The following is a 57,671-nucleotide window of genomic DNA, read 5'->3' as shown; positions in this document are numbered from 1 at the left end:
AATAAAATAGGTTTATTGTATGAAAAGGATAATTATAAAGAAATAGTATTTACCGCAGTAACCTGGAAGTGATGTAAACAATTTAATTATTTAACAGTGACCTATTCAAAGCAAGATTTACTTGGGTTAAAAGATTTTTATAATAATCAGTTATTAAGCGATACCATTCCATTTTGGTTTCCACGCTCATATGATAAAGAATATAGCGGTTTCCTGTTGATGCGGGATAGAGATGGAAGTTTGCTTGATGATGATAAAGCAGTCTGGATACAAGGGAGAGCGACATGGCTTTTAGCAACTTTGTACAATACAGTTGAAAAAAAACCGGAATGGTTGGAAGGCGCTAAACTGGGTTATGAATTTTTAAATAAATATTGCTTTGATACAGATGGGCAAATGTTTTTTCATGTAACACGTGATGGAAAGCCAATTCGTAAAAGAAGATATTTTTTCTCTGAAACATTTTATGTAATTGCTGCTGCAGCTTATGCAAAAGCAAGCAGTGATGAAGAAGCTGCCATAAATGCAAGGAAAATATTTGGTGATTGTATTGCCTATTCAAGAGGCGAAAAAAAACTGAATCCTAAATTTTTCAATACAAGGCCATCGAAAGGAATTGGTGTGCCGATGATTATGATAAACACTGCGCAGCAATTACGGGAAACTATTGGTGATGGCAGATGCGATGAATTGATAATGACATGGATAAACGAAATAGAAAATTATTTTGTAAAAGATGATATTAAATGCGTGATGGAAGAGGTAGTGCCTGATGGGAGTATCATAGATCACATTGATGGGAGGACGCTCACGCCCGGCCATGCCATTGAAGGCGCCTGGTTTATTTTACATGAAGCAAAGTGTCGCAACAATGATAAACACCTGATTGATTTGGGATGCCGCATGCTTGATTACATGTGGGAACGCGGATGGGATAAAGAATATGGTGGCATGCTGTATTTCCGTGATGTTTATAACAAACCTGTGCAGGAATACTGGCAGGATATGAAATTCTGGTGGCCGCAAAACGAAACGATTATTGCCACATTATTAGCGTATACACTAACAGGTAACGAAAAGTATGCTCAATGGCACAAGCTCGTTCATGATTATTCCTATAAACATTTTCATGATAAAATTAATGGCGAGTGGTTTGGTTACCTCCATCGTGATGGAAGTATTGCGCAAGCGGCAAAAGGAAATTTATTCAAAGGCCCATTTCATTTGCCTAGACAGGAATGGTACTGCATGCAATTATTGTATGATTTTCTCAAATAGCATAGGAATGAAAAAATTTTTTTTCTTAATATTTCTTTTGCCTTATGCAACATTTGCCCAGGTGCGGGTAGCAAAAATATTCTCCGATAATATGATATTGCAACGGGAGCAACCTGTGCATATCTGGGGAAACGGAATTCCTGGTAAAGTGGTAAATGTATCTTTTTCAAAAGAAAACAAAACGACAATTGTTCAACCTGATTCTTCATGGAATATTTTTTTCGGCAGGCGCAAAGCAACTCTTCACCCAGAATCATTAATCATCAGCAGCGGCAATGAAAGGATAGCGTTCAAAAATATATTGATAGGCGATATCTGGCTGTGCATTGGCCAGTCAAACATGGAATTTTCGATGAAAAATGAAATGCACTTTGCCGATGAAATTAAACGAAGCAATCAACCACTGATTCGTTTATATAATCCTTCATTCATTGGTAAAAATATTTTTGGAACTGCATTTACTGATTCAATGAATACTCGATTGGCCGCCGGCAATTTTTATAGCGACACAAACTGGCAGCTCTGCGATAGCAATTCAATAAAAGAAATGTCTGCAGTAGGTTATTATTTCGGAATGGAAATTTTGCAACATGAACATATCCCAATTGGTTTAATTCATTTGGCCATAGGCGGCTGTCCCATTGAAACATTTATCAGCAAAGATGTTTTAAAACGTAGCAAACAATTTGCTGCTAAAGTAAATGGCAACTGGTTAACAAATGATGCTTTACCTGTTTGGATAAGGGAAAGGGGAAAGCAAAATGCCGGCGATATTAAATATGCGGATACATCTGGTCCCAACCATGGGTACAAACCGGGTTTTGCTTTTAAAACCGGGATAAAGCCAATAATCGATTTACCGATAAAAGGTGTTATCTGGTACCATGGAGAAAGCAATGCTCAGGAAATTGAAAGAGTAAATGAATATGCTGAATTACAAAAATTAATGATAGAAGATTATCGTGCTGAATGGCATCAACCGCAATTACCTTTTTACTGGGTACAGCTATCATCAATAGGTACAGCACAATATAAGTCGCAGCTCTGGCCACAGTTTAGAGATGAACAAAGGAAGCTTTTAACTATGGTGAAATATGGGGGTATGGCTGTTTGCAGTGATATAGGTTTTAAAAACAGTGTGCATCCTACGAACAAGAAAACTGTTGGCGATAGACTGGCAAGATGGGCTTTAAATAAAACCTATGGTGAAAACATTATTCCATCGGGGCCACTACCGGTCGATGCGAAATATAAAAATGGAAAAGCGATTATCTCGTTTCAATATGCAGGCGATGGCTTAAGAATATCAGGCGGAAAAACATTGAGAGGATTTTCTATTGATAGAGAAACCGATGCGAACGCCATCATTAAAGAAAATGAAGTTTACATCATGTCAAAACAAAAGCCGCGTTACGTTTATTATGCATGGAAGCCATTTACTGACGCAAATCTTGTAAACAGTGAAAACTTACCGGCATCTACATTTAAAATAAAAGTTGACTAAAAGACTTTTGAAAAAATGAAAAAAGCTTTACTCACTATAATTTGTTTTTTATTACAACATTCGATCTTTTCACAGGTTGTTCTGCCTTCTTATCCTGATTCTATATTTTCAACTTACTATCAGCAGCGGGATTCACATTTTCAAACATTACCTCAAACGACCGGTGATATAATATTTCTGGGCAACAGCATTACTGATGGTGCAGAATGGACTGAATTATTCAATGATATTCATGTTAAAAATCGTGGCATCAGCGGAGATATAACTGCCGGAGTAATGCATAGGCTGGATGAAATAACCAACAGGAAACCGGTTAAGGTTTTTTTATTAATAGGTGTAAATGACGTTGCAAGAAATATTCCTTCCGACAGCATTGTAAAAAATATTTTGATAATAGCAGATTATGTTCGCCAGCAATCGCCATCAACAAAATTATACGTACAAAGTATATTGCCCGTAAATAATGTGTATGGCAAATTCAATACACACACCGATAAAGGGGAACAAATAAAAATTATAAATGCGAAATTAAAAGCTAGTACTAACAGCCACGCTTATACGTATATTGATTTATATTCTTCATTTGCTGATGAAAATGGAAAGCTAAAGGCTAACCTTACCAATGACGGTTTGCATTTAAAGGGCAAAGCTTACCTTATCTGGAAGCACATTTTATATCCTTATATATATGACCTGGAAAGAAATCCTTCCCTTATTCCATTACCGCAGCAAGTAAGTTTTACAACTAATTACTTCCCCCTTTTTGACTGTAAAAAAATTGTTACTGAAAATTCCGTGTTATTAAATGAAGCCGAAAATTTGAAACAACAGCTTTGGGAAAAAGGTATAATAATGGATGTAAATAAACCATCTGGTACAGATGAACCTGTTATCGAATTAGAAATTGGTAAAGTGGAAACCCCGATGTTGGAAGAAGAAGCTTATCGTTTAAGTGTTACACAAAATAGAATTCTCATTAGGGCCAATACTGCACATGGAATTTTTAATGGTATACAAACATTGTTGCAATTAACGCGTGATGGATCGCTGGTTACTACCTGCGAAATAACTGACTGGCCGGCATTTTCATGGCGTGGCTATATGGTGGATGTTGGCAGAAATTTTCAATCAATGCAATTGTTGAAACAACAGATTGCTGTAATGAGTAAATACAAGCTCAATATTTTTCATTTTCATTTTACAGAAGATATCGCCTGGCGTTTGCAAAGTAAAATGTATCCACAACTTACAGCCCCGGAAAATATGCTTCGAAACAAAGGCATGTATTATACCGTAGACGAACTAAAGGAATTGATTGCTTATTGCAAGGAGAGATACATTACTCTTGTTTCTGAGATTGATATGCCTGGCCACAGCGCAGCGTTTAAGCGGGCGATGGGTGTTGATATGCAATCAGACTCAGGCATAGTAATTCTGAAAAATATTTTAAAAGAGTTTTTTACCACGTTTAAAGACCTTCCTTATTTTCATGTTGGAGGCGATGAGGTGCATATTTCCAATAAAAATTTTATGCCTGAAATATTGAGATACGTGGAAAGCTTTGGAAAGAAAACTGTTGCCTGGAGCCCCGGTGCTTCGCTTGATAATAAAACTATCCGCCAGCTTTGGATGAGTGATAATGGGAAAAGAAATATTTCAACATTGAAATTTATTGATTCAAGACATTTATACATTAACCACATGGATCCTTTGGAAGCGGTAGTTACTATTTTTAACCGGCAAATAGGCGATACCACACGCGAAGATGATAATATAAATGGTGGTACGCTTTGCTTATGGCCCGACAGGAAAGTAGAAAATGAAACTGATATCTTAAAAATGAATCCTGTTTATCCCGGTATCCTGGCCTTTGCAGAAAGATGCTGGCGCGGCGGAGGATGCAAAGGATGGACGGCAACTATTGGCACCCCGGGCTCCCCCGAGGCCAATGAATTTACTGAATTTGAAAACCGTTTGTTAGATCACAAAAAATTATATTTTACAGAGCTTCCATTTCCTTATGTAAAGCAAAGTCAGATGGTTTGGAGACTTTATGGCCCTTATGAAAATAACGGTGAGCTTTCAAGACAATTTGAACCGGAAATAGAAAAATTAAATGAATCACAATTGGTTTCTTCACAAATTGTTACTGGCGGAACTATAATATTAAGACATTGGTGGGCGCCGCTTATTAAAGGCGTTCTAAATCATCCGAAAGAGAATACTACCTGGTATGCATACACGAAAATATGGAGTGATGAAGAAAGGTTACGGGAGTTCTGGATCGGCTTTAATAATTTATCCCGTTCGCCGGCAACAGATTCACCGGACTCAGGAACCTGGAATAATTTACAAAGCGAAATATGGGTGAATGGGAATGAAATACCTGCGCCTGATTGGAAGCGTCCAGGCCAAAAAGGAAACTCAGAAATACCTTTAGTTGATGAAGGTTACGAATACAGGGAACCAACCAAAATATTACTTCATAAAGGATGGAATATAGTTTTAATAAAATCGCCAATTGTAAGTTTTAAAGGCAAGGACTGGCAAAACCCGGTAAAATGGGAGTTTACTTTTGTGCCGGTTTGCAGTTATTAAAATGGCAATATGTTATTCCTGATACCTAGCAGGTAATTATTAATTCAGGTTATTATTTCTTAAATGATCAAAGGTAATCTATAAATGAGTTTGGATATATCCAATATGCATCGTTTAATCCGACTATTGCAGCAGTGCTATTTTCAAAGTGTTGCTGTCAAAAGAAAATAAATCCGGCTTTTCATTTACGCTTATTGTGAGAGTTTTTATCTCTATTATTGAGAAACGTTTGACTAATCTTTAAGTAAAAGCAAACAGAAATGCAGTAAGTCCTAAATATCCTGACGGAAAAAGGCGATCGGATAAGAAATAAAATAACAGCATAATTAACCCCAAAAATGTTTAAAAATTGTTCAATGATAAATTTTACATACACCAACTTCTAAATACTTCGATCAATTATTAAAATAAAACTTGCGTCGCAAACCTTTCATATCGTCACTAATCTTTCTATCTAATATCTTGGCAAAACGTTGCTTGGTTTTAATATTTCTACAACCGAGCATTTTAGAAACAGTTTCGATAGGAACGCCATCGCTCTACTAACTTTAGATTTTTGAGATAAAATAATAATCCAAAACTCTTTTCATAATTAATCATTTTTAGGGTTATGAAATTACAGTTAAATCATAATGAAATATATACAGGCGTTTTATAAAATATTAATAATGAAATACTTGTGTGAAATTGAGTGATCTTTTTAAAGTGAAATAAGACTCCACGAATCACTCACTGGAAAAAGCAATAAAATGGAGTAAATACCGGTAAGCCAGAAAATAAAAAATCCTGTAAAAGCTAGATTCTACAGGCGTTCTTTACTTATAGTTATTTTAAATAACTGATTTCAGCGGAGGGAGAGGGATTCGAACCCCCGGACCTGTAACAGTCAACGGTTTTCAAGACCGCCTCGTTAAACCGCTCTGACATCCCTCCGGCGCAAAAATAAGGTTGCGAAACAGTTCTTCCAAAATTTGTTTAAAATTGTTTTTATCATCGGGGATTTTATCGCGGAATTTATAGTACGATTGTTGTAAGATTTTGTTTTGTGTTATTGAACATAAATTTGAATAGTAGTTTCAACTTATAAATAAATCTGGCAAGAATAGATGGAAAAAATTTCTGAACCCAAATTAGATCGAATTCCTAAAGCGAGGAAAGTATCCTGGATAACCTTAAGGTTCATTATTGCACTTGTTTTATTCCTCGCAACTTTATTTGTTTTTGTGTCCATCACCGATGAAATTGTTTTGGAAAAGGAGGGGGGATTTGACCAGGCTATTTCAGGAGCTATCGCCACATTAGTATCGCCCGTTACAACCTCTTTAATGAAATCCTTTACGTACTTTGGCTCAGAAATGTTTTTATTCCCGGCTTATGTGGTGTTGATTATATATTATATTATTAGAAAAAAAGGCAGGCTGGCACTCGATATCACTATGATAGGACTAAGCAGCACAGGTATTCTTTTTTTATTTAAGGATATCTTTAGGCGACATCGTCCACTTGATCCGCTTATTAATAACGTTACGGGATTTAGTTATCCAAGCGGACATTCATTTTCGTCTTTTACTTTTTTCGGTATTCTTATTTATATCATTTGGCATGCAAATATTCGAAAGCGCTGGAAAATGCTTATTGCATTTTTCCTGATTTTTTTTGCAGCAACTATTGCCTTCAGCAGAGTTTATCTTCGGGTACACTATCCCAGCGATGTACTGGCAGGCTTTTGCCTGAGCGTCGTTTGGCTGATGATTTCAATATGGATTTTGCATAAGACAGACAGGGGAATGGTTGGTGAAAAAAAAAGAAACAGTAAGGTTCCTGCTTAAATCCTGTGATGATCTGGTTTCCAGTTTACAATTGCTTTTTTAATATCATCGGCTTTCATGTTTTCGGTCGCAGCTTTTTCTGCAAGAATAACAAATTCCGTATCATCTGCAAACCGCAATGCAATTATCTGTGATTTGCGTAAACGCTTATCTAATAATTTACCCGTCAAGGCAAAATGGCGAAGATTTTCTTCTGCACGAATCGCCCTGTCCTGCGCCAGAAGTGCAAAGCTGCGTGCATACCATAACGTTATAATGCTGGAATAACTTAACCCGAATATGATGGCTGCAACTAATCTACCAGAATGATGTTGATAGGCTTTGACTAAGTTCCAGGCAGAACCGGCCAGGCATAAAATCAATATAGTTGAAACAATAAAATGATACAAGGGGACGTAGCGTGAATGATGTTTGTAACTTTGAGCTTTCATATTATTTATTTAAGGTTATAGAAATTGAATTAATTATTTTAACAGGTCAAGCAAAGCCCACATTTTTTTTCTCACATCATTAGCATTGCCATCGTAGTTATTTATGATAAAAGAAAAAGTATAGTCGATATTTTTTTTGCTTTTGATAAAACCGGTGTAAGATAACACATCGCTGATTGACCCGCTTTTCATTTTAATACCATTAATGTCAGGCAATGCATTATAAAAAGATGGAAACCAATCCCGCTTTCTCGCATACTGCATAACACTTACCAGAGTTTTTGTGGTAACACGGTTGGCCGGCGAAAGGCCGCTTCCGTCGATGATATTTATTGCGGAAGGCTCAATGCCTTTTTTGCTCCAGAAATTCTTTATAATATTTACGCCGCTATCGGTAGCTCCAACATTCGTAAAGTGGTAGGCAAGTGTTTTTATTAATGATTCTCCGTAAAGGTTAATACTCCGCTGTAAAAACCAATATATTATACTATCCAGGTTAGGAGATTGGTGCGAATAGAAATTGTTTAAACCATTGGTATTGTGTTGAAATGCGGGATGATTCATTGCAATACTTTCAACAGGCATTTTCTTTAAAGCGGCTTCCAGTGTTATCGCCAGTTGCGTCTGAGGATGTGGCATAGAGCCCGAAATACTAAAATGGTTTTCATCAATGGGAATAGTACCTCTTACATAAGTCTCCTTATTATTTTCCGGAATATAGATGTAGGAATTATCGCCGCTTCCTTTTGCTGCAGATGTCGCCATTATTTTGAAGTTGAGTCCATCAATAAATGGGGGCGTATTATTAACATATTGTAACGTATCGCCAATTTTGTTACCTGATTTTAAAAAAAGATCGTATTGATTTTCCCGCCAGTTTAATGCCCTTGCACCGGCTCCATAATAGTTCCCGATATCTTCCCATATCCAGCCATCCGGTATCACTTCGCCTTTCCACGCGCTTTCATCCGCATATACGTGTCCTGTGATTTCGGTTATTCCTTCCCGTGATATCGCTTGTTTAAATTCTGATATAATACTTTCTTCGGCAGTTTCAGGATACCTCCAACTGCCTAACGTGGGGTCCCCGCTTCCTTTGATGATGATATCGCCATCTAATACACCATTCACAATTTTACCAGTATAACCCAAAATGGTTTTATAGATAAAGTTATGTCCAAGCAGTTCAAACGAGGTGCAGGCAGTTATCACTTTCTGGCAACTTGCAGGTGCAAGGCCTGTTTCAGTATTTACGCTTGTAACTGTTTTGCCGGTTGTATTATTAATTACCAATAAACTTATTGTCGCATGTTTAAAAGCTTTGTCTGCCGCGAACTTCTTGTATGCATTGTTGAAAGTATTGGTTACATCCTGTGCAAACAACTGTGTTGAATAAAATGAGATGAATAAAAGAAATAAATTTTTCAAACTATAAATATTTTTATTCAAAACTAAGGCAAAATGGTAATCTTAATTTGGTGGCTTAATTTTGCCTCATGAAAAATGTGAATGCAAGTATTATAACGATTGGTGACGAACTACTGATAGGCCAGGTAATTGATACTAATAGCGCATGGATTGCCCAACAACTTAATAAAATAGGAGTGGCTGTAAAACGGCGTATAGCCGTTGGGGATAGTGCTGTTGACATTGTAGATATATTGGATGAAGAGAGCAAATATTCCGATATAATTTTAATGACAGGCGGCCTTGGACCTACTTCCGATGATATTACCAAGAACGTGCTTTGTAATTATTTTGGAGGGAAAATGGTGGTAAATGAAGGTGCTCTTAAAAATGTAAAATATTTATTCGAGCAGGTTTTTAAAAGACCAATTTCAGAGGTAAACCTAAGGCAGGCTGAAGTTCCGGATGTATGCGAAGTAATTCAGAATAAACGAGGTTCCGCGCCAGGAATGATATTTAATAAAGGAAGAGTTATTTATATAAGCATGCCAGGCGTTCCCTATGAAATGAAAGGTATTATGGAAGAGGCGGTAATTCCATTGTTAAAAGAAAAATTTAAATTACCAGTTATAGTCCATCGTACAATGCTTACTGCAGGCATTGGAGAATCTGCACTTGCAGAAATTATTAAAGATTTTGAAGATGAATTACCTGCTGAAATAAAACTGGCTTATCTGCCAACTTATGGCATGGTGAGATTGCGTTTATCAACAAGCGGCTTTGATAAAAATGCTGTTGAAGAAAATATTGATAAATATTTTAATGATTTAAAACTATTGGCAAAAGATTATTTGGTTACAGATTTGGATGAGCCGATGCAAGTGGTCGTGGGTAAATTATTGAAAGAAAAAAATAAAACCGTTTCTACGGCGGAAAGCTGTACAGGAGGATATGTGGCCCATCTTATCACATCTGTTGCAGGTTCGTCTAAATATTACGAAGGCAGCATCGTTAGTTATTCTTATAATGTAAAAGAATCTGTGTTAGGCGTACACGGAGATACTTTAAATACATTGGGTGCTGTAAGTGAACAAACAGTTGTTGAAATGTTGAAAGGCCTGCTCGGAAAATTAAATACAGATTATGGCGTTGCTATTTCAGGAATCATGGGACCGGACGGAGGAACCGAAGATAAGCCGGTGGGAACTGTATGGATGGCTGTGGGTAATAAAGAAGATTATCAAACACAAAAAATAAATCTGCGTTTTAGCCGGGAAAGAAATATAGAAGTTACAGGGATGATGGCATTGAATTTTTTAAGAAAATTTATTTTGGCTAATTAAATAATTTCAACAGTTGAAAATTTTTATTGGACCATTATTTACGAAAAAATAACGATAAGCCACTTTCGTTTTAAACTTATCCTTTTTACTTAATTTTGACAGTCAACAATTGATCATTTAAAAAACTTATATGAGCCTGGTAGATTTAGTAATGCCCAAGTTAGGAGAAAGCATCATGGAAGCGACCATTTTGAAATGGCTCAAACAGCCGGGAGACAAAGTGGAGCAGGATGAAACAATTCTTGAAATTGCTACCGATAAAGTTGATAGTGAAGTGCCTTCTACAACGGATGGAGTTATTGCCGAATTGCTTTATAACGAAAATGATGTGGTGCCTATCGGGACCGTTATTGCCAAGATAAATACAGATGGGGACGCAGTTAATAATTTTTCTTCAGCGCATGAAGAGCCGGCCAAAAAGATAAGGGAAGACTATGAAGAGGCAAGCATTGTAGAGCATATTCCTTACCAGCCTACAGAAAATGCAGCGCCGGCTAATACAAATTCGTCTATCCGTTTTTACTCACCGTTAGTATTAAACATTGCTGCCGGCGAAGGTATTTCTATGAGTGAGCTGGAGCATATTGAAGGAACCGGGCAGGATGGTAGAGTGAGTAAAAAAGATATTATGACTTATCTGGAGAACCGAAAATCCCAACCTCAACAAAAGCAAACTGAAAGGCCTGTGGCTGCTGTTCACGAGATTCCGGCCACTTCCGCAAAACAGGAATATGCAACGCCCGTTACATTTACGGGCAATGTGGAAATTATTGAAATGGACCGCATGCGTAAGATGATTGCAAAGCATATGGTGGATAGCAAACATACAAGCGCTCATGTTACCAGCTTTGCGGAATGCGATGTTACTAATCTTGTTTTATGGCGCGAAAAAGTGAAGAAAGAATTTGAAAAAAGAGAAGGTGAAAAAATAACCTTCACGCCGTTATTTATCGAAGCTCTGATTAAGTGTATTAAAAGGTATCCGTTGCTTAATAGCAGTGTCGATGTAGATAGAATCATTGTAAAAAAAGATATTAATATTGGGATGGCAACAGCAATGCCTAATGGAAACTTGATTGTACCTGTAATAAAAAATGCTGATCAATTAAATTTAACCGGCCTTACCAAACAGGTTAATGGGCTTGCCAATGCTGCACGTACCGGTAAATTAAAACCAGATGATACTGCCGGAGGAACATTCACGCTTACTAACGTGGGAACCTTTGGGAGTATAATGGGTACACCAATTATTAATCAGCCCCAGGTAGCTATTATGGCTGTAGGAGCTATTAAAAAGCGTCCTGTTGTAATTGAAACCGAGCAAGGTGATAGCATTGCCATCCGCCACATGATGTATATTTCTTTAAGCTACGATCACCGCATTATTGATGGATCGTTAGGCTCTACTTTCTTGAACGCGGTTGCGAAGGAATTTGAAAATTTTGATTCAAAAAGAAGCATTTAAAATTGATAAGCATAAGATTTATTCAACGCTTCCCAATCCAAAAATGAAAAAAGTTGAATTAAGTTATCATCATTTTTTGAATCTAGTTTATGCGTAGAGCCGTAAGACTTAATCTGATCAGAAAACTTCGGAAGTTTTTTCCTTAAGTTTTTTACAGTAGGATTTATCCCAAGATCGATCATTATATTTTTGTTGGGTAAAAAAATGAAGTACTGCTGATAAAGGTAATATACGCGTCGGGTGGCAACACCGTAGTCATACGTCTCATGAACTTTTTTATTTAATAATTTTAATAATTTGAAGGATGTTCCTCCAAACAATATTTCGTAGAATGTGAGACTGTCGTTTTCGTTTATAATTGGAAAACCGTTTTGAAACCTAAAGATTTTCTCTTTATCTGAATCTTCTGCGAATTCAAATAAAAAGGCTTTAACCGGATAATCAACGGAGTAAATTTTATCTTCTTTTTTAAAAAATAACCTGCCGTTATATAATGAAAAACCCACAGTAGAGTCAGAAAAGGTTAGGCCGTTTTTTAAATGTAGTATTGCAAATCCCCATTGATCTTTAAATAGTGGGGAACCACCAATATCGCCCCGATCTCCTATAGGTATTGACGTTCCACTTGCATCATGAAATTCAAGATTATGAGGAATACCGTCATCTCCCATTAATTTTAAGCTCAGTTGTGCACTACCTGTTTCTGAAAATAAAATACATATTGCAACAAAAACTGCATTAAAATATTGTTTAAAAAATTTATTATTCATGAGGAAGTTTTTAGGCTAAACATTTCTTGGCCGAAAGTTTAGAACACTTAGCTTTGACTCACGTGATTAACACTTACTAAATTTACAAATTCCGGAAATAAGAAGAGATTAAATATTTACAACTCACTTGTCCACTTATCTCTTTCATCCGGGCTGAATTTCCAGGGAGCAAAATTATTTTCAATGTTGCTGAACATGGTATTCCATTCCGCCGGAGCGTTGCTTTCTTCCATTACTAATGAACGGCGCAATTCAAAAATAATATCGAGTGGACTGATACTAACGGGACATTCTTCCACACAGGCATTACAAGAAGTGCAGGCTCGTAGTTCTTCGGTGGTAATGTAATTATGTAGAAGGGTTTTGCTATCATCTTTAAAAGATCCATTGATTTTAATATTCTTTCTCACTTCTTCCATTCTATCTCTGGTATCCATCATAATTTTTCTTGGATTCAATAATTTACCGGTGATGTTGGCCGGACAGGCGGCCGTGCATCTTCCACATTCAGTACAGGTATAGGCATCCAATAAATTTTTCCAGCTTAAATCGAAAATATCTTTAGCGCCGAACTTTGGCGTTTGCGCCTCTCCGTTAGCAGGCGCCAGTTCGGGTTTAAACATATATTGAACTTCCTTCTCCACGCTTTCCATATTTTCCATTTTACCTTTTGGCTCCAATGATTTATAATAGGCATTTGGGAAGGCAAGTAAAATGTGAAAATGTTTGCTGTAAGGCAAATAATTCAGAAACGCAAAGATGCCTGTAATATGCAGCCACCAGCAAGTACGCTCAATTCCAGTTAATGATAAAGAAGAAAGATTTTGCAGAGAAGGCGCAAGCAAACCGGATAAAATAAAATTGCCGTGATCAAGATAATGGGGATTTCCCTGTAACTGTAAAGCCCTGTCTGCTGAGTTCATGGTTAAGAATAAACTCATTAGAATGATCTCAGTAATTAAAATTAAATTAGCATCTGTTCGTGGCCATCCATCCAATTCATGCTTCATGAAACGTTTTAATTTCAAAACATTTCTCCTTATTAAAAAAACAACACAGGCTAATAAAACACCTATTGCAAGTATTTCAAAAAAATCAATAACAAAAGTGTAAAAGCCGCCCAACGGATTTGCAAACATCCGATGTGTTCCAAAAACGCCATCGAGTACAATTTCCAATACTTCAATATTAATAATGATAAATCCGGCGTAGATTACAAAATGCATCATGCCAACAAGAGGATAGCGAAACATTTTTTTTTGCCCTAAAGCCAACAGCAATACATTTCTCCATTGTTTGCCGGAATCACCTGATAAATCTTCATCATGCCCTAAATTAATATTGCTGTATATTTCCTTAGCCTTTTTAGCAAACAATACAATAGCGACAGCCGTTAACAGTATAAAAAGAATTTGCTGTATCATTTCCATAAATAAGATATGATGCTAAGTTAACGGTTTGAATTGTTTTATTGTTCAAATGCTGCGGAGTATTTATTTTCATAAAAAATATTGATTATGGCTTCTGATAATTTGATTTTAACGGCAGAAATTGCCCGGAAAAAATTGCAACGAATGGCATTTGAAATCATTGAAAACAATATAGGGGAAAACGAAATAATTCTTGCTGGTATAAAAGACAGCGGTCTTATTATCGCAAATATTATCAAAGCATTTTTGCAGGACGTTTTCAAGGGAAAAATTTCAGTCATCGAAATTGATATTGATAAAAAAGATCCAAAAAAAATATCACTTTCGGGCTCAAAAAACTTTGATGACGTAGTTGTTATCGTTACCGATGATGTTGCCAACTCCGGCAGGACTTTGCTATATGCACTGAAACCGTTTATGGAGTTTTATCCCAAAAAAATACAGGTATTGGTATTAGTTGAAAGGAGCCATAAGGAGTTTCCTGTGGCGCCCGATTATGTTGGTATGTCGGTTGCCACTGCAACTGATGAAAAAATTATTGTCGAAACAAACGGTACTGAAATATTAGGAGCAAAATTGGTATAGAACAATTTTAAAACTGATTTAATATGTGAAAATTCAGGTAATCGCTGGCTAAAACTAGTTTTTAAAATACAATCCAATGTCCTTTAAAACTTCCATTAGAATATTCTAACGTTGGCGCCGGAAACTTAAAAGCATCCAGTACAGCAAACAAAATCTTAAGTCCTTTTTTATTAGTCCTGATTTTTGAAAAATCAACATCAGGTGATAGATACCACTGCCTGTAACGTTTAATATCACTGCGGTCAAAAGTTATATTTCCATTTGCATCGTGAGCTATATTACTTCTTGCTCCAAACATTCCTTCAGCCCCATATCCAATTGAAAAGGATAACCATCGTGGAAGTTTTGTATCCGGAAAAAATGATTTAATATTTGCACTTAGCCAGTAGCTCTGCCCATTGTAATCTTTTATAAATCTTTCAATTTCTGTTTTGCCATAAATAGCATCGGCTCTTTTGTCAAGGTCAGCTTCGCCATAATTTTTCCTGTGAAAGGAAAATTTGAGTTTTATTCTTTGATCATCCCATGCAAATTCCTGGGCTATAAACATTCCTGAACCAACAATGTTTGCAGTAAAATCACCAGGGCTAAATCCGTATTGGGAAGAAAAGCCATCAAGAACTTCAATAATAGATTGATAGGCCACGCCGCTTAATCCTCCCAACCATATTCTTTCTTTTCTTGGTAAACCTGCCCATCGCCATGCTTCCATGCTTGCACGGCTTTCAGTATATGCGCTATATACATGGCCTACTTTATCAATTTGGAGCCATTCTGCATCATCATTAAAAAAATGAAATCCTGATCTTGGATATTTCGCATACCATTCTGCGTTAAGCGCTATGAGCAATGCGCCATAACCAATAATATTTGCAGCTGTAACAAAGCGTATTCTTTTTTTGTTATACGGATAATTCGTATGTTCCTGAAAACTATCATTAAAAGTCTGCAGCTTATCTAAACTAATATCAGGCTTAAAGTTATACTGCGAATAAACAGAATTGAACGGGGCAAAGGAGGCAATAAACAAGCATAAAAAAAGCCAGTGTTTCCTGTAGTTTTGCAAAATATACATCATACAAAAATACGTTTATTGCATATTGATGGTTTCAAATAATCAAAAATGAATATCTTCAAATTGTAAAAAAAAAGAAATGGAAGCAAAAACAGAAAATAAAATTAAAGAGTGGTTAACCGGGGACTATGATGAAGCCACAAAAAATGAAATTATTCATTTACAAAAAGAGGATCCATCACAACTTGAAGATGCTTTTTATAAAGATCTTGAATTTGGCACGGGTGGACTGAGAGGTATTATGGGTGTTGGCACCAACAGGATGAATACTTATACAGTTGGAATGGCAACACAAGGATATGCGAATTATTTGAGGCAATGTTTCGATGACGTAAAAGTTGCTATTGCGCATGATAGCAGGAATAACAGCCGCAAGTTTGCAGAAATTACTGCTAATATATTTGCAGCAAACGGCATAAAAGTATTTTTATTTGAATCGCTGCGACCCACGCCGGAGTTGAGTTTTGCGATACGCACGTTAGGCTGTCAAGGCGGTGTTGTTTGTACTGCATCGCACAACCCAAAAGAATATAACGGTTACAAAGCTTATTGGGATGATGGCGCTCAAATGGTTTCTCCTCATGACGAAAATGTAATTACTGAAGTTGAAAAAATTAAAAGCCTTGGCGATGTAAAATGGAAAGGCAATGAAGAAAACATTACCATTATAGGAAAAGATATGGATGATAAATACATTGAAATGGTGAAGAGCCTCAGTGTAAATCCGGCAGCGTGTAAAGCGCAGCATGATCTTAAAATTGTTTACACTCCCATTCATGGTTCTGGTATTATGTTGGTACCACAAGCATTAAAAGCATTCGGGTTTGATAACGTTCACATTGTTGAAGAGCAGGAAAAGCCAGACGGAAATTTTCCAACAGTTGGATATCCGAATCCTGAAGAAAAAGCAACGATGAGTATCGGGTTGAACAAAGCAAAAGAACTCGATGCGGATATTTTGTTAGGCACCGATCCTGATGCAGATCGTGTAGGCGCCGGCGTTAAAAATGAAAATGGCGAATGGGTTTTATTAAACGGGAACCAAACCGCTTTGCTCGTTTTTAATTATATAATTGAAGCGAGAAAAAATAAAGGAGTTGCGAAGCCAAATGATATGGTGATAAAAACAATAGTTACCACCGATATGATTGATGAGATAGCAAAACAAAATAACATTACCTGCTATAATGTACTAACGGGCTTTAAATGGATTGCCGCAATGATTAAAGAAAAAGAAGGCAAAGAAAATTATGTTGTTGGAGGTGAAGAAAGTTTTGGATTAATGATAGGCGACCAGGTGCGTGATAAAGATGCCGTAAGCGCAGTTGCAATGATAAGTGAGATAGCTGCAGTTGAAAAAAGTAAAGGGCAAACCTTGTACAATAAATTAGTTGACCTCTATGTGAAGTATGGATTTTACAAAGAAGCCCTTATCTCTATTACAAAAAAAGGAATGAATGGCTCTAAGGAAATTGCTGAGATGATGGAGGGCTATCGTAACAATCCTCCCTCAGAAATTGCAGGAAGTCCTGTTATGGAATTGTATGATTATGATCAACAGTTAATGAAAAATTTAAAAACAGGGGAAACTAAAAAAATTGAACTTCCAAAAAGTAATGTATTGCAATTCATAACCGAAGATGGAAGTAAAATTTCTGCAAGGCCCAGTGGAACGGAGCCTAAAATAAAATTCTATTTCAGTGTAAATATGCCTTTAAAAAATAAGGAACAGTTTGAGGAAGCTAATCAAAAACTGGAAGCAAAAATCAAGCAAATCATTGCTTCCATGCAACTCAATTAATGCATCTGATGAAGATTTCAGGAGGTTTTTGTTGATAAATAGTCTAACGAGGCACATTCCATAAGGCTTATCCAAGTCTGTTTCTCTTGAGCCATTTACTAAATTAAGGATGCCTTTTAATAAATTTTTTATTAAATGATAAAAAATGAATTTTTATAAGGTATTATAAATAAGCGTTTTATGCCGTTTTAAGTTTCTGGCAATATTTTTGCATTATGTAGCCCAATATTCCTTGAAAAGTTATAAAATCCTAATAACCTGTTAAGACTCCCACTTTATTTTACACTATTGTTTTGAAAAACCTGATTTAATGAGGGCAGCTTATTTTTTAATATGCTGCCCTTATTCTTTTATGGGAGATGTAAAATTTAAAATTGGAAATGTAAGCCGTAATTTTTTGCTGTAAATGGAAACGTCCATCACTCGCTTGAAAAGTTTCTAATTTCCTGTTTGGCCATCTCTCACTCTTACTTTCTTTTTGCCACTATTCTTTTTTTCATATTCGAGCACTTCGGCAGGTTTCGCTACTTTTTTTGGTTCTTCAGTAACTAATTCTGTTTTGGGTTGTTGGAGCAAATGTCCGCGATCGTATTTTTCTACTTTTATAATTCTCCCGGTAGATGGATCGTAATAAGACCAGTCTCCATTTTTAACACTATACTGCTCGGCCCTGACGATTTTATAGCTAATAATTTCGTTGCTGCCTGTTCCATACACGGGTATTGTATCATAAGGTTGATCGGGATTATAAGCTCTCCAGTTTTCTTCTCTTATTAACTCGCCTAACGGTGTATAATACTGGCAGAGCCCATCTTTTCCGCCGTACTTATAATTCTCAACTGCTATCAGATCGCTTTGTAAAGTGTACTTTCTCCACACACCTTCTTTTTTGCCATTTACAAAAATTCCTTCTTCTTCATAGCCGGGTTCTCCGCGTAAAGCATCTACATGTACTACCCATTTGCCTTGTTTTAATCCATTATTATCTATCGCATTTAATGTGTCTCCATGTACAGATATTTTATAAGTTTTATATTGCGCCCCGGCCGTATAGCAAAACAGTACGCCAATAAATAACAATATAAATTTATGAGCTTTTAAAATCATACTATTCAATAATTTAAATGATGTTTTTCAATTTCAAAATTACCAAATTAAGATGTGCTTATAAGTATGCAGGCTTTTTGTTTGTCTCAATTTTAACCTTTTTAAATACTTATTCACAGGTTGAGCCAACAAAGGCTATGGATAGATTGAACGGTTTATCTCAAAGAAAATTATTGCGAAGCCAATCTTTATTGAAGAATATAAAGTTTAGAAATATTGGCCCGTCGGTAATGAGTGGGCGGGTTGTAGATGTAGACGTGAACCCAAATGATCCAACAGAATTTTACGTGGCTTATGCAACTGGTGGCTTATGGCATACAACAAATAACGGCCAAAGCTTCGTGCCGGTTTTTGATCATGAAGCTGTTATTGGCATTGGCGATATTGCTGTTAACTGGCACGATGGTGAAATTTGGGTGGGAACAGGCGAAGCCAACAGCAGCAGGTCCTCCTATTCGGGAATAGGAGTTTATAAAAGTATTGATACCGGAAGAACATGGCAATACCTTGGCTTACCTGAAAGCCAGCATATTGGAAAAATAATTTTAGATCCTCTGGATAAAAATATTGCATGGGTTGCAGTTATTGGACATTTGTATTCCGCCAATAAAGAAAGAGGTGTTTATAAAACAACGGATGGAGGCAGAACCTGGAAACAAACTCTATATGTAGACGACAATACGGGGGCAATTGATATGGATATCAATCCAAAAAATCCGGATGAATTATTTGCGTGTATGTGGTACCGTGAGAGACGGGCCTGGAATTTTGTAGAGAGTGGAAACACGTCTGCTATCTATAAAAGCGTTGATGGGGGAGATACCTGGAAAAAAATTACGGGAAACAATACCGGCTTTCCGCAAGATGATGGAACGGGCCGGATAGGAATTGCTATGTATGCAGCTAACCCGCAAATAATTTATGCTACCCTTGACAACCAAAATCACAGGCCAGATACAGCAACAAAAAAAAGAGATACCTCGAAATACGTGCTCAGTGATTTCAAAAATATCACTAAAGAAAAATTTTTATCGCTCAATGATAAAAAACTGGACACCTTTTTTATTGAAAATGATTTTGATAAAAAATATAATGATTCAACTGTAAAAGAAATGGTTCGCACCGGTAAAATAAAACCTACAACCATATACGATTATTTAAATGATGCAAACACTGAAATGTTTAACACGCCTGTAATAGGATGCGAAGTTTACAGGAGTGATGACAGCGGGCTTAGCTGGAAAAAAGTAAACGCAAATGGGCTCGACTTGTACAACACATATGGATATTATTTCGGTAAAATCTCGGTTTCGCCTGTTAATGAAAATAAAATAATTATTAATGGATTCAATTTAATGGAAAGTAATGATGGAGGCAGATCGTTTACGGCCGTAGATAAATTTAACACACATCCTGATTGGCACGGAACCTGGATAAACCCCCTGCGGGATAGCAACTGGGTTGCGGGTAATGATGGCGGCTGTAATATTACCTATGATAACGGGAAACATTGGTTTAAAGCTAATACGCCTTCTGTGGCACAATTTTATGCAATTGCGGTTGATAATGCCAAACCATATAATGTGTATGGCGGCATACAGGACAATGGCGTATGGTATGGTTCGTCAAAATTGAATGATAAAGAAGTGCGAGAGGATGATGAAGAATCTGAACCTGATAATGAATGGAAAAACCTGGGTGGTGGAGATGGCATGCAGGTGCAGGTTGATACGAGAGATAATAAAACTGTTTATTTTGGTTCTCAATTTGGAGAATACGAACGGAAAGCAATTGGCGGCCATATTAGCAAACGCATTCATCCGCTACCAGATATTGAGGCTGAAAAACTTCGTTATAACTGGCAAACTCCTATTTTATTGAGCAGCTTTAACCAGGACATTTTATACATGGGTTCTGATATTTTTTACCGGAGCATGAATAAAGGAGATAAAATAGCTCCTTTAAGTAAAGACCTTTCGAAAGGAACAAAAACTGGCGACGTGCCCTACGGGACGATTGTCACCATTAACGAATCTCCATTAAAGTTTGGGCTTATTTATATTGGAACAGATGATGGAAACATCCAGGTTACTAAAGATGGCGGCTATACCTGGACGTTAGTAAGCAGTAAATTGCCCAAGAACTTATATGTAAGTCGTGTTGTCGCATCAGCATTTAAAGAGGGAAGAGTATATGCAACCCTTAATGGCTATAGGGATGATAATTTTACACCCTGGTTGTATGTAAGTGAAGATTATGGGCAAACATGGAGTCGATTGGGAAACAACCTTCCTTCAGGGCCATTGAATGTTATAAGAGAGGATCCAAAATTTGAAAATATCTTATACGTTGGCAGCGACAATGGATTATATGCATCGTTCGATAAAGGAAAAACTTTTATGGCCTTTGGAAATGATCTTCCTCCAGTTCCGGTACACGATATTGCGGTACAAAAAGCTGCTAATGATATTGTGATTGGTACGCATGGAAGAAGCATTTATATCGCATCGCTGAATGAAGTGCAAAAAATCTATAAAGATGCTGTAAAATAGAAAATGATTTACTGACTTTATAAATTTTGAATACTGTTCTGTTAACAAAAAACGCTCTATATTTCTATAAAGCGTTTTTTGTTATATTCAACAGCTATCTTTTTGTTCAATGCAAGAATTTTCGAAAAGTATTTTTATTGAAACTCCTACCTTCCCTGGGACCAACTCCTTGTTCTTCTAAAACCTTGGTGAGAAACAGGTTTTCGCGATAAGGGATTTTGTTGAATGACCGGTGTTTGAACAAACTGCATGTTACTTGCATAAGGATGGTCAATAATCACCGGGATTTCCAGTTTTATTAATTTATGAATATCACGCAAAAATTCCCTTTCTTCCATATCACAAAAAGATAATGCTGTGCCTGAAGCGCCGGCTCTACCGGTACGGCCTATACGATGAACATATGTTTCAGGAATATTAGGAAGATCAAAATTAATGACATGGCTTAAATCGTCTACATCAATTCCGCGGGCTGCAATATCAGTAGCTACCAGCACGCGAATTTTTCCATCTTTAAAATTGTTTAAAGCATTCTGCCTCGCTGATTGTGTCTTATTTCCATGAATTGCCCCGGAACTTATTCTTGCACGATGTAGTTCTTTTGCGATTTTATCAGCACCGTGTTTGGTTCTTGTAAATACCAGTGCGCTTTGAATTTTATTATCTTTTAAAAGATGAATCAACAACTGGCGCTTATCGTTTTTTTCAACCAAATAAACTGATTGGTCAATTTTTTCTACCGTTGAAGAAACAGGAGTTACTTCAACCCTTACAGGATTAGTTAAAATTGAAGAAGAAAGCTTAGATATTTCCGGCGGCATAGTTGCTGAAAAAAACAACGTTTGTCTTTTTACAGGCAGTCTGGCTATGATTTTTTTAACGTCATTAATAAAACCCATATCCAGCATTCGGTCTGCTTCGTCAAGCACAAACATTTTTATATACTGAAGGCTAATAAAACGCTGCGAAATTAAATCAAGCAGCCTGCCGGGTGTTGCAATCAATACATCAATGCCTTGTCTCAATTGATTGGTTTGATGAAATTGCGAAACGCCACCAAAAATAACAGCATGCCTAATGCCCGTATGTTTTCCGTAAGCGGCAAAACTTTCATCTATTTGGATTGCAAGCTCACGGGTTGGTGTAAGTATGAGCGCTTTGATGTTGTTATTTTCTACTTCGTGATTTCTTTGCAAAAACAAGTTTTGCAGAATAGGTATAGCAAATGCGGCTGTTTTTCCTGTGCCTGTTTGGGCACATCCCAATAAGTCTTTGCCTTTTAATACATCGGGTATTGCTTGTTCCTGGATTGGGGTGGGGCTCGTGTAGCCCTCTGATTCGAGCGCCTTTAATATGGGCTCAATTAAATGCAATTCTTTAAAATTCAAATTTTAATATTTTAATGTAAATGATAACTTCCCTTAACCTAAATTGATTCATGAAAGTCTGATAACGCATATGCTCAAAACCTATGACTTGATGAGCTTTTACCTTGAGGAAGATTATCCAGTCTGCTAAGTAGAGTATATAATTAGATGCAAATATACATCTAATTAAGCTATAAACGTAGTTTTTGGGAAGTTGTTGTGTTAGTGAGGTTATCCAGCATCCTGTACCCGGCATCCTCCGCTCACATTCTCTCCGGAACTTTAATCCCGAGTAATTGCAAAGCGCTTTTTATAACGATTGCTGTCATTACGGAAATACGTAAACGAAGATTTTTCTTTTCTTCACTTTCCGCATTGGCAACTGAATGCTCTACATAAAATGAATTAAATGTTTTAGCTAAATGGAAAGCATAATTAGCTATTAAAGAAGGATTCAATTCATCTGCTGCCTGTTCCAAAACGTTAGAATATTTTTCCAGAAAAATTATTAATTGTCTTTCCAGCAGAAAGAGCTTTTCATTATTAATTTTCAATTCTTCATTGACAATTGGTTCCCCAATCTTCCTTATTATAGACTGAATTCTTGCATAGGTATATTGAATAAACGGGCCGGTAAAGCCATGAAAATCGATACTTTCCTCAGGATTAAAAATCATTCTTTTCTTTGGATCAACACGCAATAAATAAAATTTCATAGCGCCCATGCCAAGCGTTTCGTATAAGTGATTTAGCTCATCTTCGGTGAAGTCTTTTACTTTACCCAATTCTTCCGTATGAAGTTTTGAAGTTGCAATCATTTCATCTATAAGATCATCTGCGTCTACCACTGTTCCTTCACGGCTTTTCATTTTGCCGGTTGTAAGTTCTACCATTCCATAACTCAAATGCAGAATATTGTTTGCGAAAGGCATTCCTAACTTTCTGCAAATTTCCTTCAACACTTTCATATGATAGATCTGCTCATCACCAATCACATAAATGCTTTCATCAAGTTTATATTCTTCAAATTTTTGTTTTACCAAACCAATATCCTGCGTTATATAAACAGAAGTGCCATCGCCTCTCAATAAAAGTTTTTCGTCAAGCCCTACATCTGATAGATCGATCCATACACTGCCATCTTCTTTTTTATAAAATGACCCATCTTCCAAACCCTTTTGTACAAATTCTTTCCCAAGAATATAGGTCTGGCTTTCATAAAATGTCTGGTCAAAATCGCTGCCAATTCTTTTATAGGTTTCATCAAAACCCTTATAAACCCAGCCATTCATTTTGTTCCAAAGGTCGATGACGTCCGGCTTTCCCTGCTCCCAATCCAGCAGCATCTGTTGCGTTTTCTTCATGATTGGTGCTTCTTTTTCTGCTGCTTTTTCGTCTAAACCTCTATCCGTTAGTTCCTTTACTTCCCTCTTGTATTCATTATTAAATTTTACGTAATAATCTCCAACAAAATGATCCCCCTTTTCATGAACTGTTTCCGGTGTAGCGCCATTGGCAAATTCCTGCCAGGCAATCATGCTCTTACAAATATGAATACCGCGGTCGTTAACAATGCTGGATTTATAAACTTCGTTTCCATTCGCCTTTAGAATTTCTGCAACGCTCCATCCCAAAAAATTATTTCTTAAATGCCCAAGGTGTAAAGGTTTATTGGTATTAGGTGAAGAGTATTCCACCATAACTTTTTTGTGATTCAATGGTTTTCTACCAAAAGATGTATCGTGGTAGTTCTTTGTGAGGAAAAGCTGAAGCGCCTGTTCAGAAATGTTCAGATTTAAAAAGGCTTTTATAACGTTATAGTCCGAAAAAAAATCGGGATTATTTTTTATAAGATTTTCTCCCAGGTTTTTTGCCAGAACCTCCGGAGCTGATTTTAGTTTTTTTACGAGTGCAAAAAGAACAATTGAATAATCGCCTTCAAACTCAGGTTTGGTTTCATTTATTTGAAAATCTTTTTCAGAAAATTCCTGCCCGTACAACTCCTTCAAACTTTTAACTACTGCAGCCTGTATTAAATGTGTAAACGCCATAATATAAAAATGATTGGCAAAATTAGTCTTCTTTTTCTTTTTGGCAGGACCATAATAAAGCGAAGACAAGACCACAATAAACAGGCGAGTCTGAAAGAGTGTTTTGGGAAACAAATCCTTTCCGGCAATTACCCTAATCAGGGAAAGGATAATTGCCGGTAAAAAGGATTTTAGAGTAAGCGCAAAAAGTTAAGTTCTTCTAATGGTCATAAATCGGTAAGTACTTTTTGTGCTTTTTATTGGATGGTTTCAATTGACAGGTTCTTCGATATTTGGTTTTAAAGCGGTTATTTATTTCCAGGCGCGAATCTCTTCAATAGCTCCCGGAATTTTTTCAAATTCATTATATCTGTCAAAAAAATAATCTGCACCGGCTAATTTACATTGCTCCTCTGTCCTTTCATCGACGGCGTCTGATAATACGATTACTGACATTCCTGGATTTTCCTTTTTAATTTTTTTTAAGAACTCAATCGATTCGTTTACTGGCAACGTTAAATCAAGCAATACAATATCCGGTAAATTATTCTTTATATTTTTTGATGCAGCCGAAAAACTGGCTGAAAGTTCTATGTCTTCAATATTAAGAGATTCCGAAACCAGTTCTTTCAATCTTTGAATTACGGCAGTTGAAGTGTCTATTATCAATAGCCTCTTTTTCATTTTTCTGATAGTAAAGTAAATGTAAATAGATGGACGGCAGAATAGAAGTTGAAGCCATAATCGTGTAGAATTAGTTCTACTTAAACTTCCGTTTTGTTACGAAATATCAGAGAGGATGTGATTGGCAATAGCATACCGCGTAAGTTCTGAATTGGTATTCAAGCCAAGTTTTTCCATTATCCTGTGGCGGTGGGTGCTTACTGTTGTTAAAGCAAGAAAAAGCTCATCTGCAATTTGGGTGGTTGTTTTACCAGCTGCCAACAATTTAAAAATTTCAAATTCCCTGTTGGAAAGTTCTTCATGAGATGGCTTATTAATTTCAGATTGTAGCAAAAGTTTTTCTGCAATTTCGGGGGTTATGTATTTTCTGCCAGTGAGAATGCGTTGCACAGCGGTTATGAGTTCTTCCGGCGCTGCATTTTTATTCATATAACCGGATGCCCCTGCTTTGAGAACCCGAACTGCATATAAGTCTTCGGTATAAATACTTAGAATCAATACCGGGAGATCGGGCTTAATTAATTTAATTTGTTGCAAGGCCTCAAGTCCGCTTCTGCCGGGCATGTCGAGGTCTGATATAACTATATCCCAATCGTGTAAAGTCACCTCACGCACGAGGGATTCACCGTCGCCTACTTGTGTTATTTCAGCTAAAGGATATTCATCCTTTAAAATCTGAATAAGTCCCAACCGCACAAAACTATGGTCATCAGCAAGAATTACTCGTTTCATTTCTGGTTGTTTTTCCTGGTTATATATCAGGGCATGTAAGGTAACCTGATAGAAATTTTTGTACCCTTTCCCCGAGCCGAAGTCAACTCAAATTCTCCATCAAGAGAGCGTACTCTTTCTCTCATTCCTAAAATTCCAAACGTTTTCCTGCCTTGCACTGAACTGGCGTCAAATCCTATCCCATTGTCTTGTATATCCATAATTATTTCTTTATTTATAACGTTTAATGAAATTAAAACATTTTTGGCGTGTGCATAGCGCATAATGTTCGTAAGAGATTCCTGGAATATCCTGAAAATACAGGTGGCAATGTCTTCGTGAAATTTTAAATCCTTTTCAGAATTGGTTATTACTACCGGTATATTGGTGGTGGCAGTAAATTGTTTAGCGTGCCATTCCATCGCTTCGGATAAGCCATTGTTATCTAGAATTCCAGGCCTGAGCTCGCTTAAGATCTTTCTTACAGATTGATTGCTACCGTCTAATAATGCAATTATATTTTTGAGTTTGATGTTAATAGCTTCCTTTTTATCCGTAGTATTTTTATGTATCCAGGAAACATCCATTTTTATTGCGGTAAGTTGCTGTCCGAGTTCATCATGTATTTCGCGTCCTATTCTATTACGTTCTTCTTCTCTTATATTTTGAAGGTGATTCGTTAAAAGCCTGAGTTGATCGTTGTAGATTTTAATTTGTAGCTCTGCATTTTTATTGTCGGTTATGTCCAGAATTGTCCCAAACATACGCATAGGTTTACCTGCTTCATCTCTATACAATTCGCCCCGGGCATTGACCCATTTTATAGAACCATCAGGGCAAACGATTCGATGATCAATATTATAATCCTTCACGCTTTGTAATGCTAATTCAACATTTGCATGTACTGACATTACATCCTCCGGGTGCACTATTTTGTCAATAAACGCAGCATAATCCAAATGCTCTTCTGATATACCATATATTTCATTGGCCTGTTGCGAAAGGTTCATTTCATTGGTCACCAGGTTCCAATCGATAAATCCAAAATGAGCAATTTCGGCACCTTTAAGTACTTTTTGCGTCAGTTCTTTTTCGTTTTCTTCGGCAACTTTACGGTCGGTAATATCACGGGTTACTCCAAGTAAAGAAATAATTTCTCCGGCCGCATTTTTTAAAGGCACTGCATGGGTTTCCAACCACCTGTGCGTGCCTTTCAATCCGGTTATTTCAAATTCCATTTTACCCTGGCTTCCTTTAAAAACATTTTCTATTAGTTCAGCAAAAGTGGCTATATAGGGCTTGTTGATTATATTAGTCATTTTCTTCCCTTTAACCATTTCGAGATTATCGGCCTCAATCATGGCAAGCCCTGCAGGATTCATGTCCAATAAATTACCTTTTTCATCCAGCAATTTCACGCATTCCGGTTCATTTTGCAAAATAGTTTTTAATCGGTTTTCACTCTCGGCCAGTTCGCTCTCCACAATTTTCTTTTCAGTAATATCTTCAGCATAACCGTACTCCAGTTTGTTACCGCCACTATCCACCACTATCTTTATTTTTGCGGCTATCCACCTTATATTACCATCCGGCCTTATAATTCTATAGGTGATATTTATTGTAGGCGTTTTGCAAATGGTTTGGTAGGTATCAAGTACCTGTTCCTTATCATCAGGGTGCACTGCATCGATAAAGTCATCTGGGTTACTGTAAATATCTTCACATTTTCTTCCCCAGATTGTTTCATACGACGGGCTGATATAAAGTGTTTCATGGGTGTCAAGGTTATTCACCCAATAAACGCCTGAAATATTTTCTACAAGATTTTGAAATTGTTTATTTGATTTAATGATTTCTTCCTCAGCCAATTTTTGCATTGCTTCTTTTTCAAAAACCTCCAATGCAAAAGATATATTCCGTGTGGCTCCTTCCAGTAATGCTATTTCTTCTTCATCGAAAAAGTTTTTCGCATCAGCATATAACGTAAACACGCCAATTACTTTCCCAAATTTCTTTATAGGGAGCCCGATATTGGAATGATAATTTCTTTTGAGTGCGGCGCTTTTCCAAAGCGCCATTTTAGGGTCCGTTTCTATATCATTACAGGTTACGGTTTTTCCTTTAGCTATTGACGTTCCTGAAGGCCCCTGTCCTTCCGGTCGCGAATGATCAGCTTTAACTGTAATTTCAGAAAGGTAGCCGCGTTCCATCCCATCATAAACGAAAGGTTCCAGGTCAAGGGTTTTTTCATTAATAATACCCACCCAGGCCATTCTAAACTTACCAATGTTTACTGCGATTTTGCAGGCTTCTTTAAATAATGTCTTTTCATTCCCGGCATAAACAATCATCTGGTTAAACTGGCTTAGAAAATAGTATAGCCTGTTGCTTTTTACAATCTTTTGTTCCGTAACTTTTTGTTGAGTAATATCTTTGAAATAAACAGAAAGCCCCTCGGGAGAAGGATAAAGATTGTTTTCAAACCATTTATCAAACGTCGGAAAATATTCGGACAAGGTAATTTGTCGCTGTTCTTTCATCGCCCTGGTGTAAGCAAGGTGAAAAGGCTTTCCGATAGATTGAGGAAATTCTTTCCAGATATTTTTACCAACGAGGTATTCCGGATCCCTGCCTAATAATTCCCCGGCTTTTTTGTTTACATAGATATAATTCCAATTAGTATCAAGCGCCACAAACGCATCTGAAACACGCTCTACCAGTATACGAAATTTTTCTTCCCGTTCTTTTAATTCAATCTCATTAGTATAACGCTCGAGTGCAATTCTTACCATGTTGGTGGCACGGTCTATCAGTTTCAGTTCCTCCTTACCGGGATTGCGTGCCTCCCGGCTGTATATAGCAAAGGTTGCCAAAACTTTATTGCCTTTGTCAAATATCGGGCTCGACCAACATGATTTCAATCCATGTTGAAGGGCCAAATGGCGGTAGTTTGCCCAAAGGGGATCGCTGGCGATATTCGGTACAATTATTCGTTGTTTTTTAAATGCCGCTGTTCCGCAGGAACCTGCTTCGGCTCCGATGAATGTGCCATCAATGCTATTATTATAGTTTGGCGGCAAACTCGGGCCAGCACCGTGTAGTAATTGTGAACCTTCTTTATTAATTAGTAAAATGGAGCAAATAGTATTTTCACAAATCGATTCATAATTCAAAGCAATGGTATGCAGAATTTCTTTTAGCGGCTTACCTATTGCTATCATTTCCATTACTTCCTTTTCTCCTTCAAGAAGATCCTTGTTTTTTTTTCGCTCTTTTATATTTCTAACAAAGCTCAGGTAATAACCGTTTGGTAGCAAAGTGGCGTTGATCTCAACCAGAACTGTGTTACCATTTTTTCTTTTTAAAAGGCGTTCTGTAATTACAGATTCTCCTTCTTTCAGTGCTTTATATTTTACATCCAAATTTTCCGGCCTAACCAGAGGCAAATCTGTCATTTTCATATGCAGCAATTCCTCCCTGGAATAGCCTGTAATCTTACAGAATTGGCCATTTATTTCCGTAAAACGGTAATTTTGATCCGCAATGGTAATGCCATCCGTTGCCTGTTCTACTAGAGTTCGAAACTTTTCCTCGTTTCGGGCCAAGGCTTCCTCGGCCATTTTACGCTCAGAAAGATCAATACCAACGCCCGCAATACATTGCTGGCCCTCATATTCAATTTTCTGACCCGTAAAAAAGAAAAATGTCTTCTTACCAGACTTTGATAAAATATTTGCTTCTACGGTGTCTTCGCCCATTTCAAAAACCCTTGCCAGCGTTCTTTCCATTTTTGGTTTTTCATTTGTATCAATCAGGCTCAATGGTTGCATATTGTTTATTTCTTCTCCGGTATACTCAGTTACCTTCTCAAAATTTTTATTCCATCTTAGAAATTTTCCGTCCTCACTAAACATGTAGAATATGCCCGGCAAACTGTTGATGATAGATTCAGAAACTGCTTTTTCTTTTATAATCTTTTGGGCAAACTTCTTTTGCAGGGTTATATCTCTTACAATGGTAAGCACTTCACTTTCACTAATGGCTGCATAGCGTGCCTCAAATTCGTGGATACCATCAGGATAAACCATTTGATATTCATGTATAGGTAAGGTGCCTCCCTGTAACACTGTTGCAATATTTTGTAAAGTGTCTGCCGCCAGTTGGGCCGGTAATATTTCTGTACATTTTTTCCCGAGGAAATGTTCTGGACGTGTATAAGCTTCTATATCCCTGGAAGGTTGAAAATCTGTAAATACGCCATGGCGGTCCATCACAAAAATCAGGTCCGGTATAGCATTTAAAAATGAGGTATTTCGCGACAGGCTTTTTTGCAGCAATTCGCTTTCTTTTACCTTCGGTGAAATGTACTTTTCCTGCTGCAATGCACTTTCGATGGCGCCGGGAAGAAATGAGAGGTCTTTTTTCAAAAGGTAATCGTCTGCCCCGAACTTTATTATTTTAGCAGCGAATATTTCACTTACGCTATCGGTTACCAAAATAAAGGGAACATTATATTTTTTTTCATTTTTTAATTCCAAAGCTTGTATGGCATCAAAATGTTTTACACAGTGGTTTGCGAGAATTACATCCGGGTGGAAATTATCCAACGCCGCTATAAAAGTAGCTTTACTATCCACCGCCTTTACTTCAAAATTAATTTTCGCTTGCTGTAAGACGCTACGAGTGCGTGTTACATCTGCTTCGTTATTTTCCAGTACCAGTATCTTTAAATATGGCGGCATATGAAAATTAGGTTTATAATAAATGTAAGGCCTTCCTGGTGTTTTTTATTAAAATTCCGCAAATTTATTTTGCTATGAATTTGCGTTGCCGTGAATTAAAAAATTAATGCAGATCTTATGGGTGACTTGGTATCACCCAGGGTTTATTAGTTGCAGGAATTAATCGTCCAATTGTTCTCTTGCACACAAGTATTTACTGGCAACAAGTAATCTTACTTTAATTTGAAAAGCTTTTTAAGATAATCCTTCCAAGTGTTGGCTAACGCCTAAATGAGTAACATCTCTTCATTATAATCTTTTTCCAAAAAATTAAATTCTTACTTTTGCGCCTTCAAAAAAAGGGAGCAGCATGATAAGTGTAAATAATGTAACACTGGCGTATGGCAAAAGGGTTTTGTTTGATGAAGTAAATCTCAATTTTACTAAGGGAAATTGCTATGGTATAATTGGGGCTAATGGCGCTGGTAAATCAACTTTAATAAAAATAATAAGTGGGGAAATTGAACCCAATAAAGGTTCGATAAGTATAACACCGGGCGAACGGATGGCCGTGCTAAGACAAGACCAGTTTGAGTTTGATGATGTTACTGTTTTGAATACGGTATTGATGGGTCATAAGAAAATGTGGAATGTAATGCAGGAAAAAGATGCCATCTACATGAAAGAGGATTTTAATGAAGAAGATGGAATGAAAGCGGGGCATTTGGAAGCTGAGTTTGGTGAAATGGGAGGTTATACTGCAGAAAGCGACGCGGCAACTTTATTAAATGAATTGGGAGTGCCTGATGATTTGCACCAGATGTTAATGAAAGATATTGGTGCAAATATTAAGGTAAGGGTTTTACTGGCCCAGGCGCTTTTTGGAAATCCTGATATTTTATTGCTGGATGAACCTACCAATAACCTGGATGTTGCAACTATTTCATGGCTTGAAAACTTCCTGGCCGATTATGAAAATATTGTTCTCGTGGTAAGTCACGATCGTCACTTCTTAGATGCCGTGTGTACGCATGTTGCAGATGTTGACAAACAAAAGATAAAGATATACACGGGTAACTACACTTTTTGGTACGAGAGTAGCCAGTTGGCAGCAAGGCAGGCAACTGATAAGAATAAAAAGATGGAAGAGAAGAAAAAAGACCTTCTCGAATTTATTGCACGGTTTAGTGCCAATGCATCAAAAAGCAAGCAGGCAACTTCTCGGAAGAAAGCACTGGATAAATTAGTATTTGAAGATATTACACCCAGTAACCGTAAATATCCGGGTATTATTTTTAAACCTGAAAGAGATCCGGGTAACCAGATTTTGAATGTACAAAAGCTTACTAAAAGTGTTGATGGCAGAATGCTTTTCAGCAATTTGAATTTTGACGTAGTGAAAGGACAGAAAATTGCTTTCTTAAGCAAAGACCCTGTTGCGTTGACTTCTTTTTTTGAAATCATTAATAGCAGGATGAAACCTGATAGTGGAAAGTTTGAATGGGGAACAACCATTACCAGCGCATACCTTCCAAATGATAACAGTGAATTTTTTACAGGTGATCTTACTTTATTGGATTGGCTTCGTCAATACGTTCCTGCCCATTATACCGATGTAGATGAAGATTTTTTAAGGGGATTTTTAGGGAAGATGCTTTTTAGTGGTGATGAAATAAAAAAGAAAACCAATGTGCTAAGCGGCGGTGAAAAAGTAAGATGTATGATCAGCAGGATGATGCTGCAAAATCCCAATGTGGTGATTCTTGATGAGCCAACGAACCATCTTGATTTGGAAAGCATCACTGCGTTTAATGATGGAATGATTAATTTTCCTGGAATAGTTTTGTTTACAACACATGACCACCAGTTTATGGAAACAGTTGCCAACCGAATTATTGAAATTACCCCTAAAGGCACTATCGACAGGTTGTGCACTTATGATGAATACCTCGGGGATGACCGTATAAAAACTTTACAACAAGAATTATACAATTGATAAGTAATCGCAAGCCACTTCAGTTTTATAAAAGTTAAAATCAATTCAGTGGAACAGAATTTGTAATACCAATCGCATATTTAAATACTTTTGTCGCATATTAAAATCAAAATCAACAGCATCTTAAATCAACAGTATGAAAAAAACAACCCTATTTTTTGCCATTATTTTTATGGCTGCAGCAAGCGTAAGTGCGCAAACATATTCAACTGCAGTTGGAGCTAAATTTTATGCCGGCGACGGAACTTACGGTGGTCTTAATATAAGACACTCTACATCCGAACACACTGCTCTCGAAGGATCATTACTTTTTGCGAGTGGCTCTATAGGGCTTGAGGGCTTGTATCAATACCAGGCACCTATTGCCGGAGCAGAGGGGTTGCAATATTTTGTTGGCGGTGGTGGATTACTCGCTTTTGGTACAGGCAGGGGAGATAACAGTACTGCATTTGCTCTTCGGCTTACCGGCGGAGTGGATTACAAATTTGCAGATGCCCCAATTGATGTAAGCCTTGGCTTCGATCCGTTCTTTTATCTAACACCTTCTACAAGTTCTAATCTTGCTTTAGGAATTGGATTACGATACGTTATTAAATAATTATCACAATTGATAAAATAAAATTCCCGGTCAGTAATTGATTGGGAATTTTGTTTTAATCATTTACTGAGTCTTTTAATGAGAAAAAAAATCATTTCCTTTATTGATTTCTTTTATCCTCCCTTTAAGAGGATTATGCCATTGCAAACTTTCCGCTATGCGGCTTGTGGTGGTGCCAATACATTATTAGGCCTCGTCCTTTATTATATCGGTTTTCATTATATATTCGACAAAGAAAATTTTGATGCCCGTGTTATTGTATTTAAGCCGCATAATGCTTCACTCTTTTTATCCGGATGTTTTTCTTTTATTTTTGGTTTTTTATTAAATAAATTTTTAGTTTTTGCTGATTCTTATTTAAAAGGTCGAATCCAGTTATTCCGTTATTTTCTATCTTTTATACTTAGCCTCATCATCAATTATTTCGTATTAAATATTCTCGTTGTTTACTTTCATGTGGAGGCTTTTCTTTCCCAATTAATTGCAACTTTTATTGTAATAGTTGTTAGTTATATTACTCAAAAGAACTTCACGTTTAGAGTAAATAATCAAGTTCTGCCGGATCAGAAAATTCCAAGCCAGGAACTTATATAATTCCCTGCCATTTTTGCACATTCTTTCCATTGGCATAAACATTGTCAATGTCTTATTAATAAAAAAATAAGATCATGGCAAAAATTATAGGTATAGATTTAGGAACGACTAATAGTTGTGTGGCAGTTATGGAGGGTAACGAGCCCGTTGTAATTGCTAACGATGAAGGCCGTCGCACAACGCCGAGCGTAGTTGCGTTTTTAAAAAACGGAGAACGTAAGGTAGGTGATCCTGCGAAGAGACAAGCTATTACTAATCCTCATAACACTATCATGAGCGTTAAGCGTTTCATGGGACATAAATGGGACGAAGTAACAACTGAAGCGGGGCATTGGAGTTATAAAGTTGTAAAAGGTGATAATAATACAGTTCGTATTGATATAGATGGCAGAAATTATACACCACAGGAAATTTCTGCAATGATTCTTCAGAAGATGAAAAAAACCGCTGAGGATTATTTAGGCCAGGAAGTGAACGAAGCAGTAATTACAGTTCCGGCATATTTTAATGATGCACAAAGACAGGCAACTAAGGAAGCCGGTGAAATTGCCGGGTTAAATGTTCGTCGTATCATCAATGAACCTACAGCAGCAGCACTTGCCTATGGGCTTGATAAAAAAAGCATCGATCAGAAGATTGCAGTTTTCGATTTAGGCGGTGGTACATTCGATATTTCAATTCTTGAATTGGGTGATGGTGTTTTTGAAGTGAAATCAACTAACGGTGATACACACCTGGGTGGTGATGACTTTGATAAAATTATAATGGATTGGCTTGCTGCAGAATTTAAAAAAGATGAAGCAATTGATTTGCATAAAGACCCAATGAGCTGGCAGCGTTTGAAAGAAGCTGCCGAAAAAGCGAAGATTGAATTATCATCTTCAAGCGAAACAGAGATTAATCTGCCTTATATAACAGCGGTTGATGGCGTTCCAAAGCATTTGGTAAAAAAACTTACCCGTGCTCAATTTGAAAAACTTGCTGATGACCTTTTTGCAAGATGTTTAAAACCTTGTGAAGCTGCCATCAAAGATGCCGGACTTAGCGTGTCAGACATCAATGAAGTTATTTTGGTGGGAGGTTCTACCCGCATTCCAAAGGTTCAGGAAATTGTTGAAAAATTCTTTGGAAGGAAACCCAATAAAGGAGTGAATCCTGACGAAGTAGTTGCAATTGGTGCTGCTATACAAGGTGGCGTTCTAACGGGTGAAGTAAAAGACGTTCTGTTACTGGATGTCACTCCGCTTTCTTTAGGTATTGAAACTATGGGCGGCGTTATGACAAGATTAATTGAAAGTAATACTACCATTCCAACCAAAAAAATGGAAACCTTCTCTACAGCAAGTGATAATCAACCTGGAGTACAGATTCATGTATTGCAAGGTGAAAGGCCAATGGCTAATCAAAATAAAAGCCTTGGTACATTTAACTTAGATGGCATTCCACCTGCACCAAGAGGCGTTCCCCAAATTGAAGTAACATTCGATATTGATGCTAACGGTATTTTAAACGTTTCTGCAAAAGATAAGGGAACCGGTAAATCTCATAACATTAGGATTGAAGCAGGTAGTGGATTAAGCAAAGAAGAAATTGAAAAGATGAAGAATGAAGCTAAGGCCAATGAAGCAACTGATAAAGCAGCCAGGGAAAAGGTAGACAAAATAAACCAGGCTGATAGCTTAATATTCCAGACAGAAAAGCAGATTAAAGAATACGGCGATAAAATTCCTGCTGATAAAAAAGCGCCAATTGAAGCAGCGTTGGCAAAACTAAAAGAGGCACATAAATCTCAGGATGTAAATGCAATTGATACTGCCGTAACCGAGATGAATACAGCATGGACTGCCGCTAGCGAAGAAATGTATAAGGCTACACAGCAGGCTGGTGCTGATGGAAACGGGCAATCGGGTGCGCAACAACCTGGCGGCGGCGCAGAAGAGCATGCAAATGCCGGTGCCGGCGATAATGTTACCGATGCAGAATTTGAAGAAGTAAAATAAAAAATATAACTGATTTGTTTAGGTTGAAAAGAGGTTGCATTTTTTGCAACCTCTTTTTTTATTTGCATTAATTAACATTTACATTTGCACAGTTTTATAAACAATAAAAAATGGATGTAACATGGCAGTAATGCATTTCATTAAGATTTGCTTTGCGTCCCGGATTTACAATTTGGTTTTTTATTTGGTTGTATTTGATTGGCTTTTGAGGTATAATTTCAAAATAATTTTTAGTAAGTTTTTATTTCAGGTAAGTATTGTGTATTTTTTACATTGTTAACTGATTATTGCTTTTTTAACACTGATATTTAATGACGATTCATTTCTATTTAAGGTACCATACAGAATTTGGACAAGTGCTGTGTATCTCCGGTAACAATGATTTTTTAGGAAACAACGACCCGGCTAATGCGGTAAACTTGTCATATTACAATGATGATTACTGGCATGTAAAAATTGAATTCCCCGCAGATTTTGACGACACCGTTATCTATAAATATTTTCTAAAAGATAAAGATGGCTCAGAGATTTTTGATGGTGAAGAAAACCGGGCAATAGACTTATCGTTAATTAATGCTAAAACCATTTCGGTATACGACATGTGGAATGGAGCAAATAATTTGGGAAACGTTTTCTTTACCCGGGCATTTTCAAAAGTGTTACTCACGAACGTTCCTAAAATAAAAACTGCTTCCTTAAAAAAATATACTCATGAGTTTAGGGTAAAAGCGCCGTTGCTGCAACCCGGTGAAATCATTTGTATGTGCGGTTCTACGCAAAGTTTAAAAAACTGGAGTTCATCAGACCCTATTTTGCTTGCTCCAAAAAACGAATGGTTTGTTGCACAGGTTTTATTAAACGAAAATGAATGGCCCGCAACATATAAATATGGTATCTACAATATTGAGCAAGAAAAAATACTGCGGCTTGAAGATGGTGAGAACCGCATTATTCAAAAAAATGAATCGCAGGTTGAAAAGGTTATAATCCACGATGGCTTTGTTAATTGCCCGGTTACTTTCTGGAGAGGTGCTGGCGTGGCTATGCCGGTTTTTAGTTTAAGATCAAAGAAAAGTTTTGGTGTTGGAGAGTTTACTGATATTCCCTTGCTGGTTGATTGGGCTACGCAAGCTGGTTTAAAATTAATTCAGTTGTTGCCAATAAATGATACAACGTCAACCCATACTTCAAACGACTCCTATCCATACGGAGCTATTTCAGCATTTGCGTTGCATCCATTGTATATAAATATTGAAAAAGTTGCAGGAAAAGAATATGCTCACATAATAAAGCCACTTAAGAAAAAACAAAAGCAGTTAAATGAGCTGCCGGTTTTCGATTATGAAAAAGTAATGCAATTTAAATGGTCGGCATTAAAAGAATTATACGAGGCTTCGAAAGATGTCTTTAAAAACGATCTTAACTATTTTGAATTTTTTGAATTGAATCGCCATTGGCTGGTTCCTTATGCAGCATTTTCTTACCTGCGTGATAAATACAAAACTTCAGATTTTAATAAATGGAAAAAGCATACAACATATAATGAATCTGAGATTCAAAAATTAGTATCGCCATCCAAACCTCATTACGACGATATTGCTCTTTTTTATTTTATTCAATATCATCTACATTTACAATTGAAGGCGGCCGTAGATTATGCACATAAAAATAAAATTGTTTTAAAGGGCGATATTCCAATTGGCATTCATCGTTATGGTTGCGATGCCTGGACAAACCCTTCGTTGTATAACATGCACGAACAGTCTGGTGCGCCGCCCGATGACTTTGCTATAAAAGGCCAGAACTGGGGCTTCCCAACTTACAACTGGGAAAAAATGAAAGAAGATGGATTTCAATGGTGGCGATGCCGATTCGATGAGATGAGCAATTATTTTGATTCTTTTCGCATTGATCACATACTTGGTTTTTTTAGAATATGGAGTATTCCCTTGCATGCTGTTGAAGGCATTATGGGAAGGTTTGTCCCTGCAATTCCTGTTGACATTTCAGAATTTTATAACAACAATATCTGGTTCGATCATGACAGGTATTGCAAGCCATTCATAACAGACGAAATTCTTGGATGGACATTTAATGAAAAGACTGATTTTGTAAAAGAAAATTTCCTGGTAAATGGTTCTTATGGTCATTATAGTTTAAAAGAAGAATTCAATACTCAACAAAAAGTTGAAAAATATTTCTCCAAAAATAAAATTGAAGAAGGTGATAGAATTAAACAGGGATTGTTTGATCTGATAAGTAATATCGTTCTTATAGAAGAAGAAGATTCAGGCGGACAAAAATTTCATTTCAGGTTTGGAATAGCTAACACAACGTCATTTCAGCATTTAGAATATAATACAAGAGAGCGCTTACATGATTTATACATTAATTACTTCTATCACCGCCAGGATGATTTTTGGAGAAAAGAAGCTATGAAAAAGTTGCCGCAATTAAAGCGCAGTACAAATATGCTTATTTGCGGCGAAGATCTTGGTATGGTGCCGCATTGTGTTCCGGAGGTGATGAAAGACCTTGGAATTTTGAGTCTTGAAATAGAGCGAATGCCTAAGGATTCGAACAAAGATTTCTTTCATCCAGATGATTCGCCTTACATGGCAGTGGTAACACCATCAACACATGATATGAGCACCATCCGAGGCTGGTGGGAGGAAGACAGGAGTAAAACGCAACGATTTTATAATTATATGCTCGGCCATTATGGCGAAGCACCTTTCTTTTGTGAGCCGTGGATTAATAAAGAAATAGTATTACAAAATTTATATTCCCCTGCAATGTGGAGTATTTTTCTTTTGCAGGATTTAATGGGAATCAATGGAAAAATAAGAAGAGAAAATCCACATGATGAAAGAATTAATATTCCTTCCGATCCCAATCATTACTGGGGATACAGGATGCATATCAATCTTGAAGATTTATTAAAAGAGCAGGAATTTAATGATGAAATAAAAAAGTATGTGAAAGAAAGTGGGAGATAAAACCACTTGTCTTCGTTTAACCCATATCGTTATATAAGTAGTTATCAGATGATTTTAAAATATAGGTCCATAAATCTTCCTTTCCGTTACCCATTTACAATTTCAAAAGCCACAAAAACACATCAGCCATCTTTATTGGTAGAACTTGAATACTTTGGAATAAAAGGATATGGAGAAGCACCGGCAATTAATTATTACAATATCCCGGTAGAGAAGATGATTGAAGATATTGAAACAAAAAGAAATCTCATTGAAAAATTTGCGCTTACCCATCCTGAACGATATTGGCATTATTTACATCACCTCTTTCCTCAAAATCCGTTTTTAGTTTGTGCGCTTGATATGGCCGCATGGGATGTTTATGGAAAAATGAATAAAAAGCAATTACACGTTTTATGGAATCTTGATATTTCGAAAAATCCATTAACAGATTATACCATAGGCATTGGCACTATCGAAAATATGGTAGCTAAAATGGCTGAAAAATCCTGGCCCATTTATAAAATAAAATTGGGTACGGAGAATGACGTAGAAATTATTACGGAATTAAGAAAACATACATCATCAGTTTTTAGAATTGATGCAAATGCGGCTTGGATGCAGGATGAGGCATTAAAAAAAATAAACGTATTTAAAGATTTGAATGTTGAATTTATTGAACAGCCGCTTGCAAAGGATGATTGGGAAGGAATGAAATTTTTATTTGAACACTCACCGTTACCACTAATCGCAGATGAAAGTTGTGTTTCGGAAAATGATGTTGAAAAGTGCCATGGTTATTTCCATGGAATAAATATTAAACTCACTAAATGCAGTGGCATTACACCGGCACTTCGGATGATTTCAAAAGCACGTGAACTTAACATGAAAGTGATGGTAGGCAGTATGAATGAAAGTTCTGTAGGTACTGCAGCCATTGCTCAACTTCTGCCGCTCATCGATTACGTAGATATGGATGGGCCGTTATTACTTGCAGAAGATGTGGCTGATGGAGTAATTTTTGATTTTGGGAAAATTATTTATAATAATCTCAGTGGAATAGGTGTTTCTGTAGAGCCATTTTAAATTTTATCAAAATTTTTTTTGTTATAATAAATTTTCATCCTTTACTTTGTGCCCTCAATGACAAAAACAATTCACATACATCATCATTTTTTATCGAAAGGTAAGCTATGTTGATCCGTATGTTATGAAACATATTTTCAAAAAAGGCTTACTGAAAAGTGAGCCTTTTTTAATTTTAAAAATAGAATGATGCTAAAAATAGCGATACAAAAATCGGGACGGCTTTATGAACACTCTTTGCAACTTCTTAAAGAATGCGGCATTGAAATTAACAATGGTAACAGGCAATTGAAAGCAGTTGCTTTCAATTTTCCGGTGGAAGTTTATTTCCTTCGTGATGATGATATTCCTCAATATGTTTTTGATGGAGTGGCAGATGTAGGATTTGTTGGCGAAAATGTAGTGTATGAAAAAAACAAGGATATTAATGTCGTGAGCAAATTAGGTTTTGGCCGTTGCAGGTTAAGTATCGCTGTTCCAAAAAACATGAACTATATAAGCGTAGCCAGTCTTGAAAATTTAAAAATTGCAACATCTTATACGAAGCTTTTGCAAAATTTTTTGAATGATAATAAGGTGAATGGTGAAATTCATGAAATAAGCGGATCTGTTGAAATTGCGCCGGGTATCGGACTTGCAGATGCTATTTGCGATTTGGTTAGCAGCGGCAGCACGTTGGTGACAAATGGTTTGAAGGAGGTTGAAGTAGTTCTCCAATCAGAAGCTGTATTGGTTGCCAACAAAAATTTAACAGCAGAAAATAATGCCGTTCTTGATAAATTATTGATGCGTATCAGCGCAGTAAAAGCTGCAAGAAACAATAAATATATTATGTTGAATGCACCTAACGACCAGTTAAAAAATATAGCATCTGTTTTGCCCGGTATGAAAAGCCCTACCATTGTTCCACTAGCTGAAAGCGGGTGGAGCAGTGTGCAAAGTGTAGTTAACGAAAGTGATTTCTGGGATATTATTGAAAAATTAAAATCATTTGGTGCACAGGGAATTTTGGTAGTGCCTATTGAAAAAATGATACTTTAAAAATAAGAGATGAATACTTTAATCATAAATCCTTCCCCGTCACAATGGGCTGATTTAATTAAAAGGCCTGTTATTAATGCTGAAAATTTAGAAGAAACAGTTGCAGGAATTATCAATACTGTAAAGCAAAATGGAGACGAAGCTGTAAAAAATTATTCTTTACAATTTCACGGATTTGCTCCAGATAATTTATGGGTTAGCAAAGATGAAATTAAAGATGCATCGAAGTCTATAAATAAAGATTTAAAAAAAGCCATCCATCTCGCAAAAGACAATATTGAAAAATTTCACCAACATCAAATTGAAAAAGTAAAGAAGATTACAACTGTTTCCGGCGTTACATGCTGGCGAAAAAGTATACCCATTGAAAACGTGGGCTTATATATTCCGGGAGGAAGCGCTCCTTTGTTTTCTACACTTTTAATGCTTTCGATTCCCGCAAAAATTGCGGGTTGTAAAAATATTATTGTTACCACACCCGCACAAAATGATGGAAATGTAAATGACGCAATTTTATATGTTGCTAATATTCTTGGCCTCGATAAGATTTATAAAGGTGGCGGCGCACAGGCAATTGCTGCGTTGGCTTACGGAACATTAACTATTAAAAAAGTTGATAAGATCTTTGGCCCGGGAAATCAATATGTAACCTGTGCAAAAAAATTAGTGAGTGCTGATGGAATTGCTATTGATATGTTAGCCGGGCCCAGCGAACTCGCAGTGTACGCTGATGATACCTGTGTGCCTGAATTTGTGGCTGCTGATTTGTTAAGCCAGGCCGAACATGGCCCTGATAGCCAGGTAATACTTGTGACAACTAACAAAAAGATTATTGAAAATATAATTGATAAAATTCATCAGCAGTTACCATCGCTTTCAAGAAAAGATATTATTGAACAGAGTTTTTTAAACAGGCGGTTTATCGTGATCGAAAAAGAGGAAGAAGCCTTTAACTTTTTAAATGACTATGCGCCGGAACATTTAATAATTGCTTCAAAAAAAGCTGAACAACTTGCAGATTATGTAAAAAATGCAGGGAGTGTTTTTCTTGGTAACCTTTCTCCTGAAAGTGCCGGTGATTATGCGTCAGGAACCAACCATTCGCTGCCGACAAATGGAACAGCCAGGGTGCAGGCTGGTGTTTCGGTTGATAGTTTTGTAAAGAAAATCACTTTTCAAAAAATAAATAAAAAGGGAATAAAAAATATTGGCAATGCAATAGAGAAAATGGCTGAAGCGGAAGGATTGGAAGCACATAAAAATGCCGTGAGTATTCGTTTAAAAAAATCAGTAAATGAAAAATTTTAATCTCGATGATCTCGTAAGAGATAATATAAAGAGCCTGCAACCATATTCTTCTGCTCGAACTGAATATTCGGGAAAAGCGTCCATTTTTTTAGACGCCAACGAAAACAGTTATGGTTCACCGTTAGATGAAAACTATAACCGTTATCCTGATCCATTGCAATGGGAATTAAAACAGGACCTTTCCAAAATAAAGGGAATTCCTCCGCAAAATATTTTTATCGGTAATGGTAGCGATGAAGTGATTGATCTTGCATTCCGTATTTTTTGTGAGCCTGGTAAAAGTAATATTATAACCTGTCCGCCCACTTATGGCATGTATAAAGTTTGTGCCAATATTAATGATGTTCGTGTTAAGGAAATAAATCTTACTGAAGATTTTCAGCTTGATGTTGAAAGAATTTTAGGAGCCATTGATTCCAATACCCGGTTACTTTTTATATGCTCGCCTAATAACCCAACCGGAAATAATATGAACCGGATGGATATTGAATTACTCATCAATAATTTCCCCGGCATCGTAATTATTGATGAAGCATATATTAACTATTCTAAACAAAAAACTTTTTTGCAGGAACTTACTGAGTATGAAAATCTGATTGTAATGCAAACACTTTCAAAAGCATGGGGGCTCGCCGCATTAAGGCTAGGGCTTGCTTTTGCTTCAGGAAAAATTATTGAACTATTTAATAAAGTAAAGCCACCTTATAATATAAATCTCTCGTCACAACAATTAGGCATAAAAGCATTGTCCGGAATTGACGAAGTAAATGCTAATATTAAAAATACAGTTGAGCAAAGAACTTTTTTACAAAAAGAATTATCGCAATTTAATTTTATGCAAAAGATTTATCCTTCTGATGCAAATTTCCTTTTAATAAAAACGGATGATGCTGATAAACTTTATAAATATTTATCTGGTAAAAAAATTATTGTTCGTAACAGGAGTAAGGAACCATTGTGTGGAAATTGTATAAGAATTACAGTTGGAACGCCGGAAGAAAATGAATCATTAATTGATGCACTTAAAAAATACAGGAATGACTAAAAGAATTTTATTTATAGATCGTGATGGTACACTTATTAAAGAGGCGCCACCTACTTACCAGTTGGATGCTTTTGCCAAACTGGAATTTTACCCGTATATGTTTGAATACCTTACTAAAATTGTAAACGATCTGGATTATGAACTGGTGATGGTAACCAACCAGGATGGCTTGGGTACACCATCTTTTCCTGAGGATGCTTTCTGGCCCATTCAAAATTTTGTTTTAAAGGCGTTGGAAAATGAGGGAATTATTTTTTCTGAAATATGCATCGACCGGACTTTCACCTATGAGAATAAGCCTACACGAAAGCCTGGTATAGGAATGCTCACTAAATATTTCGATGCCGATAAATATGACTTAAAAAACTCTTTTGTAATCGGCGACAGGCTTACCGATGTGAAGCTCGCAGAGAACCTGGGTAGCCGCGCTTTTTGGCTGAATAACCACGATAACCTTGGCGCAGGCGAGCTTGACATAACTGCCAATGAGCTTAATAACGTTATTGCATTGGAAACTCAACACTGGAAAGATATTTATGAGTATTTAAAAATTCCGCCGCGAAATATTAATCATGTAAGAAATACCAACGAAACTAAAATTGAAATAGAACTTAATCTTGATGGAACAGGGGTTTCAAAAATTGAAACAGGCTTAGGGTTTTTTAATCACATGTTAGATCAGCTTGCCAGGCATTCAGGAATAGACCTAACGGTAACGTGTAAAGGCGATCTTCATATTGATGAACATCATACTATTGAAGATGTGGGCATTGCACTGGGCGAAGCATTCTTATTGGCCTTGGGTAATAAAAAGGGAATAGAAAGATACGGATTCTTGCTGCCAATGGATGATTGTTTGGCGCAGGTAGCGATTGATTTTGGTGGCAGAAACTGGTTGGTTTGGGAAGCAGATTTTAAAAGAGAAAAAATAGGAGAGATGCCAACAGAAATGTTTTATCACTTTTTTAAATCGTTTAGCGATGCATCCAAATGCAATCTGAATATTAAAGCAGAAGGTACCAATGAACATCACAAAATAGAATCTATTTTTAAAGCATTTGCGAAGTCAATTAAGATGGCAATAAAAAGAGATATCCAAAATAATTCTTTGCCTACAACAAAAGGTGTTTTATGAAAATTGCTATTGTAAAATATAACGCAGGCAATGTACAAAGCGTTTTGTATGCTTTACAACGACTGGGTATAGACGCAGTTGTAACTGGTGACGCAGAAGAGATCTTGAAGGCAGACAAAGTTATTTTCCCCGGGGTTGGCCATGCCGGTTCTGCCATGGAATATTTACAAAAACACCATCTTGATAAATTAATTATTTCTTTAAAGCAACCCGTGTTGGGGATTTGCCTTGGTCTTCAGCTTATGTGCAATTGGAGTGAAGAAGGAAACACGAAATGCCTGGGTATTTTTAATGTAAATGTTAAAAAATTTGATAACTCTATTTTAAAGAATAAGAGGGCTCATTTTAAGATTCCGCACATGGGATGGAATAATATTTATGGCCTTAAATCTCCATTGTTTGGTGGTGTAAAGGAAAATTCATTTGTATATTTTGTGCATAGTTATTATGCAGAGCAGTCTCCTGAAACTATTGCAACTACTGATTATATAGTTCCATTTAGTGCAGCGATACACAGGGATAATTTTTATGGCGTACAATTCCATACGGAAAAATCAGCTGATACAGGAATTCAGATTATTTCAAACTTTTTAAAACTGGCGTAGATGGAATTAATACCTGCAATAGATGTAATGGATGGTAAATGCGTGCGGCTATCGAAAGGTGATTTTAATAAAAAAACCGTTTACAGTAATAATCCTTTGGAGATTGCCAAAGGCTTCCAAGAGGCTGGCGTAACAAGTTTACATATTGTCGATTTGGACGGAGCAAATGGAGAAGCGTTGAAAAATCTTCGTGTACTTGAAAATATTTCAGCAAACACATCTTTGATAATCGACTTTGGTGGTGGAATAAAAACTAATCAGTCTATAAAAAGTGTTTTCAATGCAGGGGCAACCATGATAAGTTTGGGAAGTGTGATAATTAAGTCGCCAGCTTTGTTTTCAGAATGGATCAGCGAATATGGTCCGGATAAATTTTTGCCTGGTGCAGATGTGCTTGATAAAAAAATTAAGATACACGGTTGGAAGGAAAGCACAGGTACTGATATATTTAATTTTACAGAAGATCTTCTTCAATTAAATATTAATAAAATATTTTGTACGGATATTTCAAAAGATGGAATGATGCAGGGGCCTTCTGTAGAATTGTATAAAGAAATATTAAAAAAATTCCCTTCACTTTATCTCATTGCCAGCGGAGGGATTTCCTGTTATGATGATTTGTTTACTTTACAGGAAGCAGGCTGCAAAGGCGCTATAATAGGTAAAGCATTTTATGAGGGAAAAATTACAACACAACAAATTACCGATTTTATAAAAAATAATTAATGCTTGCAAAACGAATCATACCATGTCTTGATATCAATAATGGACGAACGGTTAAGGGGGTTAACTTTGTAAACATCCGCGATGCGGGCGATCCGGTGGAACTTGCGATGTATTACTCACGGGAAGGTGCCGACGAATTAGTTTTTTTGGATATTACTGCAACAGTTGAAAAAAGAAAAACATTAGTAGAACTTGTAAAAAAAGTAGCAGCTCAAATCAATATTCCCTTTACTGTTGGTGGTGGAATTGCATCTGTTGAAAATGCATTTGAACTATTGCAAAATGGGGCTGATAAAATTTCAATTAATTCAGCAGCCTTTAAAAATCCGGCATTGATTAAAGAAATGGCTGATGAATTTGGAAGTCAGTGTGTGGTCCTTGCAATTGATACTAAAAAAGAAGCCGATGGGAAATGGTATGTATATTTAAACGGCGGACGAGTTAAGACTGAAATGACAGCACTTGATTGGGCGAAACAAGCAGTAGCGTCGGGGGCGGGTGAAATTCTTTTAACCTCTATGAATAATGATGGAACAAAAGATGGGTTTGCTGAAAAAATCACTTCATTAATCTCTAAAGAAATTTCAGTTCCCATTATTGCTTCAGGAGGTGCCGGCAATATGCAACATTTTGCTGATATATTTCAAAATGCCAATGCGGATGCAGCCCTTGCTGCCACCGTATTTCATTATAAAGAAATTGAGATACCTGTTTTGAAACAATTTTTATCTGATAAAAAAGTTAATGTAAGATTATGACCAGAAATTATGCAGACATGGTAAAACGGCTTGATTTTTCCAAATATGAAAAAGGGATTATACCGGTAGTTGTGCAGGACGCTTCAACGAATGTTGTTTTAATGCTGGGCTATATGAACCAGGAAGCATTGCTTGAAACTATAGAATCGGAATTAGTAACTTTTTATAGCCGCAGCAAACAGCGCTTATGGGTAAAGGGTGAGACAAGTAAAAATTTTTTACATTTTGTTGATATGAAGACCGATTGCGATTTCGATGCTTTGCTTATAAAGGCAAAGCCTGATGGACCCGTTTGTCATACTGGCGCTGAGACCTGTTTTAATGAAGACAATGTGTCTGATGATTTTTTAAAAACGCTTGAAAAAATTATTCTGGGAAGAAAAAAATATCCGGTTTCAGGATCATATACATCTACTTTATTTAAGAAAGGATTAAATTCTATTGCACAAAAAGTGGGCGAAGAAGCAGTGGAATTGGTAATTGAAGCTAAGGACAATCACAAAAAGCTTTTCTTAAATGAGGCCGCCGATTTAATCTTTCACACAATGGTTTTATTGCGTGAGAAAAATGTTGAGCTTGATGAGGTTTTAGATATTTTGAAAGAAAGACATTTAAAATGAAAATCAACATATTTGTGGTTTTATAATTATGACACCCGAACGATACAAACGTCTTACTACTGTTCTTAATAATCGCCAGCCTGATCTTACGGTTGTGCTGGAGAATGTATTTGACCCTCATAATGTTTCTGCGGTTATGCGTACCTGTGATGCTGTGGGTATACAGGATGTTTATATTTTAAATAACAGGATTCCTCCGCATAAAAAATGGGGATATAGAAGTTCATCCACCGCTGCAAATTGGCTCACCATTCACCAGTTTACGGATGCAAAAAATTGTTTTGAGGAAATACGAAAAAGATATGAAAAAGTGTATACCACTCATTTAAGCGATGAAGCCGTTGATTTATATAGTTTGGATCTTACTCAATCCGTAGCGCTCGTTTTTGGTAATGAAACTTTTGGAGTGAGCGACGACATCCGTCGTTTTTCTGATGGAGATTTTATTATCCCACAGGTAGGCATTATCAAGTCTCTTAATATTTCTGTTGCCTGTGCGGTTACTTTATACGAGGCATTCAGGCAGAAGAATGCAAAGGGCCATTACCTGGATTCACGCATGCCCCAAAGCCAGGCTGAAGCAATCAGTACCGCCTGGGGAATCAAATAACTCACAAGAACGTCTTTTACCAGTTTTGAAAATTTTGTATTCGCTATGAAATTTTGGCTGATTCCTTGCTCAGGATTCTGCCATGCTTTGTTACGAATATGACAACAAAACTGATTAAAGTCTTTGGTACAATTATTCGTGTACATTTGCAACCCAATTACAAAATCAAAAAATTTATAATTATGGCAAAAGACAATTTTGAGCTCTTCGATGACAGAGTTCTTGTTAAACCCAACGCAGCCGAAACAAAAACTGCAGGTGGTATTATAATTCCTGATACAGCAAAGGAAAAACCTCAAAAAGGTACTGTAGTTGCTGTAGGAAAAGGAAAGTATGCTGAGCAAACAGGCCAGTTAATTCCATTGCACATTAAAGCCGGAGATACCGTTATGTATGGTAAATATGGCGGTACAGAAATTACGATTGACGGAGCTGACTATTTAATTATGAGAGCTTCTGATATTTTAATGAAAGTGAAGTAAACCTTATTTTAAAACTTTAATCATTAATAAAATGTCAAAACAAATATTTTTTGAAATTGAAGCCCGCAACAAGATGAAAAAGGGCGTGGATACTTTGGCAAATGCCGTAAAAGTAACCCTTGGGCCAAAAGGCCGTAATGTTGTTATTGAAAAGAAATTCGGCGCACCAAGCGTAACAAAAGATGGTGTGACGGTTGCTAAAGAAATTGAACTGGAAGATCCCATTGAAAATATGGGTGCCCAGATGGTAAAAGAAGTAGCTTCCAAAACTGCTGATATTGCAGGCGATGGTACTACTACTGCTACTGTTCTTGCTCAATCAATCATCAGCGAAGGTTTAAAGAATGTCGCCGCCGGCGCTAATCCAATGGATTTGAAACGCGGTATCGACAAAGCTGTTATAGCAGTTGTTGAGCATTTAAAAAAGCAATCAGTTGCTGTTGGCGATAATAATAGCAAAATTCAGCAGGTGGCATCTATTTCTGCAAATAACGATGAGTCAATCGGCGCTTTAATTGCACAGGCTATGACCAAAGTTGGTAAAGAAGGTGTTATTACCGTTGAAGAAGCAAAAGGAACTGATACTACTGTAGATGTGGTTGAAGGTATGCAATTCGACAGGGGATATGTTTCTCCTTATTTTGTAACTAACAGTGAAAAAATGGAAGCTGAGTTACAAAATCCTTACATTTTAATATACGATAAGAAGGTGTCTACCATGAAAGATATTCTTCATATCCTTGAAAAAGTGGCACAGGCTGGCCGCCCGCTTTTAATAATTTCTGAAGATTTGGAAGGTGAAGCTTTAGCAACATTAGTTGTAAATAAATTACGCGGTACTTTGAAAGTGGCTGCAGTAAAAGCTCCCGGTTTTGGCGATCGCAGAAAAGAAATGCTGCAGGATTTGGCAGTTCTTACAAAGGGTATTGTAATAAGCGAAGAACAAGGTTACAAATTAGAGAATGCTGATCTTACTTATCTCGGTGAAGCAACTTCAGTTACTATTGATAAAGACAATACAACTATCGTTGGCGGTAAAGGTGCAAAGAAAGATATTACTGCACGTGTTAACCAGATAAAAGCACAGATTGAAACAACAACATCTGACTATGATAAAGAAAAATTACAGGAGCGTCTTGCTAAATTAAGCGGTGGTGTTGCTGTATTATATGTTGGTGCTGCTACCGAAGTTGAAATGAAAGAAAAGAAAGACCGTGTTGACGACGCATTGCATGCAACAAGGGCTGCTGTGGAAGAAGGTATTGTACCAGGCGGTGGTGTTGCTTACATTCGTGCAATCGAAAGTCTTGACAAGCTTAAAGGCGCTAATGAAGATGAAACAACCGGTATACAGATAGTTAAACGTGCTGTTGAAGAACCACTTCGTCAGATCGTTGTAAACAGCGGTATTGAAGGAAGCATTGTTGTACAAAAAATCAAAGAAGGTAAAGGTGATTTTGGATTCAATGCACGTACCGAAGTTTATGAAAAATTGCTGGCAGCAGGTGTTATTGATCCTACAAAAGTTACCCGTATTGCATTGGAAAATGCAGCTTCTATCGCAGGCATGTTATTAACTACCGAATGTGTAATTTCTGACAAACCTGAGAAAGACAAACCATCAATGCCTCCAATGGGCGGCGGTGGAATGGGTGACATGGGCTACTAATATTTCCATGTACGCATACAATGTTTGATGTACGATGTAAATCATACAATCCCTTTGCAGCAATGCAAGGGGATTTTTATTTGGGGCTGTGTTATCAGTTTATTCCATAATCCTCATTAGCTCGGGTTGCTCGCTGCAAGTCTTAGTTTCGCTGAAGGCTTTCCGCGTCCATCCTGCAGCCAATCGGCATAATTTCATTAATTAATTGCGGTGATTGAACCATAAATTTTTACTGGCAAATCAGAAATTGATGGATGATTCACAGGACTTTATTTGGGTATATTAATTTGGGTAAATTATATGCTAAATGTTTATTGAAGGTTTCCCGTTTGTATATTAGCAGAAAATTGCCCCTTTCTTAACGAAATAAGACAGTAACACATATGCCACCCGATACGCTTAATATCAATTCAAAAGGGAAAAGTCAAAACACTTACGATGCAATTGTTATTGGTAGTGGCATCAGTGGCGGATGGGCAGCAAAAGAGTTATGCGAGCAAGGTTTAAAAACGTTGCTGCTTGAGCGCGGACGAAATGTGGTTCACTTAAAAGATTACCCAACAGCAACCAAAGGGCCATGGGAATTTACGCACAGGCTAAAAATGCCTTTAAGCATTACAGAGGAAAATCCGGTAGTAAGCAGGTGTTATGCGTTTAGTGAAGCCACTCAGCACTTTTTTGTAAAAGATAAAGAGCACCCCTACATACAGGAAAAACCTTTTGACTGGATACGTGGTTACCAGGTCGGTGGTAAGAGTTTGTTATGGGCAAGGCAAACGCAACGCTGGAGCAAATATGATTTTGAAGGGCCGGCACGTGATGGATTTGCAACAAACTGGCCTATCCGTTATGATGATCTGGCTCCCTGGTATTCCCATGTTGAAAAGTTTGTCGGTATAAGTGGTAACATGGATGGGATAGATACTTTACCTGACGGTGAATTTCTGCCGCCCTGGGAAATGAATTGTGTAGAGAAGGAAATCAGTAGCAAAATAATGGCCAACTACAAAGATCGTTTTGTAGTGCAGGGTCGTTGCGCCCACTTAACGCAGCCAAAAGAAATTCATCTTCAGCAGAACCGCAATCAATGCCAGGCCAGGAATAAGTGCGACAGAGGCTGCCCATTTGGCGGGTACTTCAGTTCCAATTCATCCACTATTCCCTGGGCTTTAAAAACAGGTAACTTAACCATAAGGCCGGAATCTGTTGTGTATTCGCTGATATATGATGATGCGAAAGGCAAAGCAGTTGGTGTGCATGTTATAGATGCTAAAACAAAAAAGTCCACACAATTTTTTGCAAGGATCATTTTTGTAAACGCCGCCTGCCTTAACACAAATTTGCTTTTACTTAATTCCACGTCTCGCCGGTTCCCCAAAGGCTTTGGAAACGATAATGGATTGCTGGGTAAGTATATTGCCTTTCAAAACTACCGGGGTACCGTAAACGCAGATTATGGCGGTCCGCCGGATAAGTATTATTATGGAAGAAGACCCACACAACCCATGATGCCCAATTTCAGAAACGTTCATAAACAGGAAACTGATTTTCTTCGTGGCTACATGGTATTTTTTGGCGCAGGCCGGGGTTATGGATATGAAGATGGACTAGGCGGATCATATAAAGATGCATTATCAGAAGCGGGAAATTGGTATGTAAGTGTAATGATGCAAGGAGAAACGATTCCTAAAGAGACCAACCATGTAAGATTAAGCCCCGATAAGAAAGATGCATGGGGTATTCCCCAATTGATAACATCAGTTGATTATGATGATAATGATGTAAAAAGCATGAACGATTTTTTTAAGGTTGCTTCAGAAATGTTTGACAGAGCAGGTTGTAAAAATATTCGACAGTATGATAGTAAGCAGGCGCCCGGCCTTGATATTCATGAAATGGGAGGTTGCAGAATGGGTAATGATCCTAAAACATCGCTACTGAATAAATGGAATGCTTTTCATAATTGCAGCAATGTGTTTGTAACTGATGGAGCCTGCATGACGTCGACAAGCACACAAAATCCTTCGCTTACTTTTATGGCTTTAACAGCAAGAGCCGCTAACTATGCAGTGGAAGAATTAAAGAAAGGAAATATATAGGTTACGCCGCAGCGGGCCACGATAATTTTAGCTATTTGACAGTATCGTTAGAATCGAAAATAATAATCTTCAAAAAATCTATTACATGAAAAAAACAACGATTACCTCTTTATTTTTAATTTGCTTTATGCAATATGTAAATGCGCAACAAACGATTCCTTTGTATGAAGGTAAAATTCCTAACAGCAAGCCTTATGCTATAAAAGAATGGTGGCAACCGCAGAGTAATGGAGATACTATCGTGCATTATATTTCGCAGCCAACCTTAACCATTTTTCTACCTGAAAAATCCAAAGCAAATGGAACTGCAGTTGTCATTTGCCCCGGTGGAGGCTACTGGATAACTTCAATAGTAAAAGAGGGATTTGCGGTTGCAAGAAAATTTAATGAATGGGGCATTGCAGCTTTTGTGTTGAATTACAGGATTCCGAATGACTCTTCAATGGTTGATAAAAAAATTGGCCCCCTGCAGGATGCGCAGCGTGCTATACAACTGGTACGCCTACACGCAAATGAATGGAATATCGATGTAAATAAAGTTGGCATTATGGGCTTTTCAGCCGGTGGCCATCTGGCTTCCACCGCAGCTACTCATTTTCAGCACAGCTATATAAATAATACAAACAATATAAACCTGCGTCCGGATTTCGCAATGTTGATTTACCCGGTAATCAGTTTCCAGGATAATATTGGCCATATTGGTTCAAGAGACCAGCTTATTGGCAAAAATCCTTCAAAGGAATTAATAGATTCTTTTTCGAATGAACTCCAGGTGACAGCAGAAACGCCAACTACATTTCTCGTGCAGGCTACTGACGATAACGTAGTACCTGTTATGAACAGCATTTCATTTTATGAAGCACTTTTAAAATATAAAATACCTGCAGAAATGCACATCTACAATGGTGGCGGACATGGCTTTGGCATGCATAATCGAACAACAAAAGATGAATGGATGGAGCGTTGTAAAAATTGGATGCAGAGTATGAATTTGATTGGAAAATAAACCGATCGGGAGGTAATCCCATTTTTCATCTATGCCTTACCGTTAGAGAGTAATTTTTTTAAGAGTTTAAGAGAAATTAAAAGAGACTGCCCTGAAGCGGTCTCTTTTTGTATAGATTATTAGGTAAAATCAATTAATATCTTTTCCAGCACTTAAGTCCTCAATCATTTTATCAACTGCATCTTTATTAAGTTTATTTGGAGCCAATGGTTGTGCAAGCTTTGCATATTTCAAAGCATTTTTGTAATCACCATTTGCGGAATAGCCTCTTACCAATCCCATATCTGTTGTGAACTGGCCCGGATTCTTTTGTGCATTCAGTTTAAAAACTTCCAGGGCTTCTTTTGGTTTCCTTTCTATTATTAATTGCTTTCCATAGTTATGCAGTTCCTGCATAGTACCCAATGGTAGCGCTTCCTTCATCTGTGCATCTGCTTCAGCAGTTTTACTTTCCTTCTCCAAAATCATTGCTTTTGTAGTTAAAGTTTTGAAGTTTCTTTCTCCCACAAATCTTCCATTGATAGAATAATCGCTCCATTGCTCAGCGTCTTCCATATCGTTATTAGCTGCCGCAAATTGTGCAGCCTGAACCCATGCATCAGCGGTAAAACCTTTATCCGATCTTAATTCTTTTTTAAACAATGCCAATTGAGTTTTGGGATAGTCAACTTCTACTTTAAAAGGTATTTTTAGTTTTTCCCACATCAAAGCTATTACAGCGCTGTTTTCCGTTTCATTCATGAATTCGTATTTAAGCCATTCAACACTTTCGTTTAGGGGTTCAGTTTTTACGGTTACTCTTAGTGCATCCTCTTTTTCATCATAAAAAAAAGATCCCCACGAGGTTGAGTTGTTGCTGAATATTAAAGTGGCATCTCCATTGCCCATGGCAATAAAAAAGCCATAAGTCCCTGCTGCCAGTGGTTTTCCTTCAACTGTAACATCGGTACTAAAAGTAATGGTTGTGTTTTCATTCGCACCACCACGCCATGGAGCAGCTTTACTTGTGCCAAAGCCAAGATCAGTAAAACCTGTATGGACAAGGCCATTCCATATTTTTCCTTCCCTTCCTTTTACACCGGGTCTGTCGTAATGAATAGTTACATCGGTAACGCCTATACGCTCACTTACAGATGCTTTTTTATTTCCACCGTTAGGAGGAACAGTAAGGGATTGTGAAATTGCGCAAATAGTAAACAGCAGGAAGATTGCTGCCAGGTAAATTTTAAATTTCATAAAAAAATTAGTTTAGATGCTGAAAATAAAAAAAAGAAAAAATTGAGCTATACAGTTTGTGATGAATGGTATAAAGTTGTTGCTAAAAGACTTCAATAAGATTGTCTTTTATCTTGAAAATATTGCGAGGGTAAACGAAATTTTTAATACTGTAGATCGGCTTCTACAGGGTAATGATCCGAATAAGGAACTTTTATCCTTTGGTATTGAGTTACCTTAAATCTTTTATCCGCAAGAATATAATCAATCCTTAACGTTGGTGAAATAAAGCGAAAGGTTCGCCCGATAAAAGAGCCTTTTTGTAAAAAAGCATCCTGAAAATTTCCTTTTATTTTAAAGTAAGTGCTTGAATTGGGAACATCATTAAAATCGCCGCAAATAAATGCCGTGTAAGGACTTTCCCTTATTTTTTTACTTACCAGCTCAGCTTGTTTGTACCGGGATACATACCCTTTTTTTAATTTTGAAACAATAGTGCGAGAGTCACGCAAACCACTTTCATGCGCATGTTTTAAATTATTTAAACTTCTATAATCTTTGCCTTCAAAATGTACAGATTGTAAGTGTGTAGTAAATACTCTGAAAGTTTTATCCGATACTTTTATATCGGTAAAAAGTAGATGCTCTGATGTGCTACCTTCATTAAAACTAAAGCTCGCAGAATCTATAATAGGATATTTTGAAAAAATCGCTATTCCTGTAGCATGATCTTTTTTATAATATTCGGTAGCTACAAAATAATGATAAGGATATCCTGCGTTTTCGATTGTTGAAATGTTATTAGGCTCAAAATTATTTTTATCAAGGTTATCCGTGAATTCTTCGAAACAAAGTACATCCGCATTTTGCTCCTGTACAATTTGCATCATTATGGCTTTATAAGTTTTATCGTTATGGCTTTCGCTGTTTTGGGTACCCCATCCGGATACGTTCCACTGTAATACACGCAGCGCATTGGGAGCTTTAACATAAGAAAATTCCCTGGGAATGTGAAATGCAAATGCAGCAATAATTTGTTGAAAGCCCAGTAATAAAACTAGTGAAGATATCCACCACCATTTTGATTTTAGAAAAATCCATATAATGATAAACAAAACGAGTGCAAAAAATATTAAAGGAAATATAAGCCCTGGAAATGCCAAATACCAGTCTTCGCCTGTGTTTACATAAGGCGAAAGGCATGTAATAAAATAAGCAATGATAACTCCGATATTTATTAGAATTAAAATGCTTCTGAAAAAATTAGTTTTGCCAGGCATAAAAATGTTTAGAAATCTTTTACCAAGAAAGATAATTATGAATTAGATATTCGGAGAATTTGAGCACTACATAGGATATTGAAAAGTACACCGTTAAAATTCATTCCCCTGTCTTTTTAACATGTGTCTGTATTTATTAAAGATTCCGTTTTTAGTCACAAATCCAAGATATTTGTTATTTGGGCCTATAACCGGTAAAATACGCGTGTCCAGGCTATCCATAATTTGCATTACTTCCGACATTGAAGTATTTACATTAATAACTTTATCAGGAGGATGCGCTATTTCTTTTATAAGTCGATTTTGATCTTCGATCTTATTACTTACCAAAAGCTCAAGCAATTGATCGCTATAGATAACGCCTGTCAATTCACCTTCTTCGGTTACGACAGGAAAAATATTTCTTACAGTATGTACAATATCATAGCTACGTCTACGCGGCGTATCATCCGGCCTTAATATCACAAAATCCTTCTCTATAAGATATTTCAATTTTATTCTTCGCAGAATATTGTGATCCTTATTTTCCTTCGATACTAAATTACCTTGCTCGGCCAGTTCTGCGGTATATATGGAATATTTCAGAATTCCTTTATTAATGAAATACGATATGGCAGATACCACCATTAAAGGTACCATCATTGCATATCCACCGGTAATTTCAGCAGCGAGAAACACACCTGTGAGCGGCGCATGCATTACACCACTCAAAGAAGCAGCCATTCCCGCAATAATGAAATTAGTAACATTAAGTTGAACCGTGCCTGTTTGGTTAAGGCCAAAAGCAAAAACGAACCCTAGTAATCCACCTACCACTACACTCGGACCAAACATTCCGCCATTCCCTCCGCTTGCCATGGTAATTGTGGAGGCAAATGTTTTTCCTACCAGTGATAACGCCGCAAATAGCAAAAGTACCCACGGAATAAGTTGGTATTTTGAAAAGAAGCTATTTGCAAGTATTGATTGATAATTGCCATCCAATAATTTTTGAATAGTAATATAACCTTCACCATAAAGAGTTGGAAGCAGTGCAATCATTACTCCCAGAGTGATACCGCCAATCCAGATTCTGTTATACTTATTTTTAATTTTTCTGAAAGTTCCTGACACAAATTTGGTTAACCGGCTAAAATAAACGGAATAAATACCCACTAATATACCGAGAACAATATAGTACCAAAAAGCATGTAAGACCCAATCTCTCGTGACCAAAACAAACAGGGGCTCTTTATAAATGAGTTGTGAAACAACAGAAGAAAATGCTGACGCTATTAATAAAGGTATTACAGCAGGAATAGAAAATTCCGGCATTATTACTTCAATTGCAAAGATCATTCCTGCGACCGGGCTATTGAACGCTCCTGAAATACCCGCGGCGGCTCCACATGCTAAAAGCAGGGAAGTTTCGCGATAGTTTAATCCAAAAAAACGGCCCATATTGGAACCTATTGCTGCGCCGCTATAAACAGCAGGTGCTTCCAATCCCGCTGATCCGCCTAGCCCAACAGTAAGCGCACTTGAAATAACCTGGCTATAGATATTATGAAACTCAAGCTTGCTGGAATTATGTGAAATATTGAACAGGATGGGGGCAATCCCATGTTGAAACTTACTACGACGGATGAAAGTTCGTATATAAGCGACTGTTAGGAAAATACCAATGAGCGGAAAGAAAAAATAGAGATAATATTTGTATTCCCAATGCAGATCGTTTTGCAAAAAATTGGCCACAGAATGTGTAAGTTCTTTTAATACGGAAGAGGTGATGCCGCCCATAATACCAACTACAGCCGCGACTATTATTAAAAAATTTGAATTGGAAATCCTTAATTTACGCCATTGATTAATTCTTTCAATATACCTTAAAATTTTTTCGTACATTTTGGCCGTAGTGATGTTTTTCTAATTAAATTTTCGCGAAGGTAATTACAAAAAAACCATGACAAAAAAATACAGCGTTAATTGAAGGATAAATGGGGGATGACAGATAACCAAAAAAAAACCGTTACCTAATAAGGTTCAGTGGGACACCGGCAATATTTTTAGCCGGAATGTCTTGTCCTAAAATAGGTTTACACAAATTAAGTGTAAAATGTATAATTCAAATGAGTTTGTAAGACGGACTTTTT

Annotated in this window: 43 protein-coding genes and 1 tRNA gene (1 of these 44 running past the window's edge); 29 read left to right on the top strand and 15 right to left on the bottom strand. The window is 36.9% G+C overall.

Translation table 11 applies throughout. From position 1 onward, the window contains the following. The 4 genes in view from FW778_RS00225 to FW778_RS00210 are tightly spaced (at most 24 nt apart) and all read left to right on the top strand, a layout consistent with a single transcriptional unit that may run on beyond the window. Positions 1-72, top strand: partial view of a sialidase family protein gene (locus tag FW778_RS00225; RefSeq protein WP_150412572.1) — the end only. The gene continues 1,092 nt to the left of window position 1, outside the view; the window shows 72 of its 1,164 coding nt (coding positions 1,093-1,164); its start codon lies beyond the left edge, outside the window; the stop codon is at positions 70-72. A gap of 24 nt (positions 73-96) precedes the next feature. Beyond that, positions 97-1,278, top strand: a complete 1,182-nt coding sequence (locus FW778_RS00220; protein ID WP_150412571.1) for an AGE family epimerase/isomerase — start codon at positions 97-99, stop codon at positions 1,276-1,278. 7 nt (positions 1,279-1,285) lie between these two features. Beyond that, positions 1,286-2,782, top strand: a complete 1,497-nt coding sequence (locus tag FW778_RS00215) for a sialate O-acetylesterase (RefSeq protein WP_150412570.1) — start codon at positions 1,286-1,288, stop codon at positions 2,780-2,782. 15 nt (positions 2,783-2,797) lie between these two features. Next, a complete protein-coding gene (locus FW778_RS00210; protein WP_150412569.1) occupies positions 2,798-5,380 on the top strand; it encodes a family 20 glycosylhydrolase in 2,583 nt (860 codons plus the stop codon). A gap of 848 nt (positions 5,381-6,228) precedes the next feature. On the opposite strand, the gene FW778_RS00200 is transcribed toward FW778_RS00210, so the two are convergent. Then, a tRNA-Ser gene (locus FW778_RS00200) sits at positions 6,229-6,313 on the bottom strand. A 173-nt stretch (positions 6,314-6,486) separates the two neighbouring features. Here FW778_RS00200 and FW778_RS00195 point away from each other — a divergent pair. Further along, positions 6,487-7,209 (top strand): phosphatase PAP2 family protein, encoded by a 723-nt coding sequence (locus tag FW778_RS00195; RefSeq protein WP_150412568.1) that lies wholly within the window; start codon positions 6,487-6,489, stop codon positions 7,207-7,209. On the opposite strand, the gene FW778_RS00190 is transcribed toward FW778_RS00195, so the two are convergent. Both FW778_RS00190 and dacB read right to left on the bottom strand, forming a co-directional pair. Next, positions 7,206-7,640, bottom strand: a complete 435-nt coding sequence (locus FW778_RS00190; protein ID WP_150412567.1) for a DUF6526 family protein — start codon at positions 7,638-7,640, stop codon at positions 7,206-7,208. The genes FW778_RS00195 and FW778_RS00190 overlap by 4 nt on opposite strands. A gap of 33 nt (positions 7,641-7,673) precedes the next feature. After that, positions 7,674-9,068 (bottom strand): D-alanyl-D-alanine carboxypeptidase/D-alanyl-D-alanine endopeptidase, encoded by a 1,395-nt coding sequence (dacB, locus tag FW778_RS00185; protein WP_202552008.1) that lies wholly within the window; start codon positions 9,066-9,068, stop codon positions 7,674-7,676. Positions 9,069-9,136: 68 nt separating this feature from the next. Between dacB and FW778_RS00180 the strand changes: the two genes are divergently transcribed. Next, complete coding sequence (locus tag FW778_RS00180; protein WP_150412565.1) at positions 9,137-10,390, top strand: CinA family nicotinamide mononucleotide deamidase-related protein; 1,254 nt, start codon at positions 9,137-9,139, stop codon at positions 10,388-10,390. Positions 10,391-10,520: 130 nt separating this feature from the next. Further along, positions 10,521-11,855, top strand: a complete 1,335-nt coding sequence (locus tag FW778_RS00175; RefSeq protein ID WP_150412564.1) for a dihydrolipoamide acetyltransferase family protein — start codon at positions 10,521-10,523, stop codon at positions 11,853-11,855. On the opposite strand, the gene FW778_RS00170 is transcribed toward FW778_RS00175, so the two are convergent. Continuing rightward, complete coding sequence (locus FW778_RS00170; protein ID WP_150412563.1) at positions 11,852-12,625, bottom strand: hypothetical protein; 774 nt, start codon at positions 12,623-12,625, stop codon at positions 11,852-11,854. The two genes, FW778_RS00175 and FW778_RS00170, sit on opposite strands and share 4 nt — an antisense overlap. A 116-nt stretch (positions 12,626-12,741) precedes the next feature. Then, entirely contained in the window at positions 12,742-14,049 is a 1,308-nt protein-coding gene (locus FW778_RS00165) for a (Fe-S)-binding protein (protein WP_235905986.1), read from the bottom strand. 93 nt (positions 14,050-14,142) lie between these two features. Between FW778_RS00165 and FW778_RS00160 the strand changes: the two genes are divergently transcribed. Next, positions 14,143-14,640 carry a phosphoribosyltransferase family protein gene (locus tag FW778_RS00160; RefSeq protein WP_150412561.1) on the top strand — a complete coding sequence of 166 codons (498 nt, stop codon included), beginning with the start codon at positions 14,143-14,145 and terminating at the stop codon, positions 14,638-14,640. A gap of 61 nt (positions 14,641-14,701) precedes the next feature. On the opposite strand, the gene FW778_RS00155 is transcribed toward FW778_RS00160, so the two are convergent. Next, positions 14,702-15,718, bottom strand: a complete 1,017-nt coding sequence (locus FW778_RS00155) for a DUF2279 domain-containing protein (protein ID WP_150412560.1) — start codon at positions 15,716-15,718, stop codon at positions 14,702-14,704. A gap of 76 nt (positions 15,719-15,794) precedes the next feature. On the opposite strand from FW778_RS00155, the gene FW778_RS00150 reads away from it, so the two are divergent. Beyond that, complete coding sequence (locus FW778_RS00150) at positions 15,795-17,516, top strand: phospho-sugar mutase (RefSeq protein WP_150412559.1); 1,722 nt, start codon at positions 15,795-15,797, stop codon at positions 17,514-17,516. A gap of 438 nt (positions 17,517-17,954) precedes the next feature. On the opposite strand, the gene FW778_RS00145 is transcribed toward FW778_RS00150, so the two are convergent. After that, positions 17,955-18,623, bottom strand: coding sequence for a toxin-antitoxin system YwqK family antitoxin (locus FW778_RS00145; protein WP_150412558.1), 669 nt, complete (start codon positions 18,621-18,623; stop codon positions 17,955-17,957). A gap of 137 nt (positions 18,624-18,760) precedes the next feature. Here FW778_RS00145 and FW778_RS00140 point away from each other — a divergent pair, with 137 nt between their 5' ends. Continuing rightward, on the top strand, positions 18,761-21,175 hold the full coding sequence (locus tag FW778_RS00140) for a VPS10 domain-containing protein (RefSeq protein ID WP_202552007.1): 2,415 nt from the start codon (positions 18,761-18,763) through the stop codon (positions 21,173-21,175). A gap of 146 nt (positions 21,176-21,321) precedes the next feature. Here FW778_RS00140 and FW778_RS00135 read toward each other — a convergent pair whose 3' ends face one another. The 5 genes from FW778_RS00135 to FW778_RS00115 form a co-directional block, all read right to left on the bottom strand. Beyond that, positions 21,322-22,563, bottom strand: coding sequence for a DEAD/DEAH box helicase (locus FW778_RS00135; protein WP_150412556.1), 1,242 nt, complete (start codon positions 22,561-22,563; stop codon positions 21,322-21,324). A gap of 242 nt (positions 22,564-22,805) precedes the next feature. Further along, the gene (gene argS, locus FW778_RS00130) at positions 22,806-24,593 is read right to left on the bottom strand and encodes an arginine--tRNA ligase (protein WP_150412555.1); all 1,788 of its coding nucleotides are present in this window, start codon (positions 24,591-24,593) and stop codon (positions 22,806-22,808) included. A gap of 291 nt (positions 24,594-24,884) precedes the next feature. Further along, positions 24,885-25,256 carry a response regulator gene (locus FW778_RS00125; RefSeq protein WP_150412554.1) on the bottom strand — a complete coding sequence of 124 codons (372 nt, stop codon included), beginning with the start codon at positions 25,254-25,256 and terminating at the stop codon, positions 24,885-24,887. 96 nt (positions 25,257-25,352) lie between these two features. Beyond that, positions 25,353-25,988, bottom strand: coding sequence for a response regulator (locus tag FW778_RS00120; RefSeq protein ID WP_150412553.1), 636 nt, complete (start codon positions 25,986-25,988; stop codon positions 25,353-25,355). Between the two features lie 26 nt (positions 25,989-26,014). Beyond that, positions 26,015-30,709: a PAS domain S-box protein gene (locus FW778_RS00115; protein WP_150412552.1), complete on the bottom strand. Its 4,695-nt coding sequence runs from the start codon at positions 30,707-30,709 to the stop codon at positions 26,015-26,017. Between the two features lie 349 nt (positions 30,710-31,058). On the opposite strand from FW778_RS00115, the gene FW778_RS00110 reads away from it, so the two are divergent. From FW778_RS00110 to FW778_RS00020, 19 genes are all read left to right on the top strand, one after another. Continuing rightward, positions 31,059-32,684 (top strand): ABC-F family ATP-binding cassette domain-containing protein, encoded by a 1,626-nt coding sequence (locus tag FW778_RS00110; protein ID WP_150412551.1) that lies wholly within the window; start codon positions 31,059-31,061, stop codon positions 32,682-32,684. Positions 32,685-32,820: 136 nt separating this feature from the next. Next, a complete protein-coding gene (locus FW778_RS00105) occupies positions 32,821-33,282 on the top strand; it encodes a hypothetical protein (RefSeq protein ID WP_150412550.1) in 462 nt (153 codons plus the stop codon). A 78-nt stretch (positions 33,283-33,360) separates the two neighbouring features. After that, the gene (locus FW778_RS00100; protein ID WP_150412549.1) at positions 33,361-33,876 is read left to right on the top strand and encodes a GtrA family protein; all 516 of its coding nucleotides are present in this window, start codon (positions 33,361-33,363) and stop codon (positions 33,874-33,876) included. A 74-nt stretch (positions 33,877-33,950) separates the two neighbouring features. After that, the gene (gene dnaK, locus FW778_RS00095; protein ID WP_150412548.1) at positions 33,951-35,876 is read left to right on the top strand and encodes a molecular chaperone DnaK; all 1,926 of its coding nucleotides are present in this window, start codon (positions 33,951-33,953) and stop codon (positions 35,874-35,876) included. 311 nt (positions 35,877-36,187) lie between these two features. Then, a complete protein-coding gene (locus tag FW778_RS00090; RefSeq protein WP_150412547.1) occupies positions 36,188-38,875 on the top strand; it encodes a 4-alpha-glucanotransferase in 2,688 nt (895 codons plus the stop codon). A 48-nt stretch (positions 38,876-38,923) separates the two neighbouring features. Beyond that, entirely contained in the window at positions 38,924-39,940 is a 1,017-nt protein-coding gene (locus FW778_RS00085; RefSeq protein ID WP_150412546.1) for a dipeptide epimerase, read from the top strand. Between the two features lie 186 nt (positions 39,941-40,126). Next, the gene (gene hisG, locus FW778_RS00080) at positions 40,127-40,981 is read left to right on the top strand and encodes an ATP phosphoribosyltransferase (protein ID WP_150412545.1); all 855 of its coding nucleotides are present in this window, start codon (positions 40,127-40,129) and stop codon (positions 40,979-40,981) included. 9 nt (positions 40,982-40,990) lie between these two features. After that, positions 40,991-42,289, top strand: a complete 1,299-nt coding sequence (gene hisD, locus FW778_RS00075; protein ID WP_150412544.1) for a histidinol dehydrogenase — start codon at positions 40,991-40,993, stop codon at positions 42,287-42,289. Next, positions 42,276-43,334, top strand: coding sequence for a histidinol-phosphate transaminase (gene hisC, locus FW778_RS00070; RefSeq protein ID WP_150412543.1), 1,059 nt, complete (start codon positions 42,276-42,278; stop codon positions 43,332-43,334). Before hisD ends, hisC begins: the two co-directional genes overlap by 14 nt. After that, positions 43,327-44,469, top strand: coding sequence for a bifunctional histidinol-phosphatase/imidazoleglycerol-phosphate dehydratase HisB (gene hisB / locus FW778_RS00065; RefSeq protein WP_150412542.1), 1,143 nt, complete (start codon positions 43,327-43,329; stop codon positions 44,467-44,469). Before hisC ends, hisB begins: the two co-directional genes overlap by 8 nt. Further along, positions 44,466-45,074 (top strand): imidazole glycerol phosphate synthase subunit HisH, encoded by a 609-nt coding sequence (gene hisH / locus FW778_RS00060; RefSeq protein ID WP_150412541.1) that lies wholly within the window; start codon positions 44,466-44,468, stop codon positions 45,072-45,074. Before hisB ends, hisH begins: the two co-directional genes overlap by 4 nt. Then, positions 45,075-45,800, top strand: a complete 726-nt coding sequence (hisA, locus tag FW778_RS00055; protein WP_150412540.1) for a 1-(5-phosphoribosyl)-5-[(5-phosphoribosylamino)methylideneamino]imidazole-4-carboxamide isomerase — start codon at positions 45,075-45,077, stop codon at positions 45,798-45,800. Then, complete coding sequence (hisF, locus tag FW778_RS00050) at positions 45,800-46,558, top strand: imidazole glycerol phosphate synthase subunit HisF (RefSeq protein ID WP_150412539.1); 759 nt, start codon at positions 45,800-45,802, stop codon at positions 46,556-46,558. The genes hisA and hisF overlap by 1 nt, the downstream gene beginning before the upstream one ends. Next, positions 46,555-47,178 (top strand): bifunctional phosphoribosyl-AMP cyclohydrolase/phosphoribosyl-ATP diphosphatase HisIE, encoded by a 624-nt coding sequence (hisIE, locus tag FW778_RS00045; protein WP_235905985.1) that lies wholly within the window; start codon positions 46,555-46,557, stop codon positions 47,176-47,178. Before hisF ends, hisIE begins: the two co-directional genes overlap by 4 nt. Positions 47,179-47,206: 28 nt before the next feature. Further along, a complete protein-coding gene (locus tag FW778_RS00040) occupies positions 47,207-47,788 on the top strand; it encodes a TrmH family RNA methyltransferase (protein ID WP_150412538.1) in 582 nt (193 codons plus the stop codon). 182 nt (positions 47,789-47,970) lie between these two features. After that, the gene (locus tag FW778_RS00035) at positions 47,971-48,270 is read left to right on the top strand and encodes a co-chaperone GroES (protein WP_150412537.1); all 300 of its coding nucleotides are present in this window, start codon (positions 47,971-47,973) and stop codon (positions 48,268-48,270) included. Between the two features lie 31 nt (positions 48,271-48,301). Then, positions 48,302-49,939 carry a chaperonin GroEL gene (gene groL / locus FW778_RS00030; protein WP_150412536.1) on the top strand — a complete coding sequence of 546 codons (1,638 nt, stop codon included), beginning with the start codon at positions 48,302-48,304 and terminating at the stop codon, positions 49,937-49,939. Between the two features lie 383 nt (positions 49,940-50,322). Then, a complete protein-coding gene (locus FW778_RS00025; RefSeq protein WP_150412535.1) occupies positions 50,323-52,038 on the top strand; it encodes a GMC oxidoreductase in 1,716 nt (571 codons plus the stop codon). Between the two features lie 85 nt (positions 52,039-52,123). Then, positions 52,124-53,044: an alpha/beta hydrolase gene (locus tag FW778_RS00020; protein WP_150412534.1), complete on the top strand. Its 921-nt coding sequence runs from the start codon at positions 52,124-52,126 to the stop codon at positions 53,042-53,044. 129 nt (positions 53,045-53,173) lie between these two features. Here the strand turns inward: FW778_RS00020 and FW778_RS00015 are convergent, their stop codons facing one another. The 3 genes from FW778_RS00015 to FW778_RS00005 form a co-directional block, all read right to left on the bottom strand. Further along, positions 53,174-54,280 (bottom strand): DUF2911 domain-containing protein, encoded by a 1,107-nt coding sequence (locus FW778_RS00015; protein ID WP_150412533.1) that lies wholly within the window; start codon positions 54,278-54,280, stop codon positions 53,174-53,176. A 143-nt stretch (positions 54,281-54,423) separates the two neighbouring features. Then, positions 54,424-55,539, bottom strand: coding sequence for an endonuclease/exonuclease/phosphatase family protein (locus tag FW778_RS00010; protein ID WP_150412532.1), 1,116 nt, complete (start codon positions 55,537-55,539; stop codon positions 54,424-54,426). Positions 55,540-55,632: 93 nt separating this feature from the next. Next, on the bottom strand, positions 55,633-57,423 hold the full coding sequence (locus FW778_RS00005) for a chloride channel protein (RefSeq protein WP_150412531.1): 1,791 nt from the start codon (positions 57,421-57,423) through the stop codon (positions 55,633-55,635). Positions 57,424-57,671 lie beyond the last annotated feature (248 nt).

Origin of the sequence: Ginsengibacter hankyongi, from assembly GCF_008710285.1 — a bacterium.
In the GTDB taxonomy this organism is placed as follows: Bacteria; Bacteroidota; Bacteroidia; order Chitinophagales; family Chitinophagaceae; genus Ginsengibacter; species Ginsengibacter hankyongi.
This window is presented reverse-complemented; position numbering and strand designations above follow the sequence as displayed.

Coding starts and splice junctions, on each gene's coding strand:
- FW778_RS00145 (WP_150412558.1), bottom strand. CDS start 18,623: ATGATTTTAAAAGCTCATAAATTTATATTGTTATTTATTGGCGTACTG.
- hisB (WP_150412542.1), top strand. CDS start 43,327: ATGACTAAAAGAATTTTATTTATAGATCGTGATGGTACACTTATTAAA.
- hisIE (WP_235905985.1), top strand. CDS start 46,555: ATGACCAGAAATTATGCAGACATGGTAAAACGGCTTGATTTTTCCAAA.
- hisC (WP_150412543.1), top strand. CDS start 42,276: ATGAAAAATTTTAATCTCGATGATCTCGTAAGAGATAATATAAAGAGC.
- FW778_RS00190 (WP_150412567.1), bottom strand. CDS start 7,640: ATGAAAGCTCAAAGTTACAAACATCATTCACGCTACGTCCCCTTGTAT.
- FW778_RS00025 (WP_150412535.1), top strand. CDS start 50,323: ATGCCACCCGATACGCTTAATATCAATTCAAAAGGGAAAAGTCAAAAC.
- FW778_RS00105 (WP_150412550.1), top strand. CDS start 32,821: ATGAAAAAAACAACCCTATTTTTTGCCATTATTTTTATGGCTGCAGCA.
- FW778_RS00150 (WP_150412559.1), top strand. CDS start 15,795: ATGGAAGCAAAAACAGAAAATAAAATTAAAGAGTGGTTAACCGGGGAC.
- FW778_RS00215 (WP_150412570.1), top strand. CDS start 1,286: ATGAAAAAATTTTTTTTCTTAATATTTCTTTTGCCTTATGCAACATTT.
- groL (WP_150412536.1), top strand. CDS start 48,302: ATGTCAAAACAAATATTTTTTGAAATTGAAGCCCGCAACAAGATGAAA.
- hisF (WP_150412539.1), top strand. CDS start 45,800: ATGCTTGCAAAACGAATCATACCATGTCTTGATATCAATAATGGACGA.
- FW778_RS00125 (WP_150412554.1), bottom strand. CDS start 25,256: ATGAAAAAGAGGCTATTGATAATAGACACTTCAACTGCCGTAATTCAA.
- FW778_RS00035 (WP_150412537.1), top strand. CDS start 47,971: ATGGCAAAAGACAATTTTGAGCTCTTCGATGACAGAGTTCTTGTTAAA.
- FW778_RS00010 (WP_150412532.1), bottom strand. CDS start 55,539: ATGCCTGGCAAAACTAATTTTTTCAGAAGCATTTTAATTCTAATAAAT.
- hisH (WP_150412541.1), top strand. CDS start 44,466: ATGAAAATTGCTATTGTAAAATATAACGCAGGCAATGTACAAAGCGTT.
- hisD (WP_150412544.1), top strand. CDS start 40,991: ATGAATACTTTAATCATAAATCCTTCCCCGTCACAATGGGCTGATTTA.
- FW778_RS00155 (WP_150412560.1), bottom strand. CDS start 15,718: ATGATGTATATTTTGCAAAACTACAGGAAACACTGGCTTTTTTTATGC.
- FW778_RS00120 (WP_150412553.1), bottom strand. CDS start 25,988: ATGAAACGAGTAATTCTTGCTGATGACCATAGTTTTGTGCGGTTGGGA.
- FW778_RS00100 (WP_150412549.1), top strand. CDS start 33,361: ATGAGAAAAAAAATCATTTCCTTTATTGATTTCTTTTATCCTCCCTTT.
- FW778_RS00170 (WP_150412563.1), bottom strand. CDS start 12,625: ATGAATAATAAATTTTTTAAACAATATTTTAATGCAGTTTTTGTTGCA.
- FW778_RS00115 (WP_150412552.1), bottom strand. CDS start 30,709: ATGCCGCCATATTTAAAGATACTGGTACTGGAAAATAACGAAGCAGAT.
- FW778_RS00175 (WP_150412564.1), top strand. CDS start 10,521: ATGAGCCTGGTAGATTTAGTAATGCCCAAGTTAGGAGAAAGCATCATG.
- FW778_RS00020 (WP_150412534.1), top strand. CDS start 52,124: ATGAAAAAAACAACGATTACCTCTTTATTTTTAATTTGCTTTATGCAA.
- FW778_RS00005 (WP_150412531.1), bottom strand. CDS start 57,423: ATGTACGAAAAAATTTTAAGGTATATTGAAAGAATTAATCAATGGCGT.
- argS (WP_150412555.1), bottom strand. CDS start 24,593: ATGGCGTTTACACATTTAATACAGGCTGCAGTAGTTAAAAGTTTGAAG.
- hisG (WP_150412545.1), top strand. CDS start 40,127: ATGATGCTAAAAATAGCGATACAAAAATCGGGACGGCTTTATGAACAC.
- dnaK (WP_150412548.1), top strand. CDS start 33,951: ATGGCAAAAATTATAGGTATAGATTTAGGAACGACTAATAGTTGTGTG.
- FW778_RS00140 (WP_202552007.1), top strand. CDS start 18,761: ATGGATAGATTGAACGGTTTATCTCAAAGAAAATTATTGCGAAGCCAA.
- FW778_RS00165 (WP_235905986.1), bottom strand. CDS start 14,049: ATGATACAGCAAATTCTTTTTATACTGTTAACGGCTGTCGCTATTGTA.
- FW778_RS00110 (WP_150412551.1), top strand. CDS start 31,059: ATGATAAGTGTAAATAATGTAACACTGGCGTATGGCAAAAGGGTTTTG.
- FW778_RS00015 (WP_150412533.1), bottom strand. CDS start 54,280: ATGAAATTTAAAATTTACCTGGCAGCAATCTTCCTGCTGTTTACTATT.
- FW778_RS00195 (WP_150412568.1), top strand. CDS start 6,487: ATGGAAAAAATTTCTGAACCCAAATTAGATCGAATTCCTAAAGCGAGG.
- FW778_RS00090 (WP_150412547.1), top strand. CDS start 36,188: ATGACGATTCATTTCTATTTAAGGTACCATACAGAATTTGGACAAGTG.
- FW778_RS00085 (WP_150412546.1), top strand. CDS start 38,924: ATGATTTTAAAATATAGGTCCATAAATCTTCCTTTCCGTTACCCATTT.
- FW778_RS00160 (WP_150412561.1), top strand. CDS start 14,143: ATGGCTTCTGATAATTTGATTTTAACGGCAGAAATTGCCCGGAAAAAA.
- FW778_RS00180 (WP_150412565.1), top strand. CDS start 9,137: ATGAAAAATGTGAATGCAAGTATTATAACGATTGGTGACGAACTACTG.
- FW778_RS00040 (WP_150412538.1), top strand. CDS start 47,207: ATGACACCCGAACGATACAAACGTCTTACTACTGTTCTTAATAATCGC.
- hisA (WP_150412540.1), top strand. CDS start 45,075: ATGGAATTAATACCTGCAATAGATGTAATGGATGGTAAATGCGTGCGG.
- FW778_RS00210 (WP_150412569.1), top strand. CDS start 2,798: ATGAAAAAAGCTTTACTCACTATAATTTGTTTTTTATTACAACATTCG.